General features: G+C 62.2%; 52 protein-coding genes (2 of these 52 running past the window's edge). 20 read left to right on the forward strand and 32 right to left on the reverse strand.

Features of this window, described 5'->3' with window-relative positions; translation table 11 throughout:
• From waaA to epmA, 6 genes are all read right to left on the reverse strand, one after another.
• Positions 1-288, reverse strand: partial view of a lipid IV(A) 3-deoxy-D-manno-octulosonic acid transferase gene (waaA, locus tag NKJ93_RS08020; protein ID WP_023717167.1) — the 5' portion only. 1029 nt of this gene lie to the left of the window's left edge; only the first 288 of its 1317 coding nucleotides appear in the window; the start codon lies at positions 286-288; its stop codon lies off the left edge, out of view.
• Positions 285-1064, reverse strand: coding sequence for a lysophospholipid acyltransferase family protein (locus NKJ93_RS08025; protein ID WP_023717166.1), 780 nt, complete (start codon positions 1062-1064; stop codon positions 285-287). The genes waaA and NKJ93_RS08025 overlap by 4 nt, the downstream gene beginning before the upstream one ends.
• Positions 1065-1069: 5 nt before the next feature.
• Positions 1070-1315 carry a DUF4170 domain-containing protein gene (locus NKJ93_RS08030; RefSeq protein WP_352588488.1) on the reverse strand — a complete coding sequence of 82 codons (246 nt, stop codon included), beginning with the start codon at positions 1313-1315 and terminating at the stop codon, positions 1070-1072.
• Positions 1316-1389: 74 nt separating this feature from the next.
• Positions 1390-2196 carry a 3'(2'),5'-bisphosphate nucleotidase CysQ gene (locus tag NKJ93_RS08035; RefSeq protein ID WP_352496159.1) on the reverse strand — a complete coding sequence of 269 codons (807 nt, stop codon included), beginning with the start codon at positions 2194-2196 and terminating at the stop codon, positions 1390-1392.
• On the reverse strand, positions 2183-3526 hold the full coding sequence (locus tag NKJ93_RS08040) for a TldD/PmbA family protein (protein WP_023717163.1): 1344 nt from the start codon (positions 3524-3526) through the stop codon (positions 2183-2185). The genes NKJ93_RS08035 and NKJ93_RS08040 overlap by 14 nt, the downstream gene beginning before the upstream one ends.
• 139 nt (positions 3527-3665) lie before the next feature.
• Positions 3666-4712: an EF-P lysine aminoacylase EpmA gene (gene epmA / locus NKJ93_RS08045; protein ID WP_352588491.1), complete on the reverse strand. Its 1047-nt coding sequence runs from the start codon at positions 4710-4712 to the stop codon at positions 3666-3668.
• 114 nt (positions 4713-4826) lie between these two features.
• Between epmA and efp the strand changes: the two genes are divergently transcribed.
• Positions 4827-5393: an elongation factor P gene (efp, locus tag NKJ93_RS08050; protein WP_023717161.1), complete on the forward strand. Its 567-nt coding sequence runs from the start codon at positions 4827-4829 to the stop codon at positions 5391-5393.
• 133 nt (positions 5394-5526) lie between these two features.
• On the opposite strand, the gene NKJ93_RS08055 is transcribed toward efp, so the two are convergent.
• The gene (locus tag NKJ93_RS08055) at positions 5527-6534 is read right to left on the reverse strand and encodes an AraC family transcriptional regulator (protein WP_352481290.1); all 1008 of its coding nucleotides are present in this window, start codon (positions 6532-6534) and stop codon (positions 5527-5529) included.
• Positions 6535-6760: 226 nt separating this feature from the next.
• Between NKJ93_RS08055 and NKJ93_RS08060 the strand changes: the two genes are divergently transcribed.
• The 4 genes from NKJ93_RS08060 to NKJ93_RS08075 all read left to right on the forward strand — a co-directional run bounded on the left by NKJ93_RS08060 (position 6761) and on the right by NKJ93_RS08075 (position 10757).
• A complete protein-coding gene (locus tag NKJ93_RS08060; RefSeq protein WP_352481291.1) occupies positions 6761-8143 on the forward strand; it encodes an FAD-binding oxidoreductase in 1383 nt (460 codons plus the stop codon).
• Between the two features lie 443 nt (positions 8144-8586).
• Entirely contained in the window at positions 8587-9657 is a 1071-nt protein-coding gene (locus NKJ93_RS08065; RefSeq protein ID WP_156948034.1) for a glycosyltransferase family 2 protein, read from the forward strand.
• Positions 9632-10324: a class I SAM-dependent methyltransferase gene (locus tag NKJ93_RS08070; protein ID WP_023717157.1), complete on the forward strand. Its 693-nt coding sequence runs from the start codon at positions 9632-9634 to the stop codon at positions 10322-10324. The genes NKJ93_RS08065 and NKJ93_RS08070 overlap by 26 nt, the downstream gene beginning before the upstream one ends.
• Entirely contained in the window at positions 10302-10757 is a 456-nt protein-coding gene (locus NKJ93_RS08075) for a GtrA family protein (RefSeq protein ID WP_352481293.1), read from the forward strand. The genes NKJ93_RS08070 and NKJ93_RS08075 overlap by 23 nt, the downstream gene beginning before the upstream one ends.
• Here the strand turns inward: NKJ93_RS08075 and NKJ93_RS08080 are convergent.
• The 3 genes from NKJ93_RS08080 to NKJ93_RS08090 form a co-directional block, all read right to left on the reverse strand.
• Positions 10754-11386 carry a hypothetical protein gene (locus NKJ93_RS08080; RefSeq protein WP_352588494.1) on the reverse strand — a complete coding sequence of 211 codons (633 nt, stop codon included), beginning with the start codon at positions 11384-11386 and terminating at the stop codon, positions 10754-10756. The genes NKJ93_RS08075 and NKJ93_RS08080 overlap by 4 nt on opposite strands.
• Positions 11373-12536: a putative hexosyltransferase gene (locus tag NKJ93_RS08085; RefSeq protein WP_352496161.1), complete on the reverse strand. Its 1164-nt coding sequence runs from the start codon at positions 12534-12536 to the stop codon at positions 11373-11375. The genes NKJ93_RS08080 and NKJ93_RS08085 overlap by 14 nt, the downstream gene beginning before the upstream one ends.
• A 101-nt stretch (positions 12537-12637) precedes the next feature.
• Positions 12638-12721, reverse strand: a complete 84-nt coding sequence (locus NKJ93_RS08090; RefSeq protein ID WP_352481318.1) for a hypothetical protein — start codon at positions 12719-12721, stop codon at positions 12638-12640.
• Positions 12722-13035: 314 nt separating this feature from the next.
• Here NKJ93_RS08090 and NKJ93_RS08095 point away from each other — a divergent pair, with 314 nt between their 5' ends.
• A complete protein-coding gene (locus NKJ93_RS08095; protein WP_352496162.1) occupies positions 13036-13782 on the forward strand; it encodes a gamma-glutamylcyclotransferase in 747 nt (248 codons plus the stop codon).
• Here the strand turns inward: NKJ93_RS08095 and NKJ93_RS08100 are convergent.
• The 5 genes from NKJ93_RS08100 to NKJ93_RS08120 all read right to left on the reverse strand — a co-directional run bounded on the left by NKJ93_RS08100 (position 13769) and on the right by NKJ93_RS08120 (position 20331).
• Complete coding sequence (locus tag NKJ93_RS08100) at positions 13769-15751, reverse strand: glycoside hydrolase family 127 protein (protein WP_352588497.1); 1983 nt, start codon at positions 15749-15751, stop codon at positions 13769-13771. The two genes, NKJ93_RS08095 and NKJ93_RS08100, sit on opposite strands and share 14 nt — an antisense overlap.
• A 26-nt stretch (positions 15752-15777) precedes the next feature.
• Positions 15778-16635 (reverse strand): carbohydrate ABC transporter permease, encoded by an 858-nt coding sequence (locus NKJ93_RS08105; protein WP_352588500.1) that lies wholly within the window; start codon positions 16633-16635, stop codon positions 15778-15780.
• Entirely contained in the window at positions 16635-17564 is a 930-nt protein-coding gene (locus tag NKJ93_RS08110) for a carbohydrate ABC transporter permease (protein ID WP_352548962.1), read from the reverse strand. The genes NKJ93_RS08105 and NKJ93_RS08110 overlap by 1 nt, the downstream gene beginning before the upstream one ends.
• Before the next feature lie 378 nt (positions 17565-17942).
• On the reverse strand, positions 17943-19196 hold the full coding sequence (locus NKJ93_RS08115; protein ID WP_352588502.1) for an ABC transporter substrate-binding protein: 1254 nt from the start codon (positions 19194-19196) through the stop codon (positions 17943-17945).
• Between the two features lie 85 nt (positions 19197-19281).
• Entirely contained in the window at positions 19282-20331 is a 1050-nt protein-coding gene (locus tag NKJ93_RS08120) for a LacI family DNA-binding transcriptional regulator (RefSeq protein ID WP_352588504.1), read from the reverse strand.
• Positions 20332-20746: 415 nt separating this feature from the next.
• On the opposite strand from NKJ93_RS08120, the gene NKJ93_RS08125 reads away from it, so the two are divergent.
• From NKJ93_RS08125 to NKJ93_RS08140, 4 genes are read left to right on the forward strand one after another with little or no spacing between them, the layout of a single operon-like run.
• On the forward strand, positions 20747-22312 hold the full coding sequence (locus NKJ93_RS08125) for a type I restriction-modification system subunit M (protein ID WP_352588507.1): 1566 nt from the start codon (positions 20747-20749) through the stop codon (positions 22310-22312).
• A complete protein-coding gene (locus tag NKJ93_RS08130) occupies positions 22309-23517 on the forward strand; it encodes a restriction endonuclease subunit S (protein ID WP_352588510.1) in 1209 nt (402 codons plus the stop codon). Before NKJ93_RS08125 ends, NKJ93_RS08130 begins: the two co-directional genes overlap by 4 nt.
• A 7-nt stretch (positions 23518-23524) precedes the next feature.
• Positions 23525-24205: an abortive infection family protein gene (locus tag NKJ93_RS08135; protein WP_352588512.1), complete on the forward strand. Its 681-nt coding sequence runs from the start codon at positions 23525-23527 to the stop codon at positions 24203-24205.
• Entirely contained in the window at positions 24189-27062 is a 2874-nt protein-coding gene (locus NKJ93_RS08140; RefSeq protein WP_352588515.1) for a type I restriction endonuclease subunit R, read from the forward strand. The genes NKJ93_RS08135 and NKJ93_RS08140 overlap by 17 nt, the downstream gene beginning before the upstream one ends.
• Positions 27063-27093: 31 nt before the next feature.
• On the opposite strand, the gene NKJ93_RS08145 is transcribed toward NKJ93_RS08140, so the two are convergent.
• A complete protein-coding gene (locus NKJ93_RS08145; protein ID WP_352588518.1) occupies positions 27094-27321 on the reverse strand; it encodes a hypothetical protein in 228 nt (75 codons plus the stop codon).
• A 496-nt stretch (positions 27322-27817) separates the two neighbouring features.
• Here NKJ93_RS08145 and NKJ93_RS08150 point away from each other — a divergent pair, with 496 nt between their 5' ends.
• The gene (locus tag NKJ93_RS08150) at positions 27818-29548 is read left to right on the forward strand and encodes an adenylate/guanylate cyclase domain-containing protein (RefSeq protein ID WP_352588852.1); all 1731 of its coding nucleotides are present in this window, start codon (positions 27818-27820) and stop codon (positions 29546-29548) included.
• Positions 29549-29782: 234 nt separating this feature from the next.
• Positions 29783-30319 carry a dihydrofolate reductase family protein gene (locus NKJ93_RS08155; RefSeq protein ID WP_352496172.1) on the forward strand — a complete coding sequence of 179 codons (537 nt, stop codon included), beginning with the start codon at positions 29783-29785 and terminating at the stop codon, positions 30317-30319.
• Between the two features lie 555 nt (positions 30320-30874).
• Here the strand turns inward: NKJ93_RS08155 and NKJ93_RS08160 are convergent.
• The gene (locus NKJ93_RS08160; RefSeq protein WP_352495531.1) at positions 30875-31780 is read right to left on the reverse strand and encodes a LysR family transcriptional regulator; all 906 of its coding nucleotides are present in this window, start codon (positions 31778-31780) and stop codon (positions 30875-30877) included.
• Between the two features lie 140 nt (positions 31781-31920).
• On the opposite strand from NKJ93_RS08160, the gene NKJ93_RS08165 reads away from it, so the two are divergent.
• Positions 31921-32817: an MBL fold metallo-hydrolase gene (locus NKJ93_RS08165; RefSeq protein WP_031193462.1), complete on the forward strand. Its 897-nt coding sequence runs from the start codon at positions 31921-31923 to the stop codon at positions 32815-32817.
• Positions 32818-32906: 89 nt separating this feature from the next.
• Here the strand turns inward: NKJ93_RS08165 and NKJ93_RS08170 are convergent, their stop codons facing one another.
• The 5 genes from NKJ93_RS08170 to NKJ93_RS08190 all read right to left on the reverse strand — a co-directional run bounded on the left by NKJ93_RS08170 (position 32907) and on the right by NKJ93_RS08190 (position 39666).
• Entirely contained in the window at positions 32907-33800 is an 894-nt protein-coding gene (locus NKJ93_RS08170; protein WP_023717135.1) for a patatin-like phospholipase family protein, read from the reverse strand.
• 279 nt (positions 33801-34079) lie between these two features.
• Positions 34080-35324, reverse strand: coding sequence for a M16 family metallopeptidase (locus NKJ93_RS08175; RefSeq protein ID WP_352588521.1), 1245 nt, complete (start codon positions 35322-35324; stop codon positions 34080-34082).
• Positions 35325-35610: 286 nt separating this feature from the next.
• Positions 35611-36975, reverse strand: a complete 1365-nt coding sequence (locus tag NKJ93_RS08180) for a M16 family metallopeptidase (protein ID WP_352588523.1) — start codon at positions 36973-36975, stop codon at positions 35611-35613.
• Between the two features lie 104 nt (positions 36976-37079).
• Positions 37080-37634 carry a 16S rRNA (guanine(966)-N(2))-methyltransferase RsmD gene (rsmD, locus tag NKJ93_RS08185; RefSeq protein WP_023717132.1) on the reverse strand — a complete coding sequence of 185 codons (555 nt, stop codon included), beginning with the start codon at positions 37632-37634 and terminating at the stop codon, positions 37080-37082.
• A complete protein-coding gene (locus NKJ93_RS08190) occupies positions 37615-39666 on the reverse strand; it encodes a pseudouridine synthase (protein WP_352588526.1) in 2052 nt (683 codons plus the stop codon). The genes rsmD and NKJ93_RS08190 overlap by 20 nt, the downstream gene beginning before the upstream one ends.
• A gap of 76 nt (positions 39667-39742) precedes the next feature.
• Between NKJ93_RS08190 and NKJ93_RS08195 the strand changes: the two genes are divergently transcribed.
• Positions 39743-40195, forward strand: coding sequence for a nucleoside deaminase (locus NKJ93_RS08195; protein WP_023717130.1), 453 nt, complete (start codon positions 39743-39745; stop codon positions 40193-40195).
• 86 nt (positions 40196-40281) lie between these two features.
• Here the strand turns inward: NKJ93_RS08195 and NKJ93_RS08200 are convergent, their stop codons facing one another.
• Together NKJ93_RS08200 and ileS are read right to left on the reverse strand one after the other, a co-directional pair.
• The gene (locus NKJ93_RS08200; protein WP_023717129.1) at positions 40282-40962 is read right to left on the reverse strand and encodes a hypothetical protein; all 681 of its coding nucleotides are present in this window, start codon (positions 40960-40962) and stop codon (positions 40282-40284) included.
• Between the two features lie 195 nt (positions 40963-41157).
• On the reverse strand, positions 41158-44148 hold the full coding sequence (gene ileS, locus NKJ93_RS08205; protein ID WP_352588529.1) for an isoleucine--tRNA ligase: 2991 nt from the start codon (positions 44146-44148) through the stop codon (positions 41158-41160).
• A gap of 43 nt (positions 44149-44191) precedes the next feature.
• On the opposite strand from ileS, the gene NKJ93_RS08210 reads away from it, so the two are divergent.
• The gene (locus NKJ93_RS08210; protein WP_023717127.1) at positions 44192-44377 is read left to right on the forward strand and encodes a hypothetical protein; all 186 of its coding nucleotides are present in this window, start codon (positions 44192-44194) and stop codon (positions 44375-44377) included.
• A 112-nt stretch (positions 44378-44489) separates the two neighbouring features.
• A complete protein-coding gene (locus NKJ93_RS08215; protein ID WP_352495538.1) occupies positions 44490-44702 on the forward strand; it encodes an antitoxin Xre/MbcA/ParS toxin-binding domain-containing protein in 213 nt (70 codons plus the stop codon).
• Between the two features lie 35 nt (positions 44703-44737).
• On the opposite strand, the gene NKJ93_RS08220 is transcribed toward NKJ93_RS08215, so the two are convergent.
• A complete protein-coding gene (locus tag NKJ93_RS08220; protein ID WP_023717125.1) occupies positions 44738-45550 on the reverse strand; it encodes a MipA/OmpV family protein in 813 nt (270 codons plus the stop codon).
• A 223-nt stretch (positions 45551-45773) separates the two neighbouring features.
• Complete coding sequence (locus NKJ93_RS08225; RefSeq protein WP_352588531.1) at positions 45774-46679, reverse strand: alpha/beta hydrolase; 906 nt, start codon at positions 46677-46679, stop codon at positions 45774-45776.
• Positions 46680-47013: 334 nt separating this feature from the next.
• Here NKJ93_RS08225 and NKJ93_RS08230 point away from each other — a divergent pair, with 334 nt between their 5' ends.
• Positions 47014-47568: an HdeD family acid-resistance protein gene (locus NKJ93_RS08230; RefSeq protein WP_023717123.1), complete on the forward strand. Its 555-nt coding sequence runs from the start codon at positions 47014-47016 to the stop codon at positions 47566-47568.
• Positions 47569-47570: 2 nt separating this feature from the next.
• Here the strand turns inward: NKJ93_RS08230 and NKJ93_RS08235 are convergent, their stop codons facing one another.
• Entirely contained in the window at positions 47571-48554 is a 984-nt protein-coding gene (locus NKJ93_RS08235; protein ID WP_352481726.1) for a bifunctional riboflavin kinase/FAD synthetase, read from the reverse strand.
• 53 nt (positions 48555-48607) lie between these two features.
• Complete coding sequence (locus NKJ93_RS08240; RefSeq protein WP_352481727.1) at positions 48608-49468, reverse strand: TIGR01459 family HAD-type hydrolase; 861 nt, start codon at positions 49466-49468, stop codon at positions 48608-48610.
• A gap of 338 nt (positions 49469-49806) precedes the next feature.
• Here NKJ93_RS08240 and NKJ93_RS08245 point away from each other — a divergent pair, with 338 nt between their 5' ends.
• Positions 49807-51774: a pilus assembly protein TadG-related protein gene (locus tag NKJ93_RS08245; protein WP_352481728.1), complete on the forward strand. Its 1968-nt coding sequence runs from the start codon at positions 49807-49809 to the stop codon at positions 51772-51774.
• Between the two features lie 122 nt (positions 51775-51896).
• A complete protein-coding gene (locus NKJ93_RS08250) occupies positions 51897-52529 on the forward strand; it encodes a LysE family translocator (RefSeq protein WP_352588534.1) in 633 nt (210 codons plus the stop codon).
• Between the two features lie 6 nt (positions 52530-52535).
• On the opposite strand, the gene NKJ93_RS08255 is transcribed toward NKJ93_RS08250, so the two are convergent.
• A complete protein-coding gene (locus NKJ93_RS08255; RefSeq protein ID WP_352588536.1) occupies positions 52536-53360 on the reverse strand; it encodes a DUF2189 domain-containing protein in 825 nt (274 codons plus the stop codon).
• Between the two features lie 145 nt (positions 53361-53505).
• Entirely contained in the window at positions 53506-54210 is a 705-nt protein-coding gene (locus NKJ93_RS08260) for a glutathione S-transferase family protein (protein ID WP_352588539.1), read from the reverse strand.
• 107 nt (positions 54211-54317) lie between these two features.
• Between NKJ93_RS08260 and NKJ93_RS08265 the strand changes: the two genes are divergently transcribed.
• The gene (locus NKJ93_RS08265; protein ID WP_352481730.1) at positions 54318-54683 is read left to right on the forward strand and encodes a winged helix-turn-helix transcriptional regulator; all 366 of its coding nucleotides are present in this window, start codon (positions 54318-54320) and stop codon (positions 54681-54683) included.
• Positions 54684-55165: 482 nt separating this feature from the next.
• On the opposite strand, the gene NKJ93_RS08270 is transcribed toward NKJ93_RS08265, so the two are convergent.
• Together NKJ93_RS08270 and NKJ93_RS08275 are read right to left on the reverse strand one after the other, a co-directional pair.
• Positions 55166-55864 (reverse strand): superoxide dismutase, encoded by a 699-nt coding sequence (locus NKJ93_RS08270; RefSeq protein ID WP_084642425.1) that lies wholly within the window; start codon positions 55862-55864, stop codon positions 55166-55168.
• A gap of 113 nt (positions 55865-55977) precedes the next feature.
• A protein-coding gene (locus tag NKJ93_RS08275) for an adenylate/guanylate cyclase domain-containing protein (RefSeq protein ID WP_352481731.1) crosses the window boundary here: on the reverse strand, positions 55978-56880 show its 3' portion. 663 nt of this gene lie beyond the right edge of the window; only the last 903 of its 1566 coding nucleotides appear in the window; its start codon lies off the right edge, out of view; its stop codon occupies positions 55978-55980.

The following is a 56880-nucleotide window of genomic DNA, read 5'->3' on the forward strand; positions in this document are numbered from 1 at the left end:
CGCCGAGGTGACGGTGCCCGTCGTCAGCACGATGTTGACGCCGTAGTCGAGAATGCTCTCGACCAGCGGCACGACGGCGATGGTCTCGCCGACGCTGGCTGCATGGATCCAGATCACCGGGCCTTCGGGGCGCTCGCGTCCGGCGACGCCGTAGCGCTCGCGCCGGCGAATGCGATCCTCCTTGCCTCTGGATGTGCGCCAGGCGACATAAGGTCCGACCAGCGGGTACGCGGCGGCCCCGGCGAAGCGGTATGCCGTCAGGAAGGCGCGCGCCCAGCGCATACTCATTTCGAACCGTCCACAAGGCGATAGGCCTCGGCGGTCGCGGCATTGAGCGAGGCCGTGACCTCCTGGCGCTTGCGTTCCATTTCCGCGGCGTCTGCGTTGGCCGGCACGAAGACAGGCGTGCCGACGACAATCGAGGAGCGGCCGAAGGGCAAGTTGATCGTCGTCTTGTCCCAGCTGCCCTCGATCACCTTGCGGCGGCTGGTGGCAATCGCGGCAGGCAGGATCGGCCGGCCGGACAGCCGCGCCAGGAGGACGACGCCGAGCCCCGCATCGCGCGGCGTGCCGTGGGGAATATCAGCAATCATGGCGACATTCTTGCCGGTGGCGAGCGACTTTTTGAGGGCGATGAGCGCCTTGGCGCCGCCCTTGTCGAGATGCCTTGCGCTTTCGCGCCCGCCAGAGCCGCGCACCGCCTCGATGCCGAATTTCTCGACCATCAGCGCGTTGAGCTCGGCATCGGCGCTGCGCGACACCATGGCAACCAGTGGCCGTCCCTTGGGATAATAGGCCGGCGTCAGCAGATGCTGGCCGTGCCAGAGCGCGATGATGCCAGGCTCGAGCTGCGCATAGGCGCCGCCGGAAAACTTCGCCGATCCGTCGACCATGCGGTTGGTCAGGCGGACAAGGCGGACGAAATACGCAAACAGCGCGGCAAGCGCATTCTTGACGAATCGCGACTGCGCCAGCGGTTCGCGGATCTTGCGCCAGAACGTCTTCGGCTTGCGACGTCTGACCGCCGACCGCGGGGCTGATCGCTTGACCGCTTCATGGTTCATCGATGTCAACCGGGAGCCTTGTTTTCGGGGTCGAGCAGGCGGTGCAGGTGAACGACGAAATAACGCATATGGGCGTTGTCGACGCTGGCTTGCGCCTTGGCCTTCCAGACGGCGTGCGCCGATTGATAGTCGGGATAGATGCCGACTACGTCGAGCGCGTCGAGGTCGCGGAATTCGGTGCCGCCCAGCTTCTTGAGTTCGCCGCCGAACACCAGGTGCAAAAGCTGTTTCTTTCCGTCTTCAGCGGCCATGTCGATCCTTCACATATCGTGAGTTTGGGACAGGTCTAGACCAAAGCCGCCGACTTTGGAACTATTGATGATGGTCAATTGTCCAGCCCGGCGATGACGCCGGCGAGCACAGCGAGGAGTTCGCCGCTGCCGGCGGCAAGCGCGCCGTGGCGGATCACTTCGCCGGCATAGAGCGGCGCGCGGCCGTGCCGATCGAGCACGGCGCCGCCTGCCTCGCGCAGGATGAGGTCGGCCGCGGCGATGTCCCAGTCATGCGCGTTGGCCTTGACGAAGGTGGCATCGAGCTGGCCGCCGGCGATCATCGCCAACCTGTAGGCGAGCGAAGGAATATAGGGCACGCGCTTCAGCCGTTTGTGCCATTTCGCCGGCATCAGGTCGATCATCGCCTTCGGTCCGGCGATTTCGGCCGTTTCCGACGGCGGACGCACGCCGATGCGCTTGCCATTCAGGAATGCGCCCTCGCCCGGCAGCGCCCAATAGATTTCGCCCTTCGCCGGGCAGTCGAGCACGCCGGCAAGCGTGCGGCCGTTCTCGACCACCGCGACGCTGACGCACCATGTGGGCAGGCCTTCGAGGAAGCCGCGCGTGCCGTCGATCGGATCGACGACGAAGGTGCGGCGCGCGACAAGCCTTACCGGGTCGTCGACGGTTTCCTCCGACAACCAGCCATAGTCCGGCCGGGCCGCCAGCAAGGTCTCGCGCAGATATTTGTCGGCGGCGTGATCAGCTTCGCTGACCGGCGAGGTGCCGCCCTTCATCCACACTTGCGGATTGTTGTTGAAGTACTGCATGGCGATGAGCCCCGCCTCGCGGGCAGCGTCGCGCAGCAGCTGCAGGTCTTCAGTAGCGCCGGCCGAGACGGCCGGATCAAGCTCCGGCAAGGGTCATCCCTTCGATCAAAAGCGTGGGCGCGGCAGTGCCGAAATTGCGGTCGAGATCGCTCGCCGGAACCATGTTGAGGAACATCGTCTTCAAATTGGAGGCGATGGTCACCTCGGCAACGGGATAGGCCAGCTCGCCATTCTCGATCCAGAAGCCGGAAGCGCCGCGGCTATATTCGCCCGTCACCATGTCGACCCCCTGGCCGAACACTTCGGTGACGTAGAAGCCGGTCTCGAGCGACTTGATCAGCTCTTCCGGCGTGTTTTCCCCGGGCTCGATGGCGAGATTGGTCGACGATGGCGAGACCGACGAGCCGCTGCGCGAGCCGCGCCCATTGGTGACGAGGCCGAGTTCCCGCGCCGCCGAGGTCGACAGGAACCAGTGGTTGAGCACGCCCTTGTCGACCATGAACAATTTCTCGCCCTCGACGCCTTCGCCGTCGAAGGGGCGCGAGGCCTGGCCGCGGCGCCGGAGCGGCTCGTCGGTGACGGTGATTGCGGCCGAAGCCACCTTCTTGCCCATCATGTCGCGCAGAAAGCTGGTCTTGCGCGCCACCGCGGCGCCATTGATGGCACCGGCGAGATGGCCGGCAATGCCGCGCGCGACGCGCGGATCGAACACCACGTCGACCGGCCCGGTCGCAGCCTTGCGCGCGCCAATACGGCGTACAGCGCGCTCGCCGGCCTTGCGGCCGATGTCTTCCGGCGCGTCGAGATCGGAAAAATGCTGGCGCGAGGAGAATTCGTAATCGCGCTCCATGCCGGTGCCCTCGCCGGCGATCACGCTGGTCGAGCGCGAAAAGCGCGACGCGACATAATGGCCGACAAACCCATGCGAAGTGGCGAGCACAAGGCCGCCGAGCCCGGCGCTGGCGCCGCTGCCGGCCGAATTGGTGACGCCCTTGACGGCAAGCGCCGCCGCCTCGGCGGCAAGGGCTGCTTCCTTCAACTGGTCCGCCGATACCTCGGTGGCGTCGAACAGATCGAGATCGCGCGGCTTTTTGACCAGCAAGGCCGGATCGGCGAGACCCTGATAGGGATCTTCGGGCGACACTTTGGCCATGGCGACGGCGCGCTCAGCCAGCATATTGGGGTCGGATGCCGCCGTTGCCGAAACGCTCGCCACGCGTCTGCCGACGAAGACGCGCAACGAGACGTCCTCGCTCTCGGACGCCTCTGTGCCTTCGACCTTGCCAAGCCGCACCGACACACCGGTCGAGCGGCCGCGTACTGCAACCGCATCGGCGGCATCGGCCCCGGCCCGTTTGGCAGCCTCGACCAGGGCCGCGACGCGATCGGTCAGTTTCGCTGCGTCGAGCGTATCGGTCATGCGCATAATCCTGTTATTTCCGGCCGGCTGAAGGGCAGCCGCTGCTGCACCATCTATTGTCCCGGTGCGGCTTCTGCAATGGGAGAAGGCGCAAAGCGGTGTCAGGCGGGTGAGCGGCAACGGCGAGATCGACAATCCCTCAGGAAGCGGCCACCGGCGTCCAGATCACGTCGTCGATCCTGAGCGCGCCGGTGGCGAGCATCACCAGCCGGTCGAAGCCGAGCGCCGCGCCGCTCGCTTGCGGCATGATCGCGAGCGCGGCGAGGAAATCCTCGTCGATCGGGTAGCGTTCGCCATAGACACGCTGCTTTTCGTCCATTTCGGCGGCAAAGCGCTGGCGCTGCTCGGCCGGATCGGTCAACTCGCCAAAGGCGTTGGCGAGCTCGACGCCGCAGCAATATAGCTCGAAACGCTCGGCGGTGCGCGGATCGTCGGCGCTCGGCCTGGCCAATGCCGCCTCCGAGATCGGATATCCGAAAAGAATGGTGGCGCGCCCCTGCCCCAGCACCGGTTCGATTTTTTCGACCATCACCCGGCTGAACAGGTCGGCCCAATTGTCGTCGGGCGCGGTCCGCAATCCGGCCTGGACCAGGGCGGCATGCAATCCCGCGCGGTCGGTGGTGCCATCGGCTGCAATCGTCGCCAGCAGATCGATGCCGGCATGGCGCATGAAGGCTTCGGCGACGCTCAACCGTTCCGGCTCGGCGAACGGGTCGGCCTCGCGGCCGCGGAAGCTAAAACGCTTTGCGCCCGCCCGTTCGGCCGCCAGCGCGACGAGCTCGGCGCAATCGCGCATCAGGCTCTCATAGGTCTCGCCGACGCGGTACCATTCGAGCATGGTGAACTCCGGATGGTGCAAGGGGCCGCGCTCACGGTTGCGCCAGACAGCAGCGAGGCTGAAGATGCGCTCCTCGCCGGCGGCAAGCAGCTTCTTGCAGGCGAATTCCGGCGAAGTGTGGAGGTAGAGCGGCTGGCGCTGCCCGTCCGGCCCGATCGCCTCGGTGGCGAAGGCCAACAGATGCGCTTCATTGCCGGGCGAGATCTGCAGGGCCGATGTCTCCACCTCCACGAAGTCACGGCGGGCGAACCAGTCGCGCATGCCGGCGGCAATGGCGTTGCGCAGGATCAGCCGCGGCCGGCGGTCGGCATGGACATGCGGCGCCCACCATGGCGAAGCGGCGGTCATCGGCTTCAGGCGAATTGCACAGAGGGCTGGCGATTGCGGCCAAGATGCGCTAGGCCGCACCCAACGGCCTCTCCAGCCGATTTGCGCCAACAAATTTTATCAGGATGGAAACCCGTGAAGGTCATCGCCAGCTCCTTACGCAAAGGCAACGTCGTCGAAAAGGACGGCAAGCTTTATGTGATCCTCTTTGCCGAAAACATTCATCCTGGCAAGGGTACGCCGGTCACCCAGCTCGACATGCGGCGTATCTCCGACGGGGTTAAAGTTTCCGAGCGTTACCGCACCACCGAGCAGGTCGAGCGCGCCTATGTCGAGGAGCGCGAGCACACTTTCCTCTACCAGGACGGCGAAGGCTTTCATTTCATGAACCCGGAGAGCTACGACCAGGTGGCGGTGCCGGAGAGCGTGGTCGGCGACATGGCGCCTTATCTGGTGGAAGGCATGCCGGTGCAGATCTCGCAATACAACAGCATCGCCATCTCGCTGGTACTGCCGCAGCGCGCCACTTTCGAGGTGGTCGAGACCGAGCCGGTGACCAAGGGCCAGACGGCGTCCTCGTCCTACAAGCCGGCAACGCTGTCCAACGGCGTGCGTACCCTGGTGCCACCACACATCAGCGCCGGCACCCGCGTGGTGGTGATGACGGCGGATGGCGCGTATGTCGAGCGCGCGAAGGATTGAGGCGCGAAGCCTGAAACGCCTCGCCCTAGCGCGCCGAGGCGGCCGGTCATCGTCGACCGCTTTGTGCCAGGGGGCTTTCGAGCATTGGGACGCGGCACGCAGACCGCAGCGTCAACGCCCGGCCAGTTCTTTCCTATTGCACGACGCCAGCGGGCAATCTTTGAGCCTCGAGCAACGCCGACCGTCCCTTTCGCCAGGTGCCAGGTGGAATGCCGACGAACTTTTTGAAGGCGCGATTGAAGGCGGCTCCCGACTCGTAGCCGACCTCGGCACCCGCTTGCGCAATGCTCATTTCGGGCCGTTCGAGCAAACGTCCCGCCAGTTGCAGACGCCAGCGAGCAAGATAGTGCATCGGCGAGACCTCGACATAGTGGGTAAAGCGGCTCGCAAACGCCGTGCGCGAGAGCCCTACTTCGCGGGCGAGCCGGTCCAATGTCCATTCCTCCCTGGGGCGAGCGTGGATGAGCCGGAGCGCCTCGCCGACATGTGGATCCCGTAGGCCTGACAGCCAGCCGCGCGAATCGCCGGGGAGGGTCTCGAGATGGCGGCGGATGATCTCGACAAACATCAGCTCGCTCAGCTTGGCGAGGATCGTTTCACCGCCCGCCCGCCCACTGCCACCTTCGGCCAGCGCCAGCCGAAACAGGTCGATAACCCAGCTGCTTCCATCGGCGGGCTTGCGGGCACACAGGATGGCCGGCAATGCAGCGAGGAGAGGATTGAAGGGACGTGCATCGCAGCCAAGATACCCGCAAATGAACCGGGTCCGCTCGTCTCCCCCGCCACCATGGATCACCGCGAACGGCAGGCTCTCGTCAATCGGCCGATAATACATCGCCATATTGGGTTCGCCCCGCGCTCCGGGCGAAGAGCTCAAGACGTTCGGAACTCCACCGGGGAAGACAACGACATCACCGGCGTTCACGAGCACCGGGGGCACCGAATCGTCTGCCAGCGCGGCCCAGCACGAGCCCGACATCACGGCATGAAAAGAAATGATGTGCTCTGCCTCCGGCATGATGGCGGCGGCAATGTCGGCCGTGCCCGGCGACTCGCCGACCCAGGGAGAGCTGGCGTCGACGTCGAAATAGATCGCACCGGTGAGGCGAACGGCTCGGAGCACATCGGAAAGGACATCCATGCACTACACCTCCGGAAACGATCGGCTACTCCCTTTGACAACGAGTTTTTCGGCCAGGCATCTCGAACTATCCGGCAATACAGCCGCCCGAGCAACTACCCATCCGGTCTAATCCTACTCTGAACGATCGGGCAACAGAAATGGACGATGTGACATTTGCGGGAACAGCGGACGGGATTAGCGTTTCATCGACCGGCCGACAGGTCCAATAACAGGGAGGAATGTCATGCACGATGAAGACATCACCAAATTCGCAGCAAGCCTGCGGGGCGAAGTCATCCGGACCGGCGACGCCCGCTATGATGAGGCCCGCAAGCTCTACAACGGCATGATCGACAAGCGGCCGCTGATCATCGCCCGCTGTGTGGACGTGGCCGACGTGATCACAGCGGTGAATTTCGGCCGCGACAACAATTTGCTGGTTGCGGTACGTGGCGGCGGCCATAACGGACCAGGATTGGGGAGTTGCGACGACGGTCTGGTGATCGACCTGTCGGCGATGAACGGCGTGCGTGTCGATCCGGATGCCCGTACGGCGCGGGTGGGTCCGGGCTGCACTCAGGGCGACCTCGACCACGCAACCCATGCCTTTGGCCTGGCCGTACCGGCGGGCATCATCTCGACCACCGGGGTCGCCGGACTGACGCTGAGCGGCGGCCATGGCTATCTGACGCGCAAATATGGCCTGACCATCGACAATCTGGTCGAGGCCGATGTCGTGCTTGCCGACGGCAGCTTCGTCACCGCCAGCAAGGAGCGGAACCCTAGCCTGTTCTGGGCGCTTCGCGGCGGCGGCGGCAATTTCGGCGTCGTCACCAGCTTTGTGTTCAAGCTCCACCAGGTCAGCATGGTCTTTGCGGGGCCGATCGCATGGGATCAGCGCCAGGCCCGCACCATCATGCAGCATTATCGCGAGTTCCTGCCGCGCGCGCCCGAGGAACTCGGGATCTTCCTCGGGCTCAAGACGATCCTGTCGAGCGCACCGTTCCCGGAAGAGTTTTGGGGAAAGCGGATGTGTCTGCTGATGTGTTGCTACAACGGCCCGGAGGAAAAGGGCAGAGAGGCGCTGGCTCCGCTACTCGATGCGCTCCCCGCGCCCTGGTTCAATTGGATGGGAATGATGCCCTATCCCGCGGTGCAGAGCATGTTCGATGGGCTCTACCCGAAGGGGATGCAGTGGTATTGGCGGGGCGATTTTGTCAAGACGCTGTCCGACGAGGCGATCGACGCTCATCTCGAGCAGGCGGCGAAAACACCGAGCGAGCTATCGCTCATGCATCTCTATCCGATCGACGGCGCGGTCCATCGCGTCGGCAAAGACGAGACACCCTGGAATTACCGTGATGCGACCTGGTCGATGGTCATCGCCGGGATCGATCCGGACCCACAGAAAGCGGGGCCGGTGACGCGCTGGACCAAGGCCTACTGGGAGGCCGTGCATCCGTTCGATCTGGGTGGCGCCTATCTGAACTTCATGATGGATGACGAGGGCGAGGGAAGGCTCAAGGCGGCTTATGGCGATAACTACGAGCGCCTGGCCTCGCTAAAGAAGAAATACGACCCGAACAACCTCTTCCGGGTGAACCAAAACATCCGGCCGGCCGCTTGACGGCCGCCCTCGTCTGGCCAGCAAGTGTTGTATCGTACCGGCCGGACCAGCTAAGGCCCGGCCGGTACGATAGGTTCCGGCCAGGACGCTCGGCGGCCTACAAGCGCGATACTCGGCCGGGCTCGGCGACCATGTTCCATGAGCCATGTCTGACATGCGTCGAAGCGGTCGGCCCGCACGCTCAGGTCACCCGTAGTGCTGCTTCAACAGGCAAGTCCGGGAGCAGGCAATGCGGTCAACGGGTTATGCCTCAGCGACTGCTTCTCGCCAGGCCGATCGCGCCGGCAGCCTACCGATAATTTCACGCTTCGATGCGGACGTCCGACGTCACCACGACACCCTTCAGTCCTCCTCGAGGATCGGTATCCCCTTCAGAACTAACTAAATTAGCAGTTTCTTAATTGCCTTTGGAACTTTGTAGCTTGCGTTCCATTTTCAACCGCATGCGAGAGTCTGTGGTCCAAGGCCCGGGAATAACGGTGAACAGGTCACCGCCGCGCTACTCGCTGGTCCTGCCCGTATACAATGAAGAACAGGTGCTGCCTCGGCTGATCGAGCGGATCAGTTCGCTTATCGGCCGGCTGGACGGCGAAACGGAGGCCATCTTCGTCGATGACGGAAGCCGCGATGGAAGCGTCGAATACCTTCAAAAAGTGGTCGCCGCCGAGCCGCGCTTTCGGCTGATCGAATTTTCCCGCAATTTCGGCCACCAGGTGGCGATTACCGCCGGCATGGACGCCGCTGCGGGCGATGCCGTCATCGTCATGGATGCGGACCTGCAGGATCCGCCGGAAGTCGTTCTCGATCTGGTGGCTAAGTGGAAGGAAGGTTTCGAGATCGTCTACGCCCGCCGGGTCAAGCGCGAGGGCGAATCCTGGTTCAAGCGCTTTACGGCAAGTCTTTTCTATCGCCTGCTGGAGAAAATGACGTCGGTCGATATTCCGCGCGACGTCGGCGACTTCCGCCTAGTCGGCCGCAAGGCGCTGGAAACCTTCAAGCGTATGCCCGAACATGACCGCTTCGTCAGGGGCATGTTCGGCTGGATGGGGTTCAAGCAGACGGCCGTGCCATTTGAGCGCCACGCACGAACCCTGGGCCAGACCAAATACCCGTTCTGGAAGATGATGCACCTTGCGGTTCACGGCATCGTCAGTTTCTCCGAGAAGCCGTTGCGCCTGGCGCTCTGGGGCGGGTTGGTCATTTCCGCGCTTGCGGGGGTCTTTGGCGCCTACGCCATCTTTGCCTGGTTTTTTGAAACCGGGATCATTGCCGGGTGGACATCCACGGTGGTGATCGTGTCGCTCCTGTGCGGGATCAACCTTTTCATGACCGGCGTGGTCGGACTCTACGTCGGCAGCATCCACGCCGAGGTGAAACGCCGCCCGCTTTATGTCATCGATCGGCTCACCGGCTTCGACGAGTCGATGCGTGCCGCCTCCGGTGAGCGCCGCCGATCGTTTCACAAACCCAGGAGTGGAGTCCCCGCCAATGGCCGAACTCTTCGACAGCTATAAATCCAACTATGGCGAGGCGGTCGAAGGGTCCATCCGGTTTTCCGGACTCAGCCACGACTTCTTCCTTGTCGCCAAGGCGGATCTGCTGCGGCGTCTGGTCTTCGAGCGAAAGCTTCGGCAGGGTGGGTCGGCTGTAAGGGCGCTGGATGTCGGCTGCGGCGTCGGTTCGCTCCACCCCTACCTCGACGGTGCTTTCGACAGCGTCGATGGTTGCGATGTCTCGCAAGAATCGATTTTGCACGCCAGCCAACACAATCCGCGTGTGGCCTACAGGACCTGCAGCACTCAGGGGCTGCCTTACGAGGACGGCACGTTCGATCTGGCTTTCGCTAGTTGCGTCGTCCATCACGTTCCGCCCTCCTCCTGGCTCGATTTCTTCCTGGAAATGCGGCGCGTCGTACGGCCGGGCGGCGTCGCCTGCATTATCGAGCACAATCCCTACAATCCACTGACGCGCCTTGCTGTGTTCCGGTGTCCGTTCGATCACGACGCGGTTCTGCTCAACGCCGCCAAAGCGAGGTCCGTTTTTCAGGAAACAGGCTTCCGGGACATCCGCTCCGAGCATTTCCTGCTGCTGCCATCGGCAAGGCCCTTGGCCAGAAGGGTCGAGCGGGTATTCGCGCCTTTGCCGCTTGGAGCGCAGTATGCGTGTAGTGCGCGTGTCTGAGCGCCGTTCAACCGGCGACGCCGGGCTGAGGGTGCTGGCGCGCTTCGGGTCGGTCGGCATCGCCGCAACGATCCTTTATGCAGTGATGGCCACCGCTTTGGTAAAATGGCAACGGTTCGGCCTCTCGCCGGTCGGTGCCTCGCTCGCGGCTTACACCGCAGCCGCCCTGTTTTCTTATCTCGCGCATAAGTTCGTGACTTTCGCGTCGAGCGGATCGCATCGATCGGAAGCTCCGCGTTTTTTCTTGCTGACGGCGACAGGCTTCGCCGTTGCCTACGCGGCGCCGGCGGTTTTGACGGCCAAACTCGGCCTGCCGCCGATCATCGCCATTCTGGTTACATGCTTGCTTGTTCCAGCGGTCAATCTTCTCATGCTCGACCGGTGGGTTTTTGCGCAGCGAAGACCCGGCCAGCAACGTGATCGCCCGCCCTAACCCGGCTCAACAGGATCGAGCCGGAACGACAACAATTTGATGGCGCGCTTGTAGATGTTGCTGGCGGCCGAACTTGGCGGAATGCCGTCGAGGTAGTCGAAGGCGACATCGAGTATCCTGGCCCCGGCGAGGGCCGCCGTTGGAATGACGAACGAGACCGTTCGCGGCTCTTTGCCGGACAGCGTCACCGCATGCACCCGAACGCCATTCACCGAAATAATAATCCGCTGCGTGACCTGCGGCGGGCGAATGGCGGCGGCCATTTGCAGCGTGGCCGTCACACTGTCGTGGAGCGGCGGTATCTTCAGCCGAAGCCGCGAGGTCTCGCCTAGGGAATGGGTGCCGTCGGCAACGGGTCCCGACCAGCCGCAGACCCTCATGCCGGCTGCCTTTTTTGCTCCGTCGGACCGGAACGACACCGTCTCGCCTAGGGTATAGCTGCCGACCGCATCGCGATTGAGGCAGGTCGTCGTCCGGTCAATGTAATAGGCGCGATAATCGGCGTTGACATTCGGATTGAGAGCAAGCGCAAGAATGACGATTTCCGTTCCCGCCAGAACCGCCGCCAGCGCGTAGCTGGCAAGCCTGGCCCCGCGCAGATACCGGCCCGAAATGTCAGACCAGGGCAAGATAGCCTCCGATCCATGCCACGGTCATGAAATAACAGGCGCCCAGGAAGAGAGCCAGAGCCGCAAGAAAAGTCAGCTTCGACGCCGACGACAGCATGGCCAGCAATATTGTCAGAGGTGCAAGCCCAACGACGTATCTGACCATCGAGGCCAGGTTCGTGATCAGCGGCAGGATGATGCAGCAGGCGCAGAACAACGCGGCGCCATATTGCCTGCGAACCGCCAGAACCGCCGATAGCGCCAGTCCGATGAGTGCGGCGAGCGCGCTCCATTGCGGCGCCGTGGGCAGCCATCCAGTTGTCGGAACGGCCGAAAACCCGTCCCATATAAAGGCGAGCGGATTGCCCGGCACCCGTCCAAACGCGCGCTGCACGTGCAGGAAGGCAAAGCCGTCGCCGACGGTCAGATAGAGAAACAGGATGTAGGCGAATAGGCCGGCTGGCGAGATGAAGATGGCGACCAGCAGATCCGGTCGGCCAAGCAGCCAACGCGGGAACGACAGCGTCGATCCGCCCTTTGCGCGGTAATCCGTGAACATCTGAATGACGGTCGCGAATACAACGAGCACCCCGACGAGCCTGGTTGCCGACAGGAGAGCCGATGACAGTCCCGCAGCCAGATAGCTGGAGCGTTTGAACGCCAGAAAAACGCACGAAGTCAGGAGTACGAAAAGAGGTTCGGTCAGGAAAGTCGTGAAGTGATAGGAGAACGGGCCGCTGAGCAGGAAGGCGCAATACAGAACATAAGCGCGCATGTTCTTCTCGAGCAGTGGCCACGCCACCAGACAGGCGGCATAGCTGCACGCAATCGATGTGATCGACGCGACGAGTATCGTCGGAAAGCGGAAAACAGACCGGATTGCCGCCACCAGCATCGGATAGAGCGGGAAAAAGCCCCAGCGTCCGACATTGCTCTGGCCTGGAATGGGAAAGCGCTCATAGCCGTGTTCGGAAATGCCGACATACCACGCGCAATCCCAGCGGCAGAGCGCCTGGGCATAGGCCGCGAAGCCGGGTTCTGCCGAAACCGAAGCAAATGCGGCATAGCGAATGGCCAGCCCACTGACGACGAAAGCCAACGGCACCGCGACGACGGCTACCGCAACAAAGCGGCCACCGGCGTTCGGACGCGCGACAGCTTCGAGCGCCAAAATCTGCCTCCACCCGTTCAAATGGCAGGCGCCACTCAAAGCTAGATGACGCGCGCCCCGGCGAATTCAAGGCGTTCACGCGGCTCAAATTGGCGATACCGCTATCCGGCGCTTCTGAGCCAGACCAGCATCTCGCCGGGGTCGCGGTTGTGCCAGGCGAAATGCGGCACGGCGCCGACTTTCACTTCCTCGACCGCCGGCGGTTCGGTGCAGTAGAGCCCCTTTCCAGTTTTCGAAAGTCTCCTTTTGGCAATCGCCGAAAGCGTGACGCCGCCGCCCAGACGGTTCGCTGCTTGTGTGCCTCGATCTCAGCCGTTCGCGGCAGAGCGATGCGGTGCCGTGGCTGGAATTCGACGCGCAAAAGTCCGCCGCGTATTTTGTGCGATTCCGTCAAGCTGTTGTACACGACAGTTTTGAACCCTGATGCCGCGCCCGCGTACTCGGCCCTTGAGAATCCTCCAGCCTTCGGCAACATGGCGGCAAAGCTGAGAGTGTGAGGATGAGCAAGGTCATTTCCGCCGCATCGCGGCGTCAGTCGGCGCCGCGCAAGTCACCGATGGCGCTGACCGAGGCGCTGGTCGCCCGCACCTTGCGGGCGGTCGAGGACGCCGGGCCGACGCCGGGCATGGTCTACATGACCGATGCCGATTACGCGCGCATTCGCGACGAGGTGCTGGCCGGCGCGCCGGCCGGGCCGGTGAAGCTGTTCGCCTATGGTTCGCTGCTATGGAAGCCGGCCGGCGAGGTCAGGGGTGGCGAACGGGCCGTAGCGACGGGCTGGCACCGTTCGTTCTGTTTTACGGTGCAGCGCTTCAGGGGCACGGTGGAGCAGCCCGGCCTGATGATGGCGCTCGACCGCGGCGGCCAATGCCAGGGGATGGTGTTCGAGATCGCCGAGCCAGTGGCGGCCAATCTCGAAGCGCTGCTGCGCCGCGAGATGACCATCCTGCCGGCCGTCAACGTGCCGCGCTGGCTGCAGGTCAGGACGGGCGATGGCATGCGCCAAGCGCTTGGTTTCGTTGTCGATCCCGCCAATCCGCGTTATGCCGGCAAGCTCGAAAAGCGAGCGATAGCGGCGACCCTGGCCACGGCCGTCGGCCATTGGGGTTCGGGCGCCGAATATCTGTTCGAGACCATTCGCCATCTCGACGCCTGCGGCATCCGCGACCGCAATCTTTGGCAGCTGCAGGAACTTGTGGCCGAGGAGATCGGCCGGGCGCCGCCGTCGGGCTTTATTCGTCCCTGAGCCAGACCAGCATCTCGCCGGGATCGCGGTTGTCCCAGGCGAAGTACGGCACGGCGGTGACTTTCGCTTCCTCGACCGCCGGCGGTTCGGTGCGGTAGAGCCCCTCTTCCCAGTTTTCGAAAGCCTCCTTCTTGGCAATAGCCGAAAGTGTCACGACGCCGCCCAGAAGGTTCGGCTGCTTGTGTGTCTCGATGTCGGCCGTTCGCGGTAGAGCGATGCGGTGCAGCTGGCTGGAATTGTCGGTCTCTTCGATGCAATAGATCAGCGGTCCGCGCGCCAGTGCGACGCGGCCGATATCCTGCCGCACCTGCGGGTTGGCGTAGAGGCGGTCGACGGCCATTTCGAGATCGAGCTCGACGCGGTCGCCCTTGCGCCATTCGCGGCGGATCGCGGCATAGCCGTCACTGGTGACAGCATCCAGATCGATATCGGCGCCGTTGACCTTGAGCGTTGCCTTGCGGCACCAGGCCGGCAGCCGCAGGTGCAAGGTGAACTCGGTCGGCGCTTCCGGTTCGACGGAGATCGAGACCGCGCCGTCCCAGGGATAATTGCTGGTCTGGGTGAGCTCTGTCTGCGCCCCGGCGATATCGAAACGAGCCGTGCCGTTTCCATAGAGGTGGACGGCAAGTGCTGTGTCCGACAGGCCATAGAAATAGCTGCCGATCGAGGCGACCATGCGCCCGACATTGGGCGGGCAGCACGGGCAGCGGTGCCATTTCCATCGGTGGTGGGCGCCGCGGCTTTCGAGCGGATTTTCGTAGAAGAACAGCGAGCCGTCGAGCGACAGGCCCGAGATCGAGCCGTTGTAGAGCGCCCGCTCCATGATGTCGGCGTAGCGCGCATTTGGGCCCATGCCGAGCATGCGGCTTGCCCAGAACACCAGGCCGACCGAAGCACAGGTCTCGGCATAGGCGGTGTCGTTGGGCAGGTCGTAATCGGCGGTAAAACCCTCGTTGTGCGACGATGGCCCGAGACCGCCAGTCACGTAAAGGTTCTTGGTCATGAGATCGTCCCACAGCCGGTCGAGCGCCACCCGCAGCGTGTCGTCGCCATATTCGGTGGCGATGTCGGCCATGCCCGAATAGAGGTACATCGCCCGCACCGCATGGCCGACGACCTTGTCCTGCTCGCGAACGGGCTTGTGCGACTGGTTGTATTCGTAGGTCTTGAAGTGATAGGCCTTCGGGTCGGCGCCGCGGGCGCGCGCCTCCTCGTCGAAATAATGCGGCTGCTGGCCGCGCTGATCGATGAAGTATTTGGCAAGCTCCATGTATTTGCGCTCGCCCGTCACCCGCGCCAGCTTGACCAGCGCCAGCTCGATCTCCTCGTGGCCGCAATAGCCCTTCTTCTTGCCGGGCTCGGCACCGAATGTTTCTGCGATATGGTCGGCGTAGCGGCACATGATATCGAGCAGCTTGCGTTTGCCTGTGGCCTGGTAATAGGCGACCGCGCCTTCGATCAGATGGCCGGCGCAATAGAGCTCGTGGCAATCGCGCAGATTGGTCCAGCGCAGGCCGGGCTGGATGCGCTGGTACCAGCTCGACAGATAGCCGTCGGGCTGCTGCAGCTTGCCGTACATGTCGATGACGGCGTCGATCTTCTTCTCCAGCTCCTCGTTGCGGCGGCGGTAGAGCGAATAGGCGGCGGTCTCGATGGTCTTGCCCCAGTCGCTGTCCCAGAACATCTGGGTCGTCACCGTCGATCCGGTGAATTCGTTGCCGGCGGTGGCTGCCTCGTCCGGCGAGGGTGAGTGGAACGGAATGACGACGCCGGGCGACGGCCGGTCGGGATCGATCTGCTCGAGCATGCGCGCCTCGACGCAGCGGTCGTAGAGGATGCCGGCGGTCTTGCTGGCAACGGCATCGACACGGTCGCCCCAGAAGCCGCGCACGTCGACCTGCGGTACCGGCAGCGGGCGGAATGCGAGTTTCGGCTTGGCGCCCTGACTGGCGGATTGCGATGCGGTCATAAATTTACTCCGTTCAATTCGATTGGTCACTTGACGGCTCCTGCCATCAGGCCGCGGATGTAGAAGCGCTGCAGCAGCAGGAAGAGCACCAGGCACGGCACCATCATCACGGTGACGCCGGCCTGCACGGCGCCCCAGTCGATGGCGCCGAAGCGGCCGGACTGGAGTGCGGTCATCATGATGGGCAGCGTGAATTTGGACTGGTCGGTCATCAGCACGAGGGCCGCCAGAAACTCGTTCCAGGCGCCAAGGAAGGCAAACAGCGCGATGGTGACGATGCCCGGCCAGACCAGCGGCAGCATGACCCTAAGCAGCATGGTGACATTGTTGGCGCCGTCCATGCGCGCGGCCTCCTCGATCTCGCGCGGCACCGCGTCGAAGGCGTTGCGCATCATGAAGATTGAGAACGGCAGCTGCAGCGTGACGTAGACGCAGACCAGCCCGGTCAGCGTGTTGTGCAGGCCGATTTTTGTCAGCACCAGGAAGATCGGCGTCAGGATCGACTGGAACGGGATCATGATCGTCGACAGGATGACGACGAAGAGCAGGTTCTTCAGCGGAAAGCGGAAGCGCGAGAAACCGTAGCCGGCGAGCACGCTGACGATCACAGACAGCACCACCGTCATGACCGAGACATAGATGCTGTTTTGCGCCGGCAGCCAGAGGCCATCGCCGAAGGTGTTGAGCGTGGCGTAGTTCTCGAGCGAGAACCCAGTTGTCGGCCAGGGCGGCAGCGGTGGCTGGCGCGCCTCCTGCGCCGGCTTGAACGCCGAAAGAACGGTCCAGACGATCGGCGCCAGGAACAGTATGGACGCGGTGATGCCGGTGGCGTGCTCTGCGAACTGCATACCTATCCGGCGTTTGCGGCTGCGGGCCTGCGCCATCAGTCGACCCCCTCTGGCTGGCGCAGCAGCCGCAGCTGGATGAGGCTGAGCGCCACCAGGATGACCAGCAGGACCATCGACAGCGCGGCGCCGTAGCCGAGCTTGAACGACACGAAGGACTGGTTGAAGATCCAGTAGACGGCGGTCAGCGTCTGGTTGCGCGGGCCGCCGCGCAGGATGATGTAGAACTGGTCGAAGGCGAGAATCGAGCCGGCCACCGACAGGATCAGCGCCAGCGCCAGCGTGCGACGCATCAGCGGCAGGGTGATGGCGCGAAACCGCGCGAATGGCCCTGCCCCGTCGATCATCGCCGCCTCCTGCAGGTCCGGCGGGATCGATTGCAGGCCGGTCATCAGGATGATCATGGTGAAGCCCGCCACCTTCCACACCACCATGGCGATGATCGACCAGAAGGCCGGCTGGAAGGTCGCCAGCAGGTTGAATTTCTTCTCGGTCAGGCCAAGCTCGAAGGCGGCCGGGCTGAACAGGCCGGAATCGACATTGAGCAGCCACGACCACAAAAGGCTGGCCGAGGCAAAACCGATGACCGCCGGCATGAAGAAGGACGTGCGGTAAAGGCCGGTCAGCTGCCGCGGTCTTTCGATGAACAGCGCCAGCGGAAAGGCGACGGCGAAAATCGCGATCGTCACCACCACTGTGTAATAACCGGTGAACTTCAGCGCGTTCCAGAAGCGGGTGTCGCGCAGGATCGCCCAGTAATTGTCGAGCCCGACAAAGCTGTGCGCGCCCATCAATGGCCAGTTGTGCAGCGACATCCAGGCGGTCATGCAAAGCGGCACGATGAAGAAGACCACGACCAGGGCAACGGCCGGCGCGACATAGAGCAGGCCGATCAACTGCCGGCGGCCGGCGCCGACCAGTTTGTATGCGCGTGCGGGTGCGGCGGTGGTTGCTGCGATGGTGGTCATGGCTGGCCGCTCGGTGGTTGAAGGGCAATCACATCGGGAGAATACCCCCTCACCCGGATTGCCAACCGAATTGCGAAGGGCAATTCGGGGCAATCCGACCTCTCCCCGAGGGGCGAGGAGGTCGCCAGCGTTGACGCCAGCCTCTTCTCCCCAGCGGGGAGAAGGTGGCCGCGAAGCGGCCGGATGAGGGGGTCTTTTCTCAACGCGATAGCCCTGCTGTTAGCGCTGCGTCCCCCTCCCCCTTGAGGGGAGGGTCCGGCCGAAGGCCGGGGGTGGGTCCTCTGCGAAGTGCGCCGACGCAAAAGAACCTCGAGCACTGCCGCGACGACCCCATCCGGACCTTCGGTCCGACCTCCCCTCGAGGGGGAGGTGGGCGCTTTACTTCTGCGGCGCCGAATCGATGATCGACTGCATCGTCTCCTGCGCGTTGGCGATGGCGCCGTCGACGTCTTCGCCGAAGAAGACCTCGTTCATCATCTGGTTCCAAGGACCGTTGGCCGAGTTGATCAGGTCGTTGAACACCACCGAATAGGGCGTGCGCCCCTTGGACATTGCCTCCGCGGCAACCTTGTAGCGCGGGTCGAGGTCTTTCAGCGCCTCATTGGCGATGTCGCCGCGCACCGGCAGGCTGCCGTATTTCGCCAGGATGGTCTGGCCCTCGAGCGAATAGGCGAAGTCGAGGAACTCCTTCACCACCGCGACCTTGGTGGTGCCCTTGGTGACGACGAAATTATCGCCGCCGGCAAACGACGACCAGGCGCCGTCCTTGCCGGGCAGGAAGGTGATGCCGTAGTCGATATCGGGATATTGCGTGTTCAGTGCGCCGATGGCGAAGGCGCCGGACGGCGAGATGCCGATATTGCCGGTGGCGAAGGCGGCAAAGAAGTTGGAGCCGGTGTCGGTCTGCGCGCCGGCGGGCACCAGGTCCTTCTTGACCATCGAACGGTAGAGGTCGATGGCGCCGCGCATCTGCGGCGTGTCCAGCGTCGCCTTGGAGCCGTCCTCAGTCAGGATGTCGCCGCCCGAGGCCCAGATCAGCGGCGTGAAGGTGAAGATGTTGCAGCCGCCGCAATTGCCGGAGAAATAGAAGCCTTTGATGTCGCCGCCGAGCGCATTGACCTTTTCGGCGTCGGCTTCGATCTCGGCCCAGTTGGTCGGACCCTTTTCCGGGTCGAGGCCAGCCTGCTTGAACAGCTTCTTGTTCCAGATCAGCACCGAACTATCGGCCGAGAACGGCAGCCCGTAGATGCGGCCCTTATAGGTGCCGGTCTTGACATGCGCCGGCGACAGGCTGGCGAAATAGGGCAGCGACTTCGCCCAGTCGGTGATGTCTTCCAGCTGGCCGGCGGCGGCGAAGGACGGCGTGTAGATCAGGTCGAGCGACAGCGCATCGGGCGCCGTGCCGCCGGCGGCGGCCGCACCGTATTTCGGGATGATTTCGGCGTTGGGGATGATGTCGAGCTTGATCTGGTTCTGATGGCCCTTGTTGAAGGCATCGACGATGCGCGGCATGAAGTTCGAGCCGTCGGCGCGAACCCAGATGTTGGCGGTGTCGGCGGCGGCCGAGCCGACCGTTGCCAGCGTGCCGAAAATGCTCGCGGCGATGGCGAGCCCGGTAATGGTGGTTCTCATGCTTCTCCTCCACATGGTTTTAATTTAGCGTCTTAATTTAGCCGCGCCCCCACAAGCGGGTGACAATCGACACGGCCCGTTTCGTTCAGCCGTCCGGCGGACGGCCGCATGACTGACGCACCACCAGCCGGCACGGCAGTTTTCTGATGCCCGGCAGAGCGGGTTCGCCGCCGACGAGCGAAAGCAAGGCAAGGCCGGCCTCGCGGCCAAGTGCTGCGAGATTCATGTCGACCGAGGTCAGTGGCGGGCGGGTTGCCTCGGCGACGATCTGCCAATTGTCGAAGCCGATGACGCCGACCTCGTCCGGCACGCCGATGCCGCGCTCGCGCAAGGCATCGATGACGCCGCGCGCGATCTGGTCGTTGCCGCAAAACACCGCATCGGGCTTTTCGCGCGAGCCGTCGTCGCCGTCGAACAGTTTTCTGACCGCCTCGTGGCCCCAGGCCTCCGACCAGGGGCCGAGCAGCGGCTCCATGACCGGCAGGCCGTTCTCGGCCAGCACCTCGCGATAGGCTTCGGCGCGGGCATGCACCACGGCAAAGCTCGCGGGACCGCTGACATGGGCGATGCGCCGCCGCCCGAGCCGGCAAAAGTGCTCGACCGCCAGCCGCGCCCCGCCGGCATCGTCGGACACGAAAGCGATGGCGTTGGGATCGGGCTCGGTGAAGGCGTAGATCGCCGGAATGCCGAGATTGGCGAGGTCGACCGGCAGATGGCGGTCGATGCGCTTGCCGGTGGCGATGATGCCGTCGACGCGCTTGTCGAGCATGGCATCGACATGCAGCTGGGCGAGGCGCGGGTCGTCCTCGACATTGCACAGGAACACCGAGACGCCGGCATCGACCAGCGCATCGGAAACGCCGGCCATCAGCGGCAGCGAAAACCGGCCATAGGTGTCGTTGGTCAACAGCCCGACGGTAAAGGAGCGCCGCCGCAACAGGCTCTGCGCCAGGCTGTTCGGGCGAAAGCCAAGCCGCTGCGCCGTCTCGCGAATGCGGGTCCGCGTCTCGGCCGTCATCCGCCCCTGCCCGTTCAGCGCTTTGGAGGCGGTGGCAACGCTGACACCGGCGATGGCTGCCACCTCGCGCAAGGTGACGGGCTGTTTGACAGGCGTTGGCTGCGCATCGGACGCCATGATTTGGATATCGATCCTCCCATTTGAGAAAAGCTTTTCTCTTACTGCATCCGTAGCGTTTCGATCTGGTGATCGACGGATGCACGGAATTTGGGAAAAGGTTTTCTCAGGGAGATTAGGATAGGAATGCGGGGAAGGCAAGTGGGTACGGAGATGGTGTTGGCTGACGGGCGCCGCTGGGCCAACAGTTTCTCGCCTCCGACCCGGCACTACCCCAAATTAGGATACAAGGTCGGACTGCTTTCAACCCATGCAATATGCGGACATCTGGGGAGGTTTTTTCTGCAGTCATTTTTAGGCTTGCGTCTGTGGGCTTCATAGGGCCATTCGGAGTCCGCTCTGATCTTGTGACAAAATCAGTGCAATAGTTCTTGTTTTGTTCTATACGTAGGCTAGGTAGGGGAATCGTGAGCGGATGACCGAAGCGCAGAGAAAGGAGCTGGAAAAGGCGCTTTGGGGGATCGCAAATGACCTGCGTGGAAAGATGGATGCGGATGAATTCCGCGACTACATCCTAGGTTTCATTTTCTTCAGATATCTGTCGGAACGCATTCACCTCTATGCGAACGCGATCCTTGAGGCGGACGGTATCGAGTTTGCTGAAATCCCTGAAGGTACCGACGAAGGCGACGAGATTCTTGAGGCGGTTCGTGCGGAGGCAGTGGACGAGCTGGGTTACTTTTTGAAACCCTCCGAGCTGTTCTCTTCGATCGCTACGCGAGGGGCGCAGAAGGGTAATAACTTCATTCTCGACGACCTAACCCGCATCCTCGAAAATATCCAAAAGTCAACGATGGGGGCCGCAAGCGAGGAAGACTTTAATCACCTCTTCGAAGACATGGATCTCGGCTCCACTAAACTTGGCCGTACGGTCAGCGACCGCAACGAGCTGGTCGCAAAAATTCTCACCCGGCTCAAGAGCGTCGATTTCCGCCTAGGAGATGTGAACAGCGATGTTTTGGGCGATGCCTATGAATACCTGATAGGGAAATTCGCCAGCGGCGCCGGAAAGAAGGCCGGTGAATTCTACACACCGCAGCAGGTTTCGACAATCCTCGCTCGCCTCGTGACGACTGGGAAAGACCGGCTGCAAAGCGTTTATGACCCAGCGTGTGGCTCTGGCTCACTGCTTCTGCGCGTCGCGCGAGAGGTTGGTTTGCGCAATGTCGGCGGCTTTTACGGACAGGAGCTGAACCGAACGACTTACAACCTCGCTCGAATGAACATGATCCTTCACGGGGTCGGTTATCGCAAGTTCGATATCAGACAAGAAGATACGCTTGAACGGCCACAGCACGACGGCAAATTTGAGGCTGTCGTAGCGAACCCACCGTTTTCCGCAAACTGGAGTGCCAATCCGCATTTTTCGACCGATGATCGGTTCAGCACCTACGGCCGTCTACCACCAGCGTCCAAGGCGGACTTCGCCTTTGTCCTCCATATGGTCCACCATCTGGCAGACAACGGCACCATGGCCGTAATCCTGCCCCACGGCGCCTTGTTTCGCGGCGGTGCTGAAGGCGATATTCGAAAGATTCTGGTCGCCGAGCGCAACTATCTCGACGCGGTGATCGGCCTACCTGCCAATATCTTTTACGGCACCGCTATCCCAACCTGCGTACTGGTATTCAAAAAATGCCGAGAAGCGCAGGATAACATCTTGTTCATCGACGCAAGTGCACACTTTGATAAAGGAAAAAATCAGAACAACTTGCAGAGTGAGGACGTCAACAAGATCATTGCCACCTATAGAGCAAGGACAAACGAAGAACGCTATAGCTATGCGGCGCCCCTCTCCGAGATCGAGGAGAACGACTATAACCTCAACATCTCACGCTACGTGGATACGTTCGAGGAAGAGGCGCTAGTCGATCTCGGGGCGGTGTTGGAGGAGCTTAAATTGATCGACGAGCGACAAAGGGATGTGGACACCCGACTGGCGGGATTCTGCAAGAGTCTGGGATTGGAGCCTCCGCTTTGACACCGGACCAACCGTCGACCCCTGCGTTGCGCTTCTCAGAATTCACCGATCCGTGGGCACCTTCTCGCGGCGGAGATGCGTTCATCCAGGGCCGCCAGCGCGGCGAAGACGGTTTACCGATTTACTCCGTGACAATCGAAGGTGGAATGGTCCGTCGGGATAGTTTGGACAGAGAGATAAGCAGCAACGCTGCCGACGGTGCCAACCTACGCGCGAACAAGGACGATATGGTCTACAACATGATGCGGATGTGGCAAGGTGCGGTCGGACGTGCGCCCGTCGACTGTATGGTCAGTCCGGCCTATGTCGTGCTCGTCCCCAAACTCGGAACTTTATCGCAATTCTTTGAACACTGGTTCAAGCGCTCTCGCTCGATATATTGGCTTTGGGCATATTCCTATGGTCTAACGGGCGATCGCTTGCGTCTTTATTTTCGCGACTTCACCAAGGTTCCAATGTCTCTGCCATCGTTCGATGAGCAGCAAAAGATTGCCGATTTTTTCGGCGCTATCGATGAACGCGCCGAACTCCTAAGTAGACGGCTCGATGCTTTGCTACGTTACAAGCGCGGCACGATGCAGCAAATATTTTCCCGAACCCTTCGGTTCAAACGCGCAAATGGCTCTGAGTTTCCCGATTGGGAAGAGATTAGACTCGGCGATATTGCCGAGTTTGCCAAGGGACGAGGTATTTCCAAAGAAGACATCGTCGCGGGCGGCAAGCTCCCTTGCATTCGCTATGGTGAGTTATACACGATTTATGGCGAGCGGATCAAAACAGTCGTGTCGGCTACCGATGCCGCAGCTGATGGTCTGCTTATGAGTAAGCCTGGCGACGTGATCTTGCCTGCCTCCGGTGAAACGCCTTTGGATATGCCATCGGCCTCCTGCGTGCTCATCGGCGGGGTGGCTCTTGGTGGCGACCTGAACGTCATTCGTTCATCAATAAACGGCGTTTTTCTTGCCTATCTGCTTCGTAGCCATAAACGGCGTGAAGTTGCTCGGCTCGCGCAGGGTAACTCGATAGTGCATCTGTATGGAACGCATCTTGCCTCCCTGAAGCTCGCCATTCCAACAGACCCCGACGAGCAGCAGAATATTGCAGACTTCCTCGGTGCGGTCGACGACAAGATCGCCGCCGTCTCTGCCAGGATCGATGCGATGCAAACCTTCAAAAAGGGTCTGCTGCAGCAGATGTTCGTCTGAGGCAATCATGCAAACGTTGCGGGAGTTGATCGAGAGGCATAGCGACGAGAACAGTGAGCTGCGCTACTACATTCCCATCATCGAGAAGGCGGAGCGTAACGAGGTCCAGCATCCCGACATCTGCATCGAGTGTTGCGCATCGTTGTTTCAGGGAGTGTCCAAAACCATCGTCAACAGGCTCGACCCGCCTAAGGACAAGAAGGCGTTCGAAGACGCGTCGATTGGACAGCAGGTGAAACGAGCACTGAAGTGCCTTTCGGTCGCCGATGATGTGATCGAAATTGACTTTCCAAGGCGAGTGGAAAGTCTGGTCCAAATTATCGGTCAGCTCCGCAATCAGCGTGGCGACATCAGTCATGGACGCGCGGTACCCAAGGAGCTGCAAAGCGACCGCAGTTTGGCGCGGCTCGTTGTCAACCTCACGGAACCGGTGATCCGCTACATGTTGGCGAGCTATTTCGCGTTGCAACCCGAGCGGACAGTCATTCCCGACTATGACGCCAATCCGGCTTTCAACGACTATCTCGACGACAAAGTGCCGATTGAAGGGAAGCCGCTCTACAGCCGCGCGCTATACGCCCAGTTTCCCGAAGACTATGTGATCGAGTTGAAAGAATATCAGGAAATGGCAGCGGACCCAGATTTGCTCCTTGCCGAAGAAGGGAGCGATCGTGGCGACGCAGAGTGAGGCACAGCTTGAGGAAAGCCTGATCACCCGACTTGGAGCACTGGGCTGGGAGCGCGTGATGCTGCGCGACGAGACGGCGCTGATTGCCAATCTCAAGGCGCAACTCGAGGCGCACAACGGACTGACGCTGACCGATGGCGAGTTCGCGCGCATTCTCAACCACCTTGACAAGGGGAATGTTTTCGACAGGGCAAGGACACTCCGCGATCGGTATCACCTCGTTCGCGAGGATGGATCGAGTGTGTTCATCGAGTTCATGAACACCCACAAATGGTGCCAAAATCGTTATCAGATTGCCAATCAGATTGGTCAAGCCGGCAGCTACCAGAATCGATATGACGTGACCCTGCTCGTTAATGGCCTTCCGCTCGTTCAGATCGAGCTAAAGCGGCGGGGGCTGGAACTGAAAGAGGCGTTCAATCAGGTCAACCGCTATCATAGGCACAGCTATACGTCTGGGCGCGGGCTTTTTCAGTACGTCCAGATTTTCGTGATCTCGAACGGCGTTAACACCCGTTACTACGCCAACAATCGCAAACAGAGTTTCAAGCAGACATTCACGTGGTCGAAAGATGAAAACGCACCGCTTAATCAGCTGGGTGATTTCGCCGACGCGTTCCTCGATAGGTGCCACGTATCGAAAATGATCGCTAAGTACATAGTGCTACACGAAGGCGATCGTCAGATCATGGTGCTGCGACCTTATCAGTTCTACGCAGTCGAGGCGCTAGTCGATCGCGTGAAAAACAGCGTCCACGGCGGCTACATCTGGCACACGACGGGTTCCGGGAAAACGCTTACCAGCTTCAAGGCGTCGCAAATTCTGACCGAGATGCCGGACGTCGAGAAGGTTGTGTTTGTGGTCGATCGCGCCGATCTCGATTATCAAACGACGCGCGAATTCAATGCCTATAGCGAAGGAAGCGTTGACGGCACCCACAACACGAACACGCTGGTACGGCAATTCACTGACCAGCATACGCCTCTCATCGTTACAACGATTCAGAAGCTCAACGCGGCCATTTCGAAGTCACAGTTCCTTGAGCGTATGGAGCCGTTGCGCGGTCGGCGCGTCGTGTTCATTTTCGATGAATGCCACCGCTCGCAGTTCGGCGAGACACACAAGCGCATTACGACCTTCTTCACTAACTATCAGATGTTCGGATTCACCGGAACGCCGATACTTGAAGTGAACGCCAATCGTAGTGAGGCTGTCGCGCGCACGACCAAAGACCTGTTTGGCGAATGCCTTCACCGCTATGTCATCACTGATGCCATCCGTGATGAAAATGTCTTGCGCTTCTCGGTCGAATATTGGGGCAAGTTAAAACGGCGCGACGGCTCGCTGATCGATGAAAAGGTTGCAGGGATCGACACGCGTGAATTCTTCGAGAACCCGGATCGCATTGAAGCCGTGGTCGACTGGATCATTACCAATCATGATCGCAAAACTCATAGCCGCGACTTCACTGCTATGCTTGCGGTTGGGAGCGTCGATACGCTGACCCAATACTATGAGTTCTTCCGCACCAAGCGTGAGGCTGGACTGCATGACCTACGCGTGGCGACTATCTTTACATTCGCCGCCAACGAAGATGACAAGGAGGCTAACGGGCTTATCGCCGAACCCGAATTCGACATCGCGATGGATGCGCCGGCCCATCGGCACAGCCGAGACAAACTTGAGGGCTACATAACTGACTACAATGCCATGTACGGTACTAGCTTCTCGACACGAGACGGGCAGAGCTTCTACAACTACTACAAGGACATAGCGAAACGGATCAAAGAGCGCGAGAGGGAGAACTTTAACGATAAGGATCGGGTGGACATTCTGCTTGTCGTGGCGATGTATCTGACAGGTTTCGATGCGAAGAAAGTCAACACTCTCTACGTAGACAAGAACCTTAAGTATCACGGCTTGATACAGGCATATTCTCGGACAAACCGCATTCTCAACGAAGTTAAGTCTCAGGGTAACATTGTAGCATTCCGAAATCTCAAGACGGCGACCGATGAAGCCGTAGCTCTCTTTGCGGACAAGGGAGCGAGTGAAACAATTCTTATCGAGCCCTATGAGGATCAGGTCCGGAAGTTTGATGCTGCGGTTGAAGCGCTTCTGGCGATCACACCAACTGTAGAACGTGTGGATTCCCTCGTCGATGAAAGTGCGCGACTTCAATTTGTTCGTGCATTCCGAGAACTTGCTCGAGTCAGGAACGTGTTGAGCGTATTTGCGCAATTCGATTGGTCGGATCTGGCGATGAACCCCCAGACGTTCGACGACTTCAAGAGTAAATATCTCGACATCTATGATCAAACCCGAAAGCAAGACGACGCTGTGCCCGTGTCGATCATTCAAGATATCGATTTCGAGCTTGAGTTGATCAGACAGGACAAAATCAATGTTGCCTATATTCTCCAGCTATTAAACAACACGAACATAAAGCCGGACGATAAAGGCGAACGCGACCAACGCCTAGCTGAAATTCTAGACATTATCTCGTCTGAACCATCGCTGCGCAGCAAACGAGAGCTGATCGAAAAATTCATAAGACAGAATATGCCGCTAATTGGTCAAGGTACTGACGTGAAGGCAAAATTTGAGGAGTATTGGGCCACTGAGAAGGAAGAGGCGCTCAATGGTCTCTGCGCTGCCGAGGGTATCAAGCGGGACCAATTGGATCACTTGATCGAACTGTATCATTTTACGGGTCAAACGCCGCCACGGGAAGATGTCGTGGAGGTGTTGGCGGTCAAACCGAGAATCTTAGAGCGGCGAAAAATTATCGATCGTATCATCGACCGCATGACGACTATTGTACGCACTTTCGATAGCGACACGGGTGATATCTGACCGGCGAAATGAATCGCATTCTGGCGTGGCTTCAGGGTATGTCCGGGTGTTCGTTGGTATCCTCCACCGCGACTGCCGTTGTCGCCTTCCGCTTCAGCTTGTCCTGATCGCCAGCGTCTGGCTCATCAGGGCGTCGAGCACGCGGTATTTCGAAGCCGCCGGGCGTACCGGCATATAGGGCCCGGCACTGTTTCAGCTTGTTGGCGATGATCGACTGCAATTGGCGCCGGGCGTCAGGTCGACCGAAGTCGACGCTCATGTCGGACATCGACTAAAAAGCAGAGCGCCGCGCTATTTTTCCCAGAGCGTGTCGCAAAAGGCCAGCGCCATCCGTCCTCTGCCAGAAAGGAGCCCGCCCATGCCAAACCTCATCATCACCGAATTTATCAGCGTCGATGGCATTGCCGAGGTCGAGAAGCTGCCGGGCGTGGCCTGGAACGATGAGATGCAAAATTCAAGGACGACGAGCTTACCGACAGCGGCGCCATGCTTTTGGGGCGCATGCCTATCAGATCTTTGCCGGCCCAAGGGGACTGAGACTTCGCCGACCGGTTTAACGCGCTGCCGAAATATATCGCCTCGACGAGTTTGACGCCGCGCGGATCGGGGCGTCTCCGCGATTGATGCGATCGAGTTGGCAGCCACCAGGCGGAAGGCGCCCTTTCTTGCTGCTGCCGTAGTTCTTGATTCAGCCACAAGCCCAAATTGCTGGATTTGGCAGCCCAGGAAGGGTAGGCTTGGTTTTTGGTTCAATGATGGAACAGAGACTGGCCGCAATTCTGGCCGCCGATATGGCGGGCTACAGCCGGCTAATGGAGGCCGACGAATCCGGCACGCTCGCACGCCTTCGGACCCATCGCATAGAACTGGTCGATCCCGCCATCGCCAAGAACAAGGGCCGGATCATCAAGACAACCGGAGACGGCATGCTCGTTGAGTTCCAGAGCGTGACCGATGCCGTGAAATGCGCCGTGGAAATCCAACAGCGCATGAAACGGCGCAATTCGGATGTGCCGCAAGAACGGCGTATCGAATTCAGGATCGGCATAAATCTCGGCGACATCATTTTCGACGATGACGACATTTTCGGCGACGGCGTCAATATTGCCTCGCGCATCGAGCAACTCGCCGACGTCGGCGGTATCTGCGTGACCGCAGCGGTGGCGACCCAAATTGCCGACCGTCTCGAAATTGCCATGGAGGACCTGGGCGAGAAGACGTTAAAGAACATCAGCCGCCCGGTTCGCCTCTATCGCGTTGGGTTTGACAGTCCTGTCCTGCCACAAGTCGAGGCAAAGCGATCCATCTCCAAACCTTCGATAGTGGTGCTGCCATTCAGCAACATGAGCGGCGACCCCGAGCAGGAATTTTTCGCGGACGGACTGACCGAGGACATCATCACCGAACTGTCCCGCCACCATGAGTTGTTCGTCATCTCACGCAATTCCGCGTTCGTCTACAAGAACCGCGCCGTGAATGTGCGCGAGGTGGCCGAGAAACTCGACGTCCAATACCTGGTGGAGGGAAGCGTCCGCAAGATCGGCGACAGGGTGCGCGTGACGGTTCAGCTCATCGACACGGCGAATGACGCTCATATCTGGGCGGACAAATACGACCGGAAGCTGGACGACATATTCGCGATTCAGGACGAGGTGACCGCGGCGATCGCAGCCACGCTGCCCGGCCGTGTCGAGGCGGCTCAGCGGGACCAGCTCGCGCGGGCGAAACCTGCAAACATGGCCGCGTATGAATGTGTGCTTGCTGCCAAGGTGCTGCATCACCGAAGCACGATTGCGGATAATGAACGCGCGCAAACCTTGATAGAAAGGGCCGTCACGCTCGACCCCGATTATGCCCATGCCCATGCCTGGCGGGCCTGCATTCTTGGCCAGGCCTGGGTCCATAACTGGTGCGAAGACAGGGATGCCGTCTGGAACAACATCATGGCAGCGCTGGACAGGGCCCTGGCGCTGGACAACAACGATGCCGATGTCCACCGCATTCTTGCGGCGGTGAACGTGAACAACAACGAGCTGACCACGGCGCGCTACCATCAAGAGCGGGCGCTGGCCCTCAATCCCAATTACGACCTCGTGGTGGTGCAGCAAGGCGAGCTGTTGACGTGGCTGGGGAGGCCGGAAGAGGGAATTGAATGGATCCGCAAGGCGATGCAGTTGAACCCGCACCACCCGGAGAGGTTCTGGAGCCATCTGGGAAAGGCGCATTTCGCCGCGCGCCAGTATGGCGAGGCGATCGAAGCTTTCATGCATCTGTCAGCCATGGACTCGGTTCAGCACGCTTTCGCCGCTGCCTGCTACGGCTGGCTCGGCGACGAAATCGCGGCCGCGGCGCATCTGGGCAAGATCAGAACGCTCGATCCCCAATTCGACCTCGATTCATTTATCGCCACCCTGCACTATGCCCAGGAGTCTGATGTGCAGCACGTCCGCGAAGGACTGCTGAAAGGCGGTATTGCCCACCTGTAGCCAGCCCGTAATTACGAACCAGATCCAATCGGGGACAGGCAAAAAAGACCGGCCTCCCACCCAACGCGGACGTTGTGGCCTGACCGAACGACGGGCAGGTCGGAGAAGCTTTTCCCACGGTATCGGTCTTTGGAAGCGAACGGGGAAAACCCCTCCACCTGAAAAAGCGCCGCGCTAGTTGACGGTGCAGTTCGCACAAGACCCGCACGGCCGCCCCGACAGAAGGAACCCGCCATGAGAAAACTCATCATCACCGAATTCATCAGCGTCGATGGCATTGCCGAGGTTGAAAAGCTGCCGAGCGTGGCCTGGAACGATGAAATGCAAAAATTCAAGGACGACGAGCTTGCCGACAGCGGCGCCATGCTTTTGGGGCGCACGACTTATCAGATCTTTGCCGGCTCGTGGCCCAAGGAGACCGGAGACTTCGCCGACCGCTTCAACGCGCTGCCGAAATATATCGCCTCGACCAACTTGACGGCGCTGGACTGGCAGCCGGCCGAGTTGCTGCAGGGCGCCTTGCCGGCCGCGGTCAGAGGGCTGAAGCAAGGCAGCGGCGGCAACATCTATGTGCATGGCAGCCTCAGCGTCGCGCAGGAATTGCTGCGCCATGGCCTCGTCGACCGCATCAGGCTGCTCAGCTACCCCGGTGCCGTCGGCCAGGGCAAGCTGCTATTCCCGCCCGGCGCGCAATTGCCGCTCGAGCTGATCTCCGCCACGCAATTCAGCAACGGGGTGGTGGCGCTGGAGTATGCGGCGGGGAAGGCGTGATGAGCCAATCTCCCCCCTCGTGGGGGAGATGCCCGGCAGGGCAGAGGGGGGCGCGAAAGAACGCCGGCCTTTGTTTCAACGTGTGATGAGCTGGAACTTGCGCGGGTACGCTAAGGCCATCGACTGATAGGTCGGCGGGACAGCGCCCCCCTCTGGCCTGCCGGCCATCTCCCCCACGTGGGGGGAGAGCGCGGCTTCCGCCTTGGCGCTCATCCTGCAACGCTGGCGAAAGCGCCGATGACAGCCAATCTCCCCCCTGAGGGTCCCCTTGAGGGGGAGATGCCCGGCAGGGCAGAGGGGGTCGCGAAAGAACGCCGGCCTTCGTTTCAACTGTAGCAATCGCATAGGGGCAAGTGCCCCCTCACCCGGATTGCCAACCGAATTGCGAAGGGCAATTCGGGGCAATCCGACCTCTCCCCGAGGGGAGAGGAGGTCGCCGGCGTTAACGCCAGCCTCTTCTCCCCAGCGGGGAGAAGGTGGCCGCGAAGCGGCCGGATGAGGGGGGCCCCCTATGCGATAGCCCTGCCGTTGGGGGGGAGATCGCTGCTTCGCCCATCAGCGCCCCCGCCCGCCTGCCTCCAGCTTCTGCTCGGCCGCAATCAGCATCTCGACAAACCTCGTCACCTTGGGCGGGCGGAAGCGGGCGGCGGGGTAGACTGTGTAGATGCCGCCGGAGGGCAGCCGCCACTCGGGCAGGACCTGCACCAGCCGCCCGGCGGCCAGCTCGTCCCGCACCAGAAAGTCCGGCAGCACCGACAGGCCGGCGCCGGCGCGGACGGCCGCCAGCACTGCCGGCGTCGCGTCAATGGCGATCGTTGCCTGCATGCGCACGACCTGCTGCTCGTTGTCGCCGCGCGAAAATTGCCATAGCAGCGGTTCGCGCAGCGCCATGTTGGCGATGAAGGGCAGCCCGGCAAGGTCTTGCGGTTCCCCGGCCGTGAACCGGCCTTCAAACCCGGCGCCGCACACCATGAATTGTTGGAAGGTGCCGATGCGCCGCGCCTGCAGGCTGGAATCGGCCAGCCAGCCGACGCGGATGGCCACGTCGATGTGGCCGGAAACCAGGTCGATCGTCTCGTCGCCCAGCGTCAGCTCCACCCGGCAGGCGGGATAGCGCGCGCTGAAGGCGGCGACCACCGGCACCACCGCCGACGTGCCGTAGTCGTTGGACGCCGCGATGCGCAGCGTGCCGGTCGGCTCGGCGGCGGCCTGCGCGAGCTCGTCGAAGGCATCCTCGGCCTGCTGCAGAACCTGCAGGCAGCGGGCATGGAATGTCCGGCCGGCCTCGGTCGGATGGACGCGGCGCGTCGTGCGGATCAGCAGCGTCGTTCCGACATCGCGCTCCAGCCGCGCCACCTGTTGGCTGACGACCGCCTTGGTGATGCCCAGCCGCTCGGCGGCCCGCGTGAACGAGCCGGCGTCGACCACCGCCGCGAAATAGGCCAGCCGGTTCAGGTTCATGCGTGGCTCATGGCAGATGCAGCCCCATTGTCAGGCGAAAGCATACATTACGTCTATTTTGTCGGCCTTCAATATGCATTCCGTTTTTGCCATCTTGCGGGCATCGAGGCCGCCGAATTCCGCATTCCCAGGAGACATCCATGTTCACACGGAGAAGCATCATGAAAACCACCCTCGCCGCCGGCGCTGCCGCGGTCTTTGCTCCCGCCGGGCTTGGCCATGCGGCCAGCGGGCTTTCCTGGAAGCATTTTCCCGCCGGCGAAAACGGCTTCTTCCGCGCCCCGGTGCTGGTCTCCGGCGCCACCGAAGCCGTGCTGATCGATTCCGGTTTCACCTACCCCGACGGCCGGGCCGTGGCCGAGGCGATCAAGGCGACCGGCAAGACGCTCACCACCATCTATGTCAGCCAGTCCGACCCCGACTATTATTTCGGCCTCAAGCGGATCAAGCAGACGTTCCCGCAGGCACGGGTGATCGCCGCAGCCGAGACGGTGGCCGCCATCAACGGCAATGTCGAAAAGAAGCTCGCCGTCTGGGGGCCGCAGCTGAAGGAAAATGGCCCGCAGGCGCTGGCCGACGTCGTCATCCCGGAAGCGTTCGACGGCAAGACGCTCAGCGTCGACGGCGAGAGCATCGAGATCGTCGCCGCGGAAGGCCTCGGCAACCGGCGCTATCTGTTCGTGCCGTCGCTGAACGCGGTGTTCGGCGGGGTGATGATCTTTGCCGGCGTGCATGTCTGGACCGCCGACACCCCGACCAGGGAACTGCGCGCCGCCTGGCTGGCCAACCTCGAAAAGATCGCGGCGCGCAAGCCGGCGATCGTCGTGCCTGGGCACATGACGCCTGGGGCGGCGACCGACCTTTCGGGCGTCGAGCACACAAAAACCTATCTCATCGCCTTCGAGGAAGAACTGGCCAAGGCCAAGGACGCTGCCGCGCTGAAGAGCGCCATGGAAGCCCGCTTCCCCGGCCTCGGCATGGGGGTTGCGCTCGACATCGGCTCCAAGGTCGCCACCGGCGAGATGAAGTGGGGCTGAGATTGGCGCCAATCTCGAGCTGATCCGCACCACTTACGAAGGATACGCTCATGGTCCAGCGGGCGTTGACGCCGGGCGCCTGACGGCTGTCATCCGCCGAGACGGTTGGTGCGCTTGCTGGCTTCGGCCTTGGCCCGCGCCTCGACCGCCCTTTCGATCTCGCGCTTCAGCTCGTCCTTGATCGCCACCGTCTCGGCCATCAGCGCCTCGACCTTCATGAAATCGAGCACGCGGTATTTCGACACCGCCGGCCGGATCAGGATGTCGGGCCGGCTCTGGTTCAGCTTACTGGCGATGATCGACTGCATCATCAGCTGCGTGGCGCCGAACATCAGGTCGACGGAGGTCGGGAATTTGCGCCCGGCCTCGGTCGGCGCGCCGACCACGTCGACGGCGATGACGATGTCGGCGTCGAGCTCGATCAGATCGAACGGCACGGGATTGTAGATGCCGCCGTCGATCAGCAGCCTGCCGTCGCGCATCACCGGGCGGAACACCGCCGGGATCGCCGCCGAAGCGGCCAGCGCCGAATGCAGCTCGCCTTCGTCGAGCACCGCGAGCTTGTGGCCATAAAAGTCCGTTGCCGTCACCTTCAGCGGTATTTTGAGTTCGGCGAAGGTCTCGGGGATGGCATCGGGCAGGAACGCCTTGAGGATGCGCTCGACATTGAACTGGCTGACCCGCAAGCCGCCCTGCAACGCTTCGGCAAAGGTGCCGGGCCGCGCCCGCCACATGCGCGTCGCCACTTCGGCGCGGCGGCCGAGGATCGAGCGCGTATAGTCGTGAATGTCCTTGCCGGTCATGCCCGAGGCCATGCCGGCGCCCATGATGGCGCCGATCGACGAGCCAGCGATTGCCGCCGGCCTTATGCCCAGTTCGTCCAGCACCTCGATGACGTGGATATGCGCCAGCCCACGCGCGCCGCCGCCGCCAAAGGCGATGCCGAAGCTAGGGCCGACCGCGGAGCCTTTGCTAGCCCCCATTTCTGACACTCGATGCGGCGGTGCTATCGAAATTGGGCAAATGCCCCGTCATCCGGATTGCCGGCGGTTTGTGGCCGTAGCGCGTCTTTCCTTCTCCCCTTGTGGGAGAAGGTGGATCGGCGCGTAGCGCCGAGACGGATGAGGGGTGTTGGACGGAGTGCCGCCGATGCCAAGCTGGAACACCCCTCATCCGTCGCCTTCGGCGACACCTTCTCCCACAAGGGGAGAAGGGGGAGCCGACCGGGGCGGCGCCAGCGCCTGGAAAACGCGGGCAACGGCTCATCCCTTGCTTCCCAGCTTCGGCCCGACCACCATGACGGCCGGCTCGGCGGAGAGCAGCTTTTTCGCCGCTGCCTTGACCTGGTCCAGCGTCACCGCGTTTATCAGCGCGGCGCGGCGCTGCATGTAGTCGATGCCGAGCTTGCCGAGCTGGATCTCGACCAGCGTTGCGGCGATCGCGCCGGAGGAATTCAGATTGTTGATGGCATAGGCGCCGATCATGTATTTCTTGGTCGCCGCCAGCTCGGCTTCGGTCGGCCCCTCCTCGGCCATGCGCTTGACCACGTCGCGCACCACGGCCAGCGTCTCGGCCGCCCTGTCGGCGCGGGTCGAGGTGGTGATGGAAAGCGCCTCGGAATGCTGGTGGTCGACGAGGTCGGAGCTGACGCTATAGGCCAGGCCGCGCTTCTCGCGCACCTCGTCGAACAGCCGCGAGGTGAAAGTGCCGCCACCGAGGATCTCGTTCATCAGCACCGCGGCGAAGAAATCCGGCGCGTTCCGCTTCACGCCGGGATAGGCGAGTTGCAGCGAGGCCTGCGGCTGGTCGTAAACGACCTCGAGCTGCTGGCCAAGTTTCAGGTCGATGTCGGGAACGGGCGTAAGCGCCTGCTTTTCCGGCAGGCTGCCGAATACCAGGTCGAGCTTCTGCTTCAGCGTCTCGGCGTCGATGGCGCCGACCACCGCGACATGCAGACCGTCGCGGGCGAAATTCGCCTTGTGGAAAGCGCTGAGATCGGACGGCGTGATCGTCGCGATGCTTTGCCTGGTGCCCTGGTCCGGCCGCGCATAGGGATGCCTGCCGTAGATCGCGTCCAGCCATTTGCGCTGGGCGAGCGTATCGGGATCGCGCTCGTTGGCGATGATGCCGGACAGGATTTGCGCGCGGATGCGGTCGATCGGCACCTGGTCGAAGCGCGGCTGGTTGACCGCCACGCGCAGCAGGTCGAAGGCGCCGTCGCGCTGCTCGGCCAGCATGCGCATCGAGCCGTAGATTCCGTCGCGCTGCGCATCGAAGCTCATCTCGGCGCCGACATCGTCAAGCTTGACCTGGAAGGCCTCGCTGTCGAGGTCGCCGGCGCCTTCGTCGAACAGACCGCTCATCAGGTTGGCAAGCCCTTCCTTACCAGGCGGATCCTGCGTCGCGCCGCCATCGAAGACGAAGCGGATGGCGACGATCGGCACCGAATAATCCTCCACCAGCCAGGCGGTGATGCCCTTCGACGAGGTCACCTCGTGGATGTTCATGGCAGCACGAGCCGAAAGCGCCGGCAGGATGAGGAAGACGAGGGAGAGGATGAGGGTCGCTAGAAGAGGGCCGGAGCGCGCGTGCTTCCCTTCTCCCCTTGTGGGAGAAGGTGGATCGGCGCGAAGCGCCGAGACGGTTGAGGGGTGTTGGACGGAGTGCCGTTGGTGCCAAGCTGGAACACCCCTCATCCGACCGAGCTTTGCTCGGCCACCTTCTCCCACAAGGGGAGAAGGGGAGGAGCCCGGGGGAGAAGGCAGAGCGGGACCGTGCTGGTTCATCATCAAATCAATTCCCAGCCTGGGTTTGCGGCAGAAGATAGCCGGTCGTTGCGTGGTCGAGATTGAGATAGCGGGCAGCGACCGCCTTGACCTGGTCGGCGGTGACCTTGCGGATGCGGTCGGGCCATTGCTGGACGTCCTGGACGTTGCCGCCGGTGGCGAGCATCGAGCCGTAGATGTTGGCCATGTCCTCCTGCTTGTCGCGGGCAAAGATCATCGAGCGGACGAAACGGTCCTTGGATTTTTCCAGCTCATCGCTGGTGACGCCGTCTTTCGCGATGCGGGCGATCTCGACGTCGACCGCGGCCTCGACGTCTGCAAGCTTGGCATCGCCGCGCGGCGCGCCATAGACGGTGAAATTGCTGTCGTCGAGCATGGTGCCTTGGAAGAAGGCGCCGGCCGCGGCGGCTATCCCTTGCCTGACGACAAGCTCCTGGTAGAGCCGGCTGCGGTTGCCGCCGCCGAGGATTTCGGACAGCACGTCGAGCGCTTCGGCTTCGCCGGGCTTTGCCGTGTGATAGGACGGAACCACCCACTGCGTCGTAAAGCTCGGCACGCTGACGCGCCCGTCGGTCAGCGTCACCGTGCGCCTGGTGTTCTGCTCGGGCTCGATCGGGCGGATGCGCGGCGGCAGATCCGGGCCGCGCGCGATCTTGCCATAGGTCTTTTCGGCCAGCGTCTTGACCGTTTCCGGCTCAACATCGCCGGCCACCACCAGCACGGCGTTATTGGGCGTATAATATTTGTTGTAGAAGGCCATCGCGTCGGTGCGGTTCAGCTTCTCCATCTCCTGCATCCAGCCGATGACCGGGATGCGGTAGGGCTGGTTCTGCCACAGCGTGGCGTCGATCTCCTCGTCGAGCACCGCCTGCGGATTGGAGTCGATGCGCGAGCGGCGCTCCTCGAGGATGACGTCGCGCTCGGTCTTGATGACATCGTCGTTGAGGATGAGATTGCGCATGCGGTCGGCCTCGAAGCCCATCATCTCACCGAGCGCCTGCGGCACCACTGTCTCATGAAAAGCGGTGTAGTCGTAGGAGGTGAAGGCGTTGTCCGAGCCGCCGATGGCGGCGACGGCGCGATCGAGCTCGCCGGCCGCATGGTTGCTGGTCGCCTTGAACATCAAATGCTCGAAGAAATGGGCAATGCCGGATTTGCCCGGCGGCTCGTCGGCGCTGCCGATCTTGTACCAGACCATATGGGTGACGATCGGGGCGCGGTGGTCGGGGATGACGACGACCTCCATGCCGTTGTCGAGCAAGAAATCCGTCACTGCGCCGTCGTCGGGATTGTTGTCCGCCAGAGCCGGCTCGGCCATCACCAGGGCCAGTCCCAAGAGCGTTCCGCGCAGCCATTCAGCCTGAAATGTCATAGATGGCTCCGGTTTGGGGTGGAACGATAGGCGGGGTTGCTGGTCGAGGCAAAGCGAATTGTTCGTCATTTTGAAGGCGCTGCTTCCTCGCCAATTGCGGGGCCTCACCCAACCTCGATGAAGCGGATGACCGTCTCGCCATAGTTGCGCTCGTCGACAACCGAAAAGCCCGGCCCTGCCTCGAACGGCGCCGCCGCCGCTTCCTCGACTACGCAGAGCGCGCCGGGGGCGAGCCAGCCGCCGGCCTTGGCCGAGCGCAACGCGCGTTCGCCAAGGCTCTTGCCATAGGGCGGATCGGCAAAGACCAGGCCGAATGCAGCGATGGTGCCCGCCTCGCCCAAGGCCGTCGCGTCGCGACGGAATATCTTGGTGCGCCCAGTGAGGCCGAAAGCCTCGACATTGGTGCGGATCAGGCCGCGCCCTTCGGCGGATTCCTCGATGAAGACAGCATAGGCAGCGCCGCGCGACAGCGCTTCGAGGCCGAGCGCGCCGGTGCCGGCGAACAGGTCGAGCACGCGCGCGCCGTTCAGTTTTTCGGGAAAGCGATGCGCCAGCACGTTGAAGACCGCCTCACGCGTGCGGTCGGTCGTCGGGCGGATGGCAAAGGTGCGGGGCGTCGCCAGCGGACGCCCGCGAAGCTCACCGCCGACGATCCGCATTGCTTCCTTTCGGGCCGCCACGCGGCCGGTCGCCACCGCTATCCGAACGTTCGCCACGAGGCTTGCCGAACGGCTTTGCACCGCCGGGCTTGCCATAAGACGGCTTGAAAGCGGCCTTGCGCGCCTTGTTTTCCGCCGCCTTGGCGGCGTCTGCCTCCGCCCTGCCCTTGCCGATCGGCCGCGCCCCCGGCGCCATCCAGACATTGGCCTTGCGCTGGCCCGGCGGTTCGATCGGCCGCTGCTCGCGTTCGGATTTCTTGCCGCCGAAGCCGCCACGAGGCTTGTCGCCACGGGGTTTGTCCCCGAAGTCGCCGCGTTCAGGTTTGGCGCCACGCTCGCCAAAGCTCCTCTCCGGTTTTGTCGACAGCTTGCCGAGCGCTTCGTCGCGGCTGCCTTCGCGGCGCTTGCGGTTCTTGATCAGGCCGCCCTCGCCGATCGGACGGCGTTCGCCGTCACGGGTGAATTTCGGCCGCTCGGGCTCCTCCTCCCGCTCACGCCTGACCGGCTTGTTGGAAAACGGCTTGGCGATATCGGCGTCGAAATTGGCACCGGACTCTTCGACCAGGCGCTCGCCGAGCTGGTCGCGCAGCACGCGGCCCTTGATCTCCAACACATGGCCTTCCGGCAAATCGTCGAGCTGGAACGGCCCGTAGGAAATGCGGATAAGCCGCGTCACGTCGAGACCGAGCGAGCCCAGGATGTTCCTGACCTCACGGTTCTTGCCTTCCCGCAGGCCGAGCGTCAGCCAGGCATTCGAACCCTGCTCGCGGTCCAGCGTCGCCTCGATGGCGCCATAAAAGACACCGTCAACGGCAATGCCTTCGCGCAGGCCCGCGAGCGCGCTTTCCTCGACCTTGCCGTGGACGCGCACGCGGTAGCGCCGCAGCCAGCCGGTCGCCGGCAGTTCGAGCACGCGCGACAGGCCGCCATCATTGGTGAGCAGCAGCAGCCCTTCGGTGTTGATGTCGAGCCGGCCGATGGTCATCAGCCGCGGCAGCCCGGGGGGCAGCACGTCGAAGACGGTCTTGCGGCCTTCGGGATCGCGGTTGGTGGTGACCACGCCGGCCGGCTTGTTGAACAGGAACAGCCGCGTGCGCTCGATCGGCGGGATCTCCATGCCGTCGAGATGGATGATGTCGCCGGGCATCACGTTGAAGGCCGGCGAGGTCAGCGCCCTGCCGTTGACCTTGACGCGGCCGGCCGCGATCAGTTCCTCGGCATCGCGGCGCGAGGCCAGGCCGGCACGCGCCAGCCGCTTGGCAATGCGTTCGCCGGCTTCTTCCGTTGCCTCGACGCGACGCGGACGCGGCTTGAAGCCGCCCTCCGATGCCGCCTGTGCCCTTTGTGCCCCTTGCGGCCGATCGCCGCCAAAATCACGCTTAGGACGATCCCCGAAGTCACGCTTGGGACGGTCGAAGCGCTTTTCGCCGTGCTCGCCTTCGGCAGCGGCCGGCCGGTCGCCGCGCGGCGCGTAGGGCTTGCGCGGACCTTCGCGCTTCTCATAAGGCTTGCCCTCCGGACGCGGCCCTTTGCTGAATGGCCTCTCGCTGCCTTTGAAGTCGCGCTTCGGCCGCTCGCCTTCGGCAGCTGCTGGCCGGTCGCCGCGCGGTGCATAAGGCTTGCGTGGACCTTCGCGGTTCTCATAAGGCTTGCCTTCCGGACGCGGCCCTTTGCCGAACGGCCTGTCGCCTTCGCGCTTCGGCTTGAAGTCACGCTTCGGCCGTTCGCCTTCGGCCGCCGCCGGCCGATCGCTGCGCGGTGCATAAGGCTTGCGTGGACCTTCGCGCTTCTCATAAGGCTTGCCTTCCGGACGCGGCCCTTTGCCGAACGGCCGGTCGCCTTCGCGCTTCGGCTTGAAGTCGCGTTTCGGCCGTTCGCCTTCGGCCGCCGCCGGCCGATCGCCGCGCGGAGTGTAGGGTTTTTTGACGCCGAAGGACGGCTTGCCACCCTTGCCGGGAGCGCCATCGCGACCACGCGGCCCCGCCGGTTTCGGGCCGGCCTTGCGCGGGAATTTCTTGTTTTTGTCGTCCATGTGGCCTTTGCTCGTTTGCGCGGGTAGTAACAGGATCGCGCTCTAGTGGCGAGGAGATAATCGGAATGGAAACCGCGTGAGGCGGCAGGATTTCATGGCGCTGGCGCTGAAAGAAGCCGAAGCCGCCGCCCTGCGTGGCGAGGTGCCGGTTGGCGCGGTCGTCGTCGGCGGCGATACGGTCGTTGCGAGTGCCGGCAACCGCACCCGCGAGTTCGCCGATCCGACCGCCCATGCCGAGATGCTGGCGATCCGCGAGGCCTGCCGCAAGCTTTCCAGCGAGCGGCTCAGCGGCCACGATCTCTATGTGACGCTGGAGCCGTGCACCATGTGCGCCGGCGCCATCTCTTTCGCCAGGCTGCGCCGGCTCTATTTCGGCGTCGCCGACGAGAAGGGCGGCGCAGTCGTCAATGGCGTTCGCTTCTTCACGTCACCGACCTGCCATCATGTGCCCGACATCTATCCTGGCATGGCCGAGAACGCTGCAGCAGCATTGCTGAAGGACTTTTTTCGCGAGCGACGCGGACCCTGATTTTCCTGGTTCGGCAGACGGACCGAATCCAAGTCAGCCAATCCAGTTCAGCCAATCCAGGCCAGAACGTCTCTGGCGCCGTCAGTCTACCAGGGCAGCCAGTCGAACATGCCGCTGCTCTTGCTCTTGGCGGCCGCCTCCCTTTTGAGGCGGCGTTCCTTCTTGTACTCGTCCTCGCCGAGGTCACCCTGCGGCGCAGTGTCGGCGGCAGCGCGGTATTGCACCGGCGGCTCGCTCAGATATCTGCGGGTGGTCGGGTCGCCCTGTTTGCCTTCAGCCCGGCGGCGCATGATTTCCGCGGCGCGGTCCTTGTCCGAATCGGCCGGAGTCCAGGCTGGCGGGTGGCTCGAGCCCGACTGCTTCAGCGCGGCCTTGACCGACGCCGGATCCGTCTGCACGTCATCGATGACCTGCGCCTGGTAGGCCGGGTCGTCCTGATGCAGGGTGGCATCGGCGCGCAGGCGGGCACGGCGCTGCTCCGGCGATTCGGGCCATTCGGCACTCGCCGTCTCGATGCTTTCCTGCGGCGGCGGCAAGACTTCCTTCTGCCCCGGCCCTGGCTTCACCAGCGTGGGGCGCGGCTTGTAGTCGATACTATCCTTGCGTTTGGGTGCGAAGGAAAAAGCCCCGGTGAGGTCGCCGGCAAGCTGCGCGCCCGCGGTCTTGTCGGTCCCGTAGGTGGGCGAGCCCATGCAGCCGGACAAGGCGAGGCTCGATACGACAAGCGGCGCCAGCAGCGCGACGCGCGCGTAAGTTCTCTCGGTCATGCCAAAAAGTCCCACTGTAGACAGCCTCTCGATTGCCGCCGGCCAAAGAAAGGTCCGGCCCCCATCGCCTATGCTCTTCCGACGGAATTCCGGCGACAATTTGTCGTCCGGAGTTTCGCGTGTTTACCTCAACCACTCGTTAAGGGCAACGCACGGGGGCCGATCGGCCGCCCGCCGTGGCAATTGTGCACCGCCTTAAAGGCGGCTCAAAGCCTTCAGCTCATGCAGGACAGCTGCGTCACGGGCCGAAACATCCGGGAATTCCGGATCTGAGCCGACATCGGCGGTGTAGCGCCAGGAGCGTGCGCATTTCACCAGGCCGCGGTCCTCCGCCTTCTCGACGACCACGGCGACGCCTTTGACATCGTCGAGGGTAAAGCCGCCCGCCGGCGCCTTGCCGTGCGCGATAACCAGATCGCTGGTGATCGCCATCTCGGCCATGTCGACATCGGCGATCGCCGCTTCGAGTAGGGCATCGTCGAGAGTGACGACCGGCACCGCTTCCAGCGAAGAGCCGATGACCTTCTGCGCGCGGGCGATCTCCAGCGCGCCGGTGACGACACGGCGGACCTGCCGCACCTTGCGCCACTTCTCCGCCAGCGCCTCGTCCTTCCAGTCCGCCGGGATCTCCGGGAACTGGTCGAGATGCACCGAGACGACATCCGGATGACGGTCGAGCCAAGCCTCTTCCATGGTGAAAGGCAGCATCGGCGCCAGCCATTTCACCAGACAGTCGAAGAGATGGCGCACCACCTGCACGGAAGCCTTGCGCTTCACGCTGGAAGGCGCTTCGCAGTAGAGCGCATCCTTGCGGATATCGAAATAGAAGGCCGACAGCTCGATCACCATGAAGTCGAGCAGCGCGCGGGTGATGCGCTTGAATTCGAAGGCGTCGTAGCCCGAGCGTACGACTTCATCGAGCTCGGCGAGCCGGTGCAGCATCAGCCGCTCCAGCTCCGGCATCTTGTCCAGCGGCACCTCCTCGCCATCGTCATGGGCGAGCGTGCCCAGCATCCAGCGGATGGTGTTGCGCAGCTTGCGGTAGGCGTCGATGTTGGTCTGCAGCACGTTTTTGCCGAGCCGCTGGTCTTCCCAATAATCGGTCGTCACCACCCACAGCCGCAAGATGTCGGCGCCGGACTGTTTGATGACGTCCTGCGGCACGACGGTGTTGCCGAGCGACTTCGACATTTTCCGCCCCTCCTCATCCATGGTGAAGCCATGGGTGACGACGGTTTCGTAGGGCGCCCTGCCCCTGGTGCCGCAGCTTTCGAGCAGCGAGGAGTGGAACCAGCCGCGATGCTGATCGGAGCCTTCGAGATAGACGTCGGCCGGCCATTTCAGGTCGGGCCGGTCCTCAAGCGTGAAGGCATGCGTCGAGCCTGAATCGAACCAGACATCGAGGATGTCCATCACCTGCTGCCATTTCGAGGCATCGTGATTGCCGAGGAAACGCTCCTTGGCGCCGGCGGCGAACCAGGCGTCGGCACCTTCCTTCTCGAAGGCGTCCATGATGCGCTGGTTGACTGCCTCGTCGCGCAGGACATTGCCGTCGGCATCGGCAAAGACGGCGATCGGCACGCCCCAGGCGCGCTGGCGCGACAGCACCCAGTCAGGGCGCTCCTCGATCATGGCGCGGATGCGGTTCTGGCCGGCGGCGGGTACGAAACGGGTATCGTCGATGGCTTTCAGGGCGCGGCTGCGCAGCGTCGTGCCGTCGCCAAGCTCCTTGTCCATATAGACGAACCATTGCGGCGTGTTGCGGAAGATGATCGGCTTCTTCGAGCGCCAGGAATGCGGATAGGAGTGCTTCAGCCGGCCGCGCGCGAACAGCGCGTTTCGCTTGATCAGCTCGTCGATGACGGCCTGGTTGGCGTTGCCCTTCTTGCCATCGTGGTCGATAACGCGCGCCGCTCCACCCTCGCGGTCCGGCCCGAAGCCCGGCGCGTCCTTGGTGAAGAAGCCGGCATCGTCGACGGTGAAGGGGATCGCGGTGTCGATGCCACGCTGGCGAAGATCAGAGGCGGCATCCATCCAGGCGTCGAAGTCTTCTCGGCCGTGTCCCGGCGCGGTGTGGACGAATCCGGTGCCCGCATCGTCGGTGACATGATCGCCGGCCAGCATCGGCACAGGGAATTCGTAGCCACCACCCAGACTTTTGAGGGGATGCGAAAGCGTAAGATTTTCAAGCTCTTCGGCGCCAACGCTGCGAAGACGATTCAGGGTGACGTTGGCCTTCGCGGCAGCGTCGTCTGCAAGTTTCTCGGCAAAGATCAGCTTTTCGCCGGGCTGGGGGCCAAAGGCGTTCTCGGCCGCCGTGACCTCGTAGAGACCATAGTTGATGCGCGGCGAGTAATTGACGGCGCGGTTGCCGGGGATGGTCCACGGCGTCGTGGTCCAGATGACGACGTTGGCATCAAGCAGATCGAGCGACGTCTGCGTCAGCTTGGGATCCAGGGCTGGCTGCCCATCATCGATGTTGATGACCTGGCTAGCGAGGCTGACGACCGGAAACTTCGCCCAGATCGTGTCCGACTCATAGTCCTGGTATTCGACCTCCGCCTCGGCCAGCGCGGTGCGCTCGACCACACTCCACATCACCGGCTTGGAGCCGCGATAGAGCTGGCCGGACATGGCGAATTTCAGCAGCTCGCCGGCGATGCGCGCCTCGGCGTGGAAAGCCATCGTCGTATAGGGATTGTCGAAGTCGCCGACGACGCCGAGGCGCTGGAATTCGGAACCCTGCACCTTGATCCAGTGCGCCGCAAACTCGCGGCATTCCTGCCGGAACTCGTTGACCGGCACCTCGTCCTTGTTCTTGCCCTTGGCGCGGTACTGCTCTTCGATCTTCCATTCGATCGGCAGGCCGTGGCAATCCCAACCGGGTACATAGTTCGAGTCATAGCCGCGCATCTGGAATGAGCGGGTGATGACGTCCTTGAGGATCTTGTTCAGCGCATGGCCGATATGAATGTTGCCATTGGCATAGGGCGGGCCGTCGTGCAGCACGTATTTTTCGCGGCCGGCTGCGTCTTCGCGCAGCTTGCGGTAAAGGTCCATATCCTGCCAGCGCTTGACCAGCAGCGGTTCCTTTTCCGGCAAACCGGCGCGCATCGGAAAATCCGTCTGCGGCAGGTAGAGCGTTTTGGAATAGTCGATCGTCTCGGCGGTCTCGGTATCAGTCATTCGTCTGCCATATGCGTTGCCCGTCGGCAAAAGAGCCCGGGCGTTGAACTATCATGATCTGGAAAAAGCGCGAGAGGCCGCGCGCAAGATTCCCGGCGGCTCCGGCGGCGGTCAAGCCGCCCGGAACACCGGGCCTGTAATTCGTATCGCAGTCGCGAGAAGGCGCGAAAAGCTCGTCATGGCTGGGCTTTTAACTGAGACAGGCGATGTTGAAAAGCCCGAACTCTGATGCTTCCGCTAGGAGCGTACACCAATTGCGCCTATGTTTGTCGGTAGATGGCGTCGAGAGACCAGCATCTTCGGTTTGCATTTCACAGTTTAGCGCGCTGGAAGGACGGAATGTGACCCTGACGACTACCGAGTCCGCCTTGCGACTTGAACGCATTTCAACGATGGCGAATCGCGTTTTTGGCAACCATGAAAAGGCGCAACGCTGGCTGCGTAAGCGAAGTCGGGTTCTCAACGACGCGCCCATCGATCTCCCTCAGTCTGCAACAGGTGCCACGCTTGTGGAAGAGGAACTCAACCGGATCGGCTACGGCATAGTCGTCTGAGCCTTGCGGCTCTCCGTCGTGCACAACCCGCCCGCTCACATCGAGAAATCGAAGCGATAGGTCGTCGACACGCCGATCATGAACTGATCCCTGGAGCCCCGCTCCTTGACCAGGCTGGAATCGGCGGCCGGGCCCATCAGGCGGGAATATTCGCCGAACAGACTGGCCGTCATCGGCTCGGTCACCTTCCAGGTCACCGCGCCGCCCAGGCCCGCAGATTTCACCCCGCCGCCTGGATGATATTCGCTGAGCCCCGAGGCCAGTGACTCCTTGGCATCAACGCCATAATAGGCGTCGAAATAGTCCGATGAGGCGAATGAAACGCGCGGCCCGCCGGAAATCCTGACGTCGGGCGTCACATCGTAAAAGGCGTCGGCGGCGATGTCGGCGACAAAGCCGTTATGGGCGCGAATGCCGTGCCGCAATTCGGCGCGGGCACGCAGCCAATCCAAAGGATAGAATTCGAAGAAGCCGCCAGCCTCGCCGCCCCAGCGCACCGGGTCGAGACCCTTCAATTCGTCGGCGTCACCACCATCGCGGGAAAACAGGAACTTGCCTGTCAGGCCGGCGCGGACGCCGCCATCGTCGATCAATGCCAATGAGATATTGTCGTTGCGCGAGTTGAAGCGCGCCGCGGGACCAGCCTTGCCGAGCGAGATGATCGGCGAGGCGCTGAGCAGGTACTTCTTGCCGCCCTCGAAATTCGGCGCGACCATGCCGGTGGCGCCGACCGTCAGGTACCAGTCTCCGGACAGCCAGCCGAAGGTGCCCTCGCCGGCCTTGGCAACGCCGCAGGTGCCGAGCATGAATGCGGCCAAGACCGTCGGGATCGTCGGGACTGACCGCATCGTTACTCCATACGTCGAACGCATTGGCCGATACAACCAGCCTTCATCCAAGCCATGGCGCCATTTCGGTAAAATTTGACTTAATATCCGTAACATTGGCGGCGTTGGCCCTGTTTTCCGCATAGCAACGAATCGTATTGGCGCACCAAGATCCCAGATCAAGACGTCTGGAATGCGCCAGCAGTTGCCTCGGCAAGGGTTCCAGCAGTTGCCTCGGCAAGGGTTATAAATACTCGTGGACAAACATGCCCGCGCTGTGAAGAGCGCGGCGACCGGCACTCAACCGCGCATTCCAAACCGGCCAAGCGTGAATCATATGCGGCCAAATTTCGAGACGTACTTTGACGTCAGTCGCGCCAGCGGCTTCCGCGAGCCGAGTTGCGTCCGACAACAGCGTCTCGGCCGAACCGACTTGTATAAGCATTGGGGGAAATCCGCTCAGATCGGCGAACAACGGCGAGATCAGGGGATCGCGCCGACCAACGCCATTGGGAACATAGGCGGTTGCCAGTTCCTCCAAATACGCCCGGTGGATGATGGGGTCGATTGCGTCATTGGTTGATAGTGTCGCGCCGGACATCGAAAGGTCCGTCCAGGGCGAAACCAGCCAAAGACATCGCGGCAACGGCTCGCCTGCCGCGCGCAATATACTGACCAGGCACAGGGTGAGGTTGCCGCCCGCACTGTCTCCGCCAACCACGATGCGATCCGGCGCGATCCCTTGCCGCCTCAGAAAGCGCCATGCGGTGAGTGCGTCTTCATGTTGCGCAGGGAAAGGATGTTCCGGTGCGCGTCGATAGTCGATCGCGAGAGTGCGCATTCCCATTGCCCGACCTGCCTCTGTCACCATTCGACGATGACTTTTAGGAGAGCCGGAGCAGTAGCCACCACCGTGGAAAAACAGCAGAACCTTATCCCTGTCACTCGCAGGCGCCAGGGACCACTCTCCCTCGAGGCCATCGAAAACCACATCCTCGCATCGGATGTCCTCGGCAATCGGCCACACCGAACCAACCTCGTCGAGCCGTGCCCGGCGTTCGTCCCAGCGGACCGTTCGTGGCTTTGAGGTCAACAACCTGCGGACGGCGTTGATCTCCGTCAGATCGAGGTGTTCGTCCACGTCGCCCATTTTGCTTCCCTAGCCTCATCAAGCGTAGAAAACGGCGTACAGCAGCACGTCATCGATAAAGGGCCAATGCCAGCGCTGGGGATTTTTCGTTACACTTGCGTCATGGCGAATACACGAGACGGCGGGTCGCCCCTAAACCCACTCGTCATCTTTAGCACTCCCCTCGCATATGGTCGAATATTCCATCTGATATTTGGCCTCTTCGGGACAAAGCGGAAGTGTGGCAAGCGGATCGCTCGGGGCGTGGCGCTCGCAGCCTGCTCGCTGGACGGGCAAGGCGATCGGCGCTACCTTCCGGAACAAAGAAGCTAGGCAACCTTGAGGGAGAAGGGTGATGACACTGCACGGCGACGCCTTGAAAGACGCCATTGGCCAGACGCGGGCGAAGTGGGGATGGTTCGTCGCGCTTGGGGTGCTGCTGCTTGTCTTCGGCGGCATCGCTTTCGGCAATCTGTTCATCGCAACCGTCGCCTCCGTCTTTGTCGTGGGCTGGCTGATGCTGATGGCCGGCGTTGTCGAGATCATCCATGCCTTCGGCGTGAAGACATGGGGCCGCTTCTTCTATTGGCTGCTCAGCGGCCTCCTCTACGCCGTCGCCGGCTTCTTCGCCTTCGACAATCCGGTCCTCGCCTCGACGGTGCTAACCTTCCTCCTGGCAGTCGCACTCCTTGCTTCAGGCGTGCTCAGGGCCTGGGTCGGCTACAGCCACCGGCCGCAGCCGGGCTGGGGCTGGGTGGTCGCGGCCGGCATCATCAGCGCGCTGGCGGGACTGGTCATCGCCATGGGCTGGCCGGTCAACAGCGTGTGGGTGCTCGGCCTGTTCCTGGCCGTCGACCTGATTTTCCAAGGCTGGACCTTCATTGCCGTCGGCTTGGCGCTGAAAAAGTAGATTCAGAAAGCTATGGCCGCGTCGAGCCCGGAAAGCGGCCTGACGCCGGCGAGCAGTGCCTTCGCCTCAGCCTCATCGCGCTTCATCTGTGCGACCAGCGCATCAAGCCCGTCGAACTTCACCTCCGAACGCAGGTAGCCGAAAAAGGACACGGCACAAATCTCGCCGTAGAGGTCGCCGGAAAAGTCGAACACAAAAGTCTCCAGCAATGGTGCGCCATTGTCGTCGACCGTCGGCCGGCGGCCGAAGCTGGCGACGCCATCATGAAGCGAGCCGTCGGCGCGGCGGAAGCGGACTGCATAAATTCCGTCCTTCAGGGTGGCTTCCGGCGAAAGCCTCATGTTTGCGGTCGGAAAGCCGAGTGTCCGGCCGAGCTGCTGGCCGCCGATCACCTCCGCCTCGACGGTGAAACGGTAGCCGAGCAGGCCGGCGGCCTCGGCCACATTGCCCTCGCACAGCAGCGTGCGAATGCGGCTCGACGACACCACCTCGGCGCTTTCGTCGCGGAAGGCATCGACCAGCGTGACGCCGAAGCCGTGGCGCTCGCCGGCCGCCATCAGATAGGCCGGGCCGCCTTGGCGGTCCTTGCCGAAATGGAAATCGAAGCCGGTGACGGCGTGGCTTATGCCGAGGTTGCGCTCGAGCACGCCGGTGACGAAAGCCTCCGCCGACAAGGAGGCGAACTCGCGTGTGAACGGCTGCTCGACCAGCGCCGCAAAGCCCAGATGCGACAGCAGCCGCGCCTTCATCGGCGGTGGCGTCAACACGAACAGCGGCATGTCCGGCCTGAACACTTTTCGCGGATGCGGCACGAAGGTCAGCACCAGGGCAGGTACGCCGCGACGCTCCGCTTCGGCGCGCGCGCGTTCGAGCACCGCCTGGTGGCCGCGGTGGACGCCGTCGAAATTGCCGATCGCCACCACGCCGCCACGCAGATGGGCCGGCAGCGGTGCGGTTGCGGAAATGCATTCGAACATTGCCGTCATAGCTTGAACCTATTGCAGTCTGGGCTTGAACCTATTGCAGTCTGGGCCTGAACTTATTGCAGTCTGGGAATCACCGCGACCGGCCTGTAGCCGTATTTTTCGAGAAAGGCCGCGAGCCTGGCCGGGTCTGGCTGCAGCGCTTCACCGTAATCGCGGGCATGGATGCCGCCCGATACGTAGAGCACGTCGAAGCCATTATCGGCCGCGCCCTTGATGTCGGTCATCATGCCGTCGCCGATGGCCAGAACTTGCGAACGCTCGACCGTGCGGCCGAGAATGACGGCGATCTCTTTCATGGCGACCTCATAAACCGGCGCATAGGGTTTCCCGGCGATCAGGGTGCGCCCGCCAAGCTGCGCGTATTCGCGGGCCAAAGCCCCTGCGCACCAGATCATGCGTTCGCCGCGCTCGACGACGATGTCGGGATTGGCGCAGATGAAGGGCAGGTTCCTGGCACGCAGCCGCCGCAGAAGATCGGCATAATCTTCCGGCTTTTCCACCTCGTCATTGAACAAGCCGGTGCAGACCACGCCGGATGCTTCGAACTCCTCGACAAGCTCGACGTCGAGACCATCATAGAGCGTGAAATCTCGATCGGCGCCTATATGGAAGATCTTTCGCGGCCCCTCGGCGATCAGGTCGCGGGTCACGTCGCCGGACGTCACGACACGATCGTAGGCGGCGGAAGGAACACCGATAGCGTTCATCTGCGCCACCACGTCGGCGCTGCGGCGCGGCGAATTGGTGATCAGCACGACAGGTATTTTCGCCGCGCGAGCAGTGATCAGCGCGGCAGCAGCCGCGGGGAAATGCCATTCGCCATTGTGCACCACGCCCCAGACATCGCACAGGATGGCTGAATAGGCTCCCGACAGGTCTGCGAGCGAACCGATGATGTCGGGCGAATCCACCATGCCGTTGTCCCTGTACCATGATGCTTGCAAGCGCCGCGACCGACGGTCCGTAGCGGCCGGCCCGGATTAACCGAAGCGCTTCGCTCTGTCACCAGCTTTCGTTGTGCCCGCAAGATTGCCGCCCGAGGCGCCGGCGGGGAAGTGATGGCGAAAGCTTTTCTTTTCCAGCGCCTTATCCCGCTTTTAGGGACTTTGCCGAGGGGAGCGCGGAGCGGCATTGCCGATTGCGGACGTGTGGTTAACGGGGATTGAAAAACCGTACCGACCTTGGACGTATTTTAGCAATCGGAAATTTAAAAATGCGTGGCATCGTCCGGGAAAAATAGGGCGGGGCGGGAATGCTGAAGGCAATAATCGGAAAATTCCGACACGACAGACGTGGCAACTACTCCTTAATGACTGCAATCACCATTGTGCCGCTGATGGCCGGTCTGGCGCTCAGTGTCGATTACGGGGAGTTGCTGCGCCAAAAGCACGAAACGCTGAACGCACTTGATGCGGCCGGCCTCGCCGCCGCCCAGCAGATCGTCGCCGGCGCCAGCGACGACGACGTCAAGGCCTACGCCAAAACATTTTTCGAAACCAATCTCGCACGCATCGACCCGGCGAACACAGCGCTGACCGTCACGCTGCCCAACAACAATGCCGGTGGCGGCACCTTGAAGCTCTGCGCCAGCCTCACCTTCGACCCCTATTTTCTCCCGGCCGCCAGCCTGCTGATTGGCGGCACGGCAAGCGACACGACCTTCACCGAATGTTCGGAACTCCGCCTCAAGAACACCCTCGAAGTCGCGCTTGTGCTGGATAATTCCGGCTCAATGACCGATCTCGGCTCCGGCACCGGCGAAAAGCGAATAGACCTGCTGAAGTCGGCCGCCAAGCAGCTTGTCGATACGCTGGCGCTTCAGGCGCAGCAGATGAAGCAGATCACCAAACCGGTGCAGTTCTCGCTCGTGCCGTTCGCGGCCTCGGTCAATGTCGGCCCTACCCACGACCAGGACGGCTGGATGGATCAGGACGGCATCTCCCCGATCCAGCATGAAGATTTCGACTGGACGACGATGAGTGCAGCCAACAATCCGGACAAATATGCCGAGAAGCTCAATGGCATCTGGTACAAGCGCGGCACCGGCTGGGGCGAGACCAAGGACCAGCCGCTGACGCGTTTCAGCCTCTACGCCGACATGACGGTCGAATCGGGCCGCGAAGAGGTACCCAATTCGAAGCAATATGTCTGCGACACATACAAGAAGAACGGCACCTGCCAGTACGGCCATTGGAGCGCACCGGAATATATTTATACGACGAGCCGCTATGCGAGCTGGCAGGGTTGCGTCGAGGCACGGCCATATCCCTACAATGTCGACGACACCACGCCCGACACAGCCGCGCCGGCCACGCTTTTCGTGCCGATGTTTGCCCCGGATGAGGCTGGCACTCTGTGGCTCGATTTCAACCGTGACGGCATCAACGACGTCATCAGCACGTCTTACAATTACGGCAACAACTGGTGGGCCGATTGGCCCTATGTCGCCGGTCCCACCGCTTCGCAGCGACAGTCTGACATGCGCAAATATTTCCTGGTAAAACCGTACGGTTCGCAATCCGCAGCCGCGGGCGATGGGCCGAATTCCTCCTGCACCACCAACCCGATCACGCCGTTGAAGGACGTCAGCCAGGACGCAGAGAAGCAGGAGATCAAGGATGCCATCGACGCCATGGCGCCGAACGGCAACACCAACGTGCCGGAGGGCATTGCCTGGGGCTGGCGAACGGTATCGAGCAACCCACCGTTCACCGATGGCCGGCCGAACAGCGAGAGGGGCAACGACAAGGTGGTCGTGGTGCTGACAGACGGAGCCAATACCTATAGCGCCGTCAGCGACGGCAGCTATGCCAACAACAGGTCGACCTACGCCGCCTACGGCTACACTGGCCTGACCTATCCGGGATCTGGAAGCGTGACCCGCCTGTTCATGAATACCAGCACCGATATCGGCAAGACCACCTATACCGGTGCCAACTACACGGCAGCACTCGACGAGCAGATGAAAACGCTCTGCGCCAATGCAAAGAATTCGAACATTCTGGTGATGACGGTGGCGCTCGACCTGTCGCCCACAGATACTGGCGACAAGAAGGCGATCGATGCGCTGAAGGCGTGTTCCTCGGATTCGCGCTTCCGCAAGGATCCGGCCGACCCGAGCAAGCCGGCCAAGTTGTTCTGGAATGCGACGGGCGCGACGCTGTCCGACAATTTTAAGGAAATCGCCAACGAATTGTCGAACCTGCGCATCGTCGGCTGAAGGCGATGGGATTAGCGACGTAAAGGCAGAGGGGCGCAGCGCGCTGGCGCAAAGGCTCCTGCCCTCATGCCCTTGCGGGTGGGGGAAGCATGTGGTGAGTGTCCCCATCCGGAGATACGCTCTTGCCTGAACCCGCCAACCATCTCGCCTTCGCGCTGGTCTGCCTCGGCATGGTGCTGACGCCCGGCCCGAACATGATCTATCTGATTTCGCGCTCGCTGTCGCAAGGGCCGAAGGCCGGGCTGATCTCGCTGGGGGGCGTGGCGCTCGGTTTTTTATTCTACGTGCTGTCAGCGGCGTTCGGCATCACCGCGCTGCTGCTCGCCGTGCCCTTCGCCTATGACGTGCTGCGCCTTGCCGGCGCGCTCTATCTGCTGTGGCTTGCCTGGCAAGCGGTGAAGCCGGGCGGGCGCTCGCCCTTCCAGATCCGCGAACTGCCTAAGGACAGGCCGCGCAAGCTGTTCGCCATGGGCCTGATGACCAACCTGCTCAACCCGAAGGTGGCAGTGCTCTATCTGTCGCTGCTGCCGCAGTTCATCAGCCCCGGCAAGGGCCACGTGCTGTCGCAGCTTCTGGTGCTCGGTGCCACGCAGGTCGCCATCAGCCTGACCGTCAACGCCATCATCGCGGTGACGGCCGGCTCGATCGCCATCTTCCTCGCCGGGCGGCCGCTATGGCTGGTGATCCAGCGCTGGATTATGGGCACGGTGCTGACCGCGCTGGCCGTCAAGATGGCAACCGATGCGCAACGCTGATCGGGCCTACATCGGCCGTCTGACCTGCTGTGCCCGCTCCGGTTCGACCACCCTGCGGTAGAGATGCCAGGTCGCGTGGCCAAGGACGGGCATGACGACGGCAAGCCCGGCAAATAGCGGGATCGAGCCGATGACCAGGAGCACGGCGACCATTAGGCCCCACAGCGCCATCTGCAGCGGGTTTGTCATAACTGCGCGCGCCGACGTCTCGACTGCCGAGACCGCGCCGACATCGCGGTCGAGCAGCAGCGGAAAGGCGACGACAGTCGTCGCCAGCACGATCGCGGCGAAGGCGAACCCGGCCAGGTTGCCGAGCAGGATCAGTGTCCAGCCCTTGCTGGTCGTCAGCACCTCGCGAACAAAGCCGACGATAGAGGTCGGAGGCTGATTGCCGTACAGGCTGGTGTAGATCGATTGCGCGGTGAACAGCCAGAGCAGGAACAGTACCAGCAGCATGATGCCGATGACCGCAATCGCGGGCAGCGCCGGCGAGTGGCGCACGTCGAGCGCATGCCACCAGGATGTATCCATGCCGAACTCGCGCCGACGGCTGATTTCGTAAAGGCCGATAGCGGCGAACGGACCGACCAAAGCGAAGCCGGACATCAGCGGATAGATGAGCTGGATGGCATTCGAGCCCGACGTCCACTGCGTCAGGATCAGGCCGACCACCGGATAGATCAGGCACAGGAACACATAATGCGACGGCTTGGCCCAGAAATCCTCTACGCCGAGACGGAGCGCATCGATCAGATCCTCGGTGCTGATGCGGCGCACCGTGGGCTGTACATGCATTCCACGCGCGTCCGCCATGACATGAAAGCCAGCCATAACCTTTCTCCCGTGTGTCGGGGCGGTCACCGCCAGGATGGCCGCCCGCAGCTGCCACTTCAAGAACGGCGATATGATAGCCGATCTCGGCGCGCTTGTCGCCACCACCCGGCGCCAGGGCGCGCCGGGCGGCTGAACGAACAGATTAGGCCGCGAAGCGATCGATCACCTCGGCCAGCCGCACGTGACCGAGGCAAGCGCCTGACCCGGCCGGCTTTTCACCATCCTCGATGGCCTGCGCAAATCGCACGTCCGGATCGCTTTCGATCCGGCGGCGCAACGCCGCCAGCTTGGGATAAGCTGCGCCGTCGACCGCCTTGTGGAACTCCGCCCAGCGCGCCACGCCGATCAGCGTGCTATCGGCAAGCGTCAGCCGGTCGCCGACCAGGAAATCCGTGTCGAGGATCATCGCCTCGAGCTGGTCATGGCGGTTGGTAACGACCTTGCGGCCAAAGTCACGCAAGGTTGCCAGCAGCACCGGCTCGGCCGATTCCATTTCATATGCGGCCCAGAGCGGGGTGAAAGCGGCGGTGAAGCCGGTGTTCACGAAAGCCATCAGCTGGTGCATCCGGTCGGCTTCCGGCGAGCGAGGCTCAAAGCTGATACGACGTTGCGTATCGCGGGCTTCGAGCCAAGCGGCAATCGCCATGGTCTCGGTGAGCACCCTGCCTTCGTCGGTGATCAACACCGGCGTTTCCTGACGGCCGTTGATGCTGGCATAGGCGTCGTTCTTCATTTCAGTGAGGAGGTCGACTCGACACAGGCGGTAGGGCTGTCCGACGCGTTCAAATGCAGCGACGAGCCCCATCGAACTTCCCAGCGGGAAGCCATAAAGGAGGATAGGTTCCATTTCTTTGTCTCTTCCATAATTTAGGGATTACGCTGCGCAGCGAAACTTGACCCTAAACGCTGGTCGCCCCATGTAAATTACGCACTATTCTGTAACCAGGTCCCCCCATGAAAGATGTCGTCTCACGCTGCCCGATCGAAGAGACCATGCGTGTGCTCAGCGGTCGCTGGCCCACCTTGCTGCTCTACTATCTCAAGGACGGCACCAAGCGCTTCAGCGATCTGAGGCGTGACAACCCGACCGTGTCGCACCGCATTCTGGCTCTCGAACTGCGCAAGCTGGAGGACGCCGGGATTGTGCGGCGAACGGCGCATGCCGGCTATCCGCTACGCGTGGATTACGACCTCACGACGCCCGGTCTCAAGCTTGTGCCGCTCATCGAGGCCTTGGGCAGATGGTGGGAACATACCGGGGACGACCGGGTCGGCCAGGCTCCACCGATGCCGGAAACGAGGCTAGACACAGCGGCCTAGCCGATCGTGAAAATCTGACGCTTGCTATCCGAGGCTGGACAACCGCTTTGGATAGGATCCGGCCGAATATCGGAATGCACGGACAGCGCCAGAAGCTGTCATTGCCGAGCAGATACTCTAACGTCGCGTTTGGGCCGGAAGCGGAGATCCGCTTTCGGGATGATTGGGCCAAAAAGCTGACCTTCGCGTCCAGCATAGCGTGGGCTGGTTTGCGCCACTTGCGGACCTTTGCCAATGATGCCGCGAAGGTCGCGTCTCGGACCCGTTGCTGCCCTTCGGTCACAGCTTGGGGCATATCAAAGGTGTGAACACGACAGACAAGCCAGTCGCGGAAATTGGCAACCGGGATGTCTGAACCGAAGGCGCTACCCCAGCCGGCGAACCGCTCGGTATTCGCGCGAGACGCTGAAAAAAACAGCTGTGACCACGAACGCGGCCGGCTGCTGCGGCTGAAGGGACGAGGCGTCGCGATCTGCGGCCCCTCAGCCGGTCGACTTCTTGAAGTTGGCGAGGGCCTTGTCCCAGTTCACCACGCGCCACCATTCCTTGAGGTAGTCGGCGCGGCGGTTCTGATACTTGAGATAATAGGCGTGTTCCCAGACGTCGACGCCAATCACCGGACGCGCCCCTAGCTCGAGCGGCGTGTCCTGGTTGGCTGTGCTGACGATGTCGAGCTTCTTGTCCTTGTTCACGACAAGCCATACCCAGCCGGAGCCAAAGCGGCCAAGGCCAACCGCCGTGAGCTTTTCGGTCAGGCCCGCATAGCTGCCGAAGGTGCTGCTTATGGCGGCGTTGAGGTCGCCACCGGGCTGGTTGGGGCCCCCGGGAGTCATCAGCTCCCAGAAGTGAGTGTGATTCCAATGTCCCCCAAGATTGTTGCGCACGCCTTCCGGGACCTTGCCCAGATCTGCCAGAATAGCCTCCATCGGCGTGCTGGCGAGCTCGGGCCAAAGCGGCACGAGTTGATTGCAGGCATTCACATAAGCGGCGTGATGGCGGTCGTGATGGATCATCATCGTGGTCGCGTCGATGTGCGGCTCTAATGCGTTGTTCGCGTAGCCGAGCGGTGGGAGCTTGAAGGGTTGGGTCTCCTGCGCAAAGGCCGCGGCGCCCAACAGGGTTGTGTTGGCTGCCGCGGCCGATGCTCCTGCGAGAAATAGAAGACTCTGACGCCTGTTCATGGTGTAGCTCCGGGTGAAAGTGGAACGCCAATGCTGCATGCTGTTCGTTTACGAGGTGTCGCGACTCCAAGCATCGCTTCGCGAAATTCCCTGAGGGTTAGCCATTGTTCCGATCAGTGTTGAACGAGATAGGTTTCAATCCTGCCGACACCTGCCAGTTCTACATTACAGCGCGGTTCGAGCTTCCAGGAGGTGTGCAGGGCCTGCTTGGTTGCCTCCGAAATCTGCATGCGGTCGGCCACGCCCTGGGACTCAAGCCGGCTTGCAATATTCACGGTTTCGCCCCAGACGTCGTAGACGAACCGATGCCGGCCGATCAGGCCCGCGATCACCGGTCCCGTGTGCACGCCAATGCGGATCCGAAAACCATCGTTGCCCCACGCTAAGGGCTTCAACGCGTCCAGCATGGATTTCCCCAGTGCCACGATCCTGTCGGCATGGTCAGCTGCCGGTTCCGGAACACCGCCCGCAGCCATATAGGCGTCTCCGATGGTCTTGATTTTCTCCACGGCATGCTTCTCCGCCAAGACGTCGAACGTGCTGAATAGCCCGTCGAGGCGTTTGATCAGGTCCGACGGCGGCAACCTTGCCGCTATGCTCGAGAAACCGACAATATCGGCAAAAAGAATGGTCACTTCATCGAACCGGTCGGCAATGAACTCTTCGCCCCGTTGCAGCCGTGCCACGATCTGACCGGGCAGGATCGCATGGAGAAGCGAGTCAGCCCGCCGCTTCTCCGCCTCGATCCGCTGAAGATACTGGTGCTCGCGGTCGAGCCACCGTTTCTTCTCCAAACTCGAGTTGATCCGGGCGCGCAGCAGGACCGGATTGAAAGGTTTAGGCAAGTAGTCGTCGGCCCCCGCCTCGATGCAGCGGACCACCGCGTCCACTTCGTCCAACCCCGATATCATGATGACAGGGATATGCCGCCATCGGCGCTCCGCTTTCAATCGCGAGAGCACCTCGATGCCGTTCATGTCCGGCATTAGGACGTCCAGCAGAACTAGGTCGAACTC

This window comes from Mesorhizobium sp. M0028 (assembly GCF_040323855.1).
Lineage (GTDB): Bacteria > Pseudomonadota > Alphaproteobacteria > Rhizobiales > Rhizobiaceae > Mesorhizobium.

Coding starts and splice junctions, on each gene's coding strand:
- NKJ93_RS08105 (WP_352588500.1), bottom strand. CDS start 16,635: ATGGCGCAGGCCCGCAGCCGCAAACGCCGGATAGGTATGCAGTTCGCA.
- NKJ93_RS08155 (WP_352496172.1), top strand. CDS start 29,783: ATGAGAAAACTCATCATCACCGAATTCATCAGCGTCGATGGCATTGCC.
- NKJ93_RS08120 (WP_352588504.1), bottom strand. CDS start 20,331: ATGGCGTCCGATGCGCAGCCAACGCCTGTCAAACAGCCCGTCACCTTG.
- NKJ93_RS08075 (WP_352481293.1), top strand. CDS start 10,302: ATGCGTGTAGTGCGCGTGTCTGAGCGCCGTTCAACCGGCGACGCCGGG.
- NKJ93_RS08100 (WP_352588497.1), bottom strand. CDS start 15,751: ATGACCGCATCGCAATCCGCCAGTCAGGGCGCCAAGCCGAAACTCGCA.
- NKJ93_RS08150 (WP_352588852.1), top strand. CDS start 27,818: ATGGAACAGAGACTGGCCGCAATTCTGGCCGCCGATATGGCGGGCTAC.
- epmA (WP_352588491.1), bottom strand. CDS start 4,712: ATGACCGCCGCTTCGCCATGGTGGGCGCCGCATGTCCATGCCGACCGC.
- NKJ93_RS08200 (WP_023717129.1), bottom strand. CDS start 40,962: ATGACCGAGAGAACTTACGCGCGCGTCGCGCTGCTGGCGCCGCTTGTC.
- NKJ93_RS08225 (WP_352588531.1), bottom strand. CDS start 46,679: ATGGGCGACGTGGACGAACACCTCGATCTGACGGAGATCAACGCCGTC.
- NKJ93_RS08055 (WP_352481290.1), bottom strand. CDS start 6,534: ATGGATGTCCTTTCCGATGTGCTCCGAGCCGTTCGCCTCACCGGTGCG.
- NKJ93_RS08170 (WP_023717135.1), bottom strand. CDS start 33,800: ATGGGGGCTAGCAAAGGCTCCGCGGTCGGCCCTAGCTTCGGCATCGCC.
- NKJ93_RS08115 (WP_352588502.1), bottom strand. CDS start 19,196: ATGAGAACCACCATTACCGGGCTCGCCATCGCCGCGAGCATTTTCGGC.
- NKJ93_RS08240 (WP_352481727.1), bottom strand. CDS start 49,468: ATGGTGGATTCGCCCGACATCATCGGTTCGCTCGCAGACCTGTCGGGA.
- NKJ93_RS08110 (WP_352548962.1), bottom strand. CDS start 17,564: ATGACCACCATCGCAGCAACCACCGCCGCACCCGCACGCGCATACAAA.
- NKJ93_RS08270 (WP_084642425.1), bottom strand. CDS start 55,864: ATGAACAGGCGTCAGAGTCTTCTATTTCTCGCAGGAGCATCGGCCGCG.
- NKJ93_RS08145 (WP_352588518.1), bottom strand. CDS start 27,321: ATGAGCGTCGACTTCGGTCGACCTGACGCCCGGCGCCAATTGCAGTCG.
- NKJ93_RS08040 (WP_023717163.1), bottom strand. CDS start 3,526: ATGACCGATACGCTCGACGCAGCGAAACTGACCGATCGCGTCGCGGCC.
- rsmD (WP_023717132.1), bottom strand. CDS start 37,634: ATGCGGATCGTCGGCGGTGAGCTTCGCGGGCGTCCGCTGGCGACGCCC.
- NKJ93_RS08165 (WP_031193462.1), top strand. CDS start 31,921: ATGTTCACACGGAGAAGCATCATGAAAACCACCCTCGCCGCCGGCGCT.
- NKJ93_RS08230 (WP_023717123.1), top strand. CDS start 47,014: ATGACACTGCACGGCGACGCCTTGAAAGACGCCATTGGCCAGACGCGG.
- NKJ93_RS08095 (WP_352496162.1), top strand. CDS start 13,036: ATGAGCAAGGTCATTTCCGCCGCATCGCGGCGTCAGTCGGCGCCGCGC.
- NKJ93_RS08245 (WP_352481728.1), top strand. CDS start 49,807: ATGCTGAAGGCAATAATCGGAAAATTCCGACACGACAGACGTGGCAAC.
- NKJ93_RS08070 (WP_023717157.1), top strand. CDS start 9,632: ATGGCCGAACTCTTCGACAGCTATAAATCCAACTATGGCGAGGCGGTC.
- NKJ93_RS08235 (WP_352481726.1), bottom strand. CDS start 48,554: ATGACGGCAATGTTCGAATGCATTTCCGCAACCGCACCGCTGCCGGCC.
- NKJ93_RS08060 (WP_352481291.1), top strand. CDS start 6,761: ATGCACGATGAAGACATCACCAAATTCGCAGCAAGCCTGCGGGGCGAA.
- NKJ93_RS08265 (WP_352481730.1), top strand. CDS start 54,318: ATGAAAGATGTCGTCTCACGCTGCCCGATCGAAGAGACCATGCGTGTG.
- NKJ93_RS08220 (WP_023717125.1), bottom strand. CDS start 45,550: ATGCGGTCAGTCCCGACGATCCCGACGGTCTTGGCCGCATTCATGCTC.
- NKJ93_RS08160 (WP_352495531.1), bottom strand. CDS start 31,780: ATGAACCTGAACCGGCTGGCCTATTTCGCGGCGGTGGTCGACGCCGGC.
- NKJ93_RS08025 (WP_023717166.1), bottom strand. CDS start 1,064: ATGAACCATGAAGCGGTCAAGCGATCAGCCCCGCGGTCGGCGGTCAGA.
- NKJ93_RS08030 (WP_352588488.1), bottom strand. CDS start 1,315: ATGGCCGCTGAAGACGGAAAGAAACAGCTTTTGCACCTGGTGTTCGGC.
- NKJ93_RS08135 (WP_352588512.1), top strand. CDS start 23,525: ATGCAAACGTTGCGGGAGTTGATCGAGAGGCATAGCGACGAGAACAGT.
- NKJ93_RS08255 (WP_352588536.1), bottom strand. CDS start 53,360: ATGGCTGGCTTTCATGTCATGGCGGACGCGCGTGGAATGCATGTACAG.
- NKJ93_RS08190 (WP_352588526.1), bottom strand. CDS start 39,666: ATGGACGACAAAAACAAGAAATTCCCGCGCAAGGCCGGCCCGAAACCG.
- ileS (WP_352588529.1), bottom strand. CDS start 44,148: ATGACTGATACCGAGACCGCCGAGACGATCGACTATTCCAAAACGCTC.
- NKJ93_RS08180 (WP_352588523.1), bottom strand. CDS start 36,975: ATGACATTTCAGGCTGAATGGCTGCGCGGAACGCTCTTGGGACTGGCC.
- NKJ93_RS08065 (WP_156948034.1), top strand. CDS start 8,587: ATGCGAGAGTCTGTGGTCCAAGGCCCGGGAATAACGGTGAACAGGTCA.
- NKJ93_RS08175 (WP_352588521.1), bottom strand. CDS start 35,324: ATGAACATCCACGAGGTGACCTCGTCGAAGGGCATCACCGCCTGGCTG.
- NKJ93_RS08125 (WP_352588507.1), top strand. CDS start 20,747: ATGACCGAAGCGCAGAGAAAGGAGCTGGAAAAGGCGCTTTGGGGGATC.
- NKJ93_RS08260 (WP_352588539.1), bottom strand. CDS start 54,210: ATGGAACCTATCCTCCTTTATGGCTTCCCGCTGGGAAGTTCGATGGGG.